59 protein-coding genes, 1 tRNA gene and 1 rRNA gene (1 of these 61 running past the window's edge) are annotated in these 57,671 nt (G+C 47.1%); 4 read left to right on the plus strand and 57 right to left on the minus strand.

Features of this window, described 5'->3' with window-relative positions; genetic code table 11:
- The 16 genes from OC538_RS10455 to OC538_RS10530 all read right to left on the minus strand — a co-directional run.
- Nucleotides 1-93, minus strand: a 16S ribosomal RNA gene (locus OC538_RS10455); the annotation flags it as partial.
- Nucleotides 94-495: 402 nt separating this feature from the next.
- On the minus strand, nt 496-1,986 hold the full coding sequence (gene lysS, locus OC538_RS10460) for a lysine--tRNA ligase (protein ID WP_251697121.1): 1,491 nt from the start codon (nt 1,984-1,986) through the stop codon (nt 496-498).
- A gap of 114 nt (nt 1,987-2,100) precedes the next feature.
- Entirely contained in the window at nt 2,101-3,078 is a 978-nt protein-coding gene (dusB, locus tag OC538_RS10465) for a tRNA dihydrouridine synthase DusB (protein WP_251697127.1), read from the minus strand.
- A gap of 117 nt (nt 3,079-3,195) precedes the next feature.
- Nucleotides 3,196-3,699 carry a 2-amino-4-hydroxy-6-hydroxymethyldihydropteridine diphosphokinase gene (gene folK / locus OC538_RS10470; protein WP_251697120.1) on the minus strand — a complete coding sequence of 168 codons (504 nt, stop codon included), beginning with the start codon at nt 3,697-3,699 and terminating at the stop codon, nt 3,196-3,198.
- On the minus strand, nt 3,696-4,064 hold the full coding sequence (folB, locus tag OC538_RS10475) for a dihydroneopterin aldolase (RefSeq protein ID WP_251697119.1): 369 nt from the start codon (nt 4,062-4,064) through the stop codon (nt 3,696-3,698). Before folB ends, folK begins: the two co-directional genes overlap by 4 nt.
- 22 nt (nt 4,065-4,086) lie before the next feature.
- Nucleotides 4,087-4,941 carry a dihydropteroate synthase gene (gene folP, locus OC538_RS10480; RefSeq protein WP_251697118.1) on the minus strand — a complete coding sequence of 285 codons (855 nt, stop codon included), beginning with the start codon at nt 4,939-4,941 and terminating at the stop codon, nt 4,087-4,089.
- Between the two features lie 4 nt (nt 4,942-4,945).
- A complete protein-coding gene (gene pabC / locus OC538_RS10485) occupies nt 4,946-5,794 on the minus strand; it encodes an aminodeoxychorismate lyase (protein WP_251697117.1) in 849 nt (282 codons plus the stop codon).
- A gap of 16 nt (nt 5,795-5,810) precedes the next feature.
- A complete protein-coding gene (locus OC538_RS10490; protein WP_251697116.1) occupies nt 5,811-7,226 on the minus strand; it encodes an anthranilate synthase component I family protein in 1,416 nt (471 codons plus the stop codon).
- A gap of 117 nt (nt 7,227-7,343) precedes the next feature.
- A complete protein-coding gene (gene cysK / locus OC538_RS10495; protein ID WP_251697115.1) occupies nt 7,344-8,270 on the minus strand; it encodes a cysteine synthase A in 927 nt (308 codons plus the stop codon).
- A gap of 189 nt (nt 8,271-8,459) precedes the next feature.
- On the minus strand, nt 8,460-9,383 hold the full coding sequence (locus tag OC538_RS10500; protein WP_251697113.1) for a peptidyl-prolyl cis-trans isomerase: 924 nt from the start codon (nt 9,381-9,383) through the stop codon (nt 8,460-8,462).
- Nucleotides 9,361-10,248, minus strand: a complete 888-nt coding sequence (hslO, locus tag OC538_RS10505) for an Hsp33 family molecular chaperone HslO (RefSeq protein ID WP_251697111.1) — start codon at nt 10,246-10,248, stop codon at nt 9,361-9,363. The genes OC538_RS10500 and hslO overlap by 23 nt, the downstream gene beginning before the upstream one ends.
- A gap of 15 nt (nt 10,249-10,263) precedes the next feature.
- Complete coding sequence (locus tag OC538_RS10510; protein ID WP_251697109.1) at nt 10,264-11,028, minus strand: type III pantothenate kinase; 765 nt, start codon at nt 11,026-11,028, stop codon at nt 10,264-10,266.
- Nucleotides 11,029-11,272: 244 nt separating this feature from the next.
- Nucleotides 11,273-13,300, minus strand: coding sequence for an ATP-dependent zinc metalloprotease FtsH (gene ftsH / locus OC538_RS10515; RefSeq protein ID WP_251697107.1), 2,028 nt, complete (start codon nt 13,298-13,300; stop codon nt 11,273-11,275).
- A gap of 208 nt (nt 13,301-13,508) precedes the next feature.
- A complete protein-coding gene (gene hpt, locus OC538_RS10520; protein WP_251697105.1) occupies nt 13,509-14,051 on the minus strand; it encodes a hypoxanthine phosphoribosyltransferase in 543 nt (180 codons plus the stop codon).
- Complete coding sequence (tilS, locus tag OC538_RS10525; RefSeq protein ID WP_251697104.1) at nt 14,032-15,465, minus strand: tRNA lysidine(34) synthetase TilS; 1,434 nt, start codon at nt 15,463-15,465, stop codon at nt 14,032-14,034. Before tilS ends, hpt begins: the two co-directional genes overlap by 20 nt.
- Nucleotides 15,466-15,507: 42 nt before the next feature.
- The gene (locus tag OC538_RS10530; protein ID WP_251697102.1) at nt 15,508-17,919 is read right to left on the minus strand and encodes a SpoIIE family protein phosphatase; all 2,412 of its coding nucleotides are present in this window, start codon (nt 17,917-17,919) and stop codon (nt 15,508-15,510) included.
- 195 nt (nt 17,920-18,114) lie between these two features.
- On the opposite strand from OC538_RS10530, the gene OC538_RS10535 reads away from it, so the two are divergent.
- Nucleotides 18,115-18,188 (plus strand) — tRNA-Met (locus OC538_RS10535).
- A gap of 453 nt (nt 18,189-18,641) precedes the next feature.
- Here OC538_RS10535 and OC538_RS10540 read toward each other — a convergent pair.
- From OC538_RS10540 to OC538_RS10585, 10 genes are all read right to left on the minus strand, one after another.
- On the minus strand, nt 18,642-19,085 hold the full coding sequence (locus OC538_RS10540; RefSeq protein ID WP_251697100.1) for a DinB family protein: 444 nt from the start codon (nt 19,083-19,085) through the stop codon (nt 18,642-18,644).
- Nucleotides 19,086-19,401: 316 nt separating this feature from the next.
- Entirely contained in the window at nt 19,402-19,821 is a 420-nt protein-coding gene (locus OC538_RS10545) for a S1 domain-containing RNA-binding protein (RefSeq protein ID WP_251697098.1), read from the minus strand.
- A gap of 125 nt (nt 19,822-19,946) precedes the next feature.
- Nucleotides 19,947-20,363, minus strand: a complete 417-nt coding sequence (locus OC538_RS10550; RefSeq protein WP_251697096.1) for an FtsB family cell division protein — start codon at nt 20,361-20,363, stop codon at nt 19,947-19,949.
- A 55-nt stretch (nt 20,364-20,418) separates the two neighbouring features.
- Complete coding sequence (gene yabQ, locus OC538_RS10555; RefSeq protein ID WP_353056627.1) at nt 20,419-20,886, minus strand: spore cortex biosynthesis protein YabQ; 468 nt, start codon at nt 20,884-20,886, stop codon at nt 20,419-20,421.
- Entirely contained in the window at nt 20,883-21,179 is a 297-nt protein-coding gene (gene yabP, locus OC538_RS10560) for a sporulation protein YabP (RefSeq protein ID WP_251629840.1), read from the minus strand. Before yabP ends, yabQ begins: the two co-directional genes overlap by 4 nt.
- An 84-nt stretch (nt 21,180-21,263) precedes the next feature.
- Nucleotides 21,264-21,554: an RNA-binding S4 domain-containing protein gene (locus OC538_RS10565; protein ID WP_251697093.1), complete on the minus strand. Its 291-nt coding sequence runs from the start codon at nt 21,552-21,554 to the stop codon at nt 21,264-21,266.
- Nucleotides 21,551-23,008 (minus strand): nucleoside triphosphate pyrophosphohydrolase, encoded by a 1,458-nt coding sequence (mazG, locus tag OC538_RS10570; RefSeq protein ID WP_251697091.1) that lies wholly within the window; start codon nt 23,006-23,008, stop codon nt 21,551-21,553. The genes OC538_RS10565 and mazG overlap by 4 nt, the downstream gene beginning before the upstream one ends.
- A gap of 5 nt (nt 23,009-23,013) precedes the next feature.
- Complete coding sequence (locus tag OC538_RS10575) at nt 23,014-24,606, minus strand: polysaccharide biosynthesis protein (protein ID WP_251697089.1); 1,593 nt, start codon at nt 24,604-24,606, stop codon at nt 23,014-23,016.
- 378 nt (nt 24,607-24,984) lie between these two features.
- Nucleotides 24,985-26,910, minus strand: a complete 1,926-nt coding sequence (locus tag OC538_RS10580; protein WP_251697125.1) for an iron ABC transporter permease — start codon at nt 26,908-26,910, stop codon at nt 24,985-24,987.
- Nucleotides 26,911-26,948: 38 nt separating this feature from the next.
- A complete protein-coding gene (locus OC538_RS10585; protein WP_251697087.1) occupies nt 26,949-27,935 on the minus strand; it encodes an ABC transporter substrate-binding protein in 987 nt (328 codons plus the stop codon).
- 175 nt (nt 27,936-28,110) lie between these two features.
- Between OC538_RS10585 and OC538_RS10590 the strand changes: the two genes are divergently transcribed.
- Nucleotides 28,111-28,935 carry an ABC transporter ATP-binding protein gene (locus OC538_RS10590; protein ID WP_251697085.1) on the plus strand — a complete coding sequence of 275 codons (825 nt, stop codon included), beginning with the start codon at nt 28,111-28,113 and terminating at the stop codon, nt 28,933-28,935.
- Entirely contained in the window at nt 28,928-29,620 is a 693-nt protein-coding gene (locus OC538_RS10595) for a hypothetical protein (protein WP_251697083.1), read from the plus strand. The genes OC538_RS10590 and OC538_RS10595 overlap by 8 nt, the downstream gene beginning before the upstream one ends.
- A 67-nt stretch (nt 29,621-29,687) precedes the next feature.
- Here the strand turns inward: OC538_RS10595 and hepT are convergent, their stop codons facing one another.
- From hepT to metG, 20 genes are all read right to left on the minus strand, one after another.
- Complete coding sequence (gene hepT / locus OC538_RS10600) at nt 29,688-30,104, minus strand: type VII toxin-antitoxin system HepT family RNase toxin (protein ID WP_251697124.1); 417 nt, start codon at nt 30,102-30,104, stop codon at nt 29,688-29,690.
- Complete coding sequence (gene mntA, locus OC538_RS10605; RefSeq protein ID WP_262175333.1) at nt 30,097-30,507, minus strand: type VII toxin-antitoxin system MntA family adenylyltransferase antitoxin; 411 nt, start codon at nt 30,505-30,507, stop codon at nt 30,097-30,099. The genes hepT and mntA overlap by 8 nt, the downstream gene beginning before the upstream one ends.
- A 155-nt stretch (nt 30,508-30,662) precedes the next feature.
- Nucleotides 30,663-31,199, minus strand: a complete 537-nt coding sequence (gene spoVT, locus OC538_RS10610) for a stage V sporulation protein T (RefSeq protein ID WP_060205952.1) — start codon at nt 31,197-31,199, stop codon at nt 30,663-30,665.
- 88 nt (nt 31,200-31,287) lie between these two features.
- On the minus strand, nt 31,288-34,821 hold the full coding sequence (gene mfd, locus OC538_RS10615) for a transcription-repair coupling factor (protein ID WP_251697079.1): 3,534 nt from the start codon (nt 34,819-34,821) through the stop codon (nt 31,288-31,290).
- A 79-nt stretch (nt 34,822-34,900) separates the two neighbouring features.
- The gene (locus tag OC538_RS10620; RefSeq protein WP_251697077.1) at nt 34,901-35,140 is read right to left on the minus strand and encodes an anti-sigma-F factor Fin; all 240 of its coding nucleotides are present in this window, start codon (nt 35,138-35,140) and stop codon (nt 34,901-34,903) included.
- Nucleotides 35,141-35,196: 56 nt separating this feature from the next.
- The gene (gene pth / locus OC538_RS10625; protein WP_251697075.1) at nt 35,197-35,760 is read right to left on the minus strand and encodes an aminoacyl-tRNA hydrolase; all 564 of its coding nucleotides are present in this window, start codon (nt 35,758-35,760) and stop codon (nt 35,197-35,199) included.
- 72 nt (nt 35,761-35,832) lie between these two features.
- Nucleotides 35,833-36,465, minus strand: coding sequence for a 50S ribosomal protein L25/general stress protein Ctc (locus tag OC538_RS10630; RefSeq protein WP_251697074.1), 633 nt, complete (start codon nt 36,463-36,465; stop codon nt 35,833-35,835).
- A gap of 83 nt (nt 36,466-36,548) precedes the next feature.
- On the minus strand, nt 36,549-37,508 hold the full coding sequence (locus tag OC538_RS10635; RefSeq protein WP_251697072.1) for a ribose-phosphate diphosphokinase: 960 nt from the start codon (nt 37,506-37,508) through the stop codon (nt 36,549-36,551).
- A 14-nt stretch (nt 37,509-37,522) separates the two neighbouring features.
- Entirely contained in the window at nt 37,523-38,896 is a 1,374-nt protein-coding gene (glmU, locus tag OC538_RS10640) for a bifunctional UDP-N-acetylglucosamine diphosphorylase/glucosamine-1-phosphate N-acetyltransferase GlmU (RefSeq protein WP_251697070.1), read from the minus strand.
- Nucleotides 38,897-39,080: 184 nt separating this feature from the next.
- Nucleotides 39,081-39,365 carry a septation regulator SpoVG gene (spoVG, locus tag OC538_RS10645; protein ID WP_251697068.1) on the minus strand — a complete coding sequence of 95 codons (285 nt, stop codon included), beginning with the start codon at nt 39,363-39,365 and terminating at the stop codon, nt 39,081-39,083.
- Between the two features lie 166 nt (nt 39,366-39,531).
- Complete coding sequence (locus OC538_RS10650; protein WP_251697067.1) at nt 39,532-39,909, minus strand: RidA family protein; 378 nt, start codon at nt 39,907-39,909, stop codon at nt 39,532-39,534.
- Nucleotides 39,906-40,739, minus strand: a complete 834-nt coding sequence (gene purR / locus OC538_RS10655; RefSeq protein ID WP_251697065.1) for a pur operon repressor — start codon at nt 40,737-40,739, stop codon at nt 39,906-39,908. Before purR ends, OC538_RS10650 begins: the two co-directional genes overlap by 4 nt.
- Before the next feature lie 56 nt (nt 40,740-40,795).
- Complete coding sequence (gene ispE / locus OC538_RS10660) at nt 40,796-41,662, minus strand: 4-(cytidine 5'-diphospho)-2-C-methyl-D-erythritol kinase (protein ID WP_251697063.1); 867 nt, start codon at nt 41,660-41,662, stop codon at nt 40,796-40,798.
- A 171-nt stretch (nt 41,663-41,833) separates the two neighbouring features.
- Nucleotides 41,834-42,019: a small, acid-soluble spore protein, alpha/beta type gene (locus OC538_RS10665; RefSeq protein ID WP_251697061.1), complete on the minus strand. Its 186-nt coding sequence runs from the start codon at nt 42,017-42,019 to the stop codon at nt 41,834-41,836.
- A 127-nt stretch (nt 42,020-42,146) separates the two neighbouring features.
- Complete coding sequence (gene veg / locus OC538_RS10670) at nt 42,147-42,413, minus strand: biofilm formation stimulator Veg (protein ID WP_251629891.1); 267 nt, start codon at nt 42,411-42,413, stop codon at nt 42,147-42,149.
- Between the two features lie 142 nt (nt 42,414-42,555).
- Nucleotides 42,556-43,440, minus strand: a complete 885-nt coding sequence (rsmA, locus tag OC538_RS10675) for a 16S rRNA (adenine(1518)-N(6)/adenine(1519)-N(6))-dimethyltransferase RsmA (protein ID WP_251697059.1) — start codon at nt 43,438-43,440, stop codon at nt 42,556-42,558.
- Complete coding sequence (gene rnmV, locus OC538_RS10680) at nt 43,433-43,993, minus strand: ribonuclease M5 (protein ID WP_251697057.1); 561 nt, start codon at nt 43,991-43,993, stop codon at nt 43,433-43,435. Before rnmV ends, rsmA begins: the two co-directional genes overlap by 8 nt.
- 174 nt (nt 43,994-44,167) lie before the next feature.
- Complete coding sequence (locus OC538_RS10685; RefSeq protein WP_251697055.1) at nt 44,168-45,400, minus strand: G5 and 3D domain-containing protein; 1,233 nt, start codon at nt 45,398-45,400, stop codon at nt 44,168-44,170.
- Nucleotides 45,401-45,530: 130 nt separating this feature from the next.
- Nucleotides 45,531-46,301, minus strand: a complete 771-nt coding sequence (locus OC538_RS10690; RefSeq protein WP_251697053.1) for a TatD family hydrolase — start codon at nt 46,299-46,301, stop codon at nt 45,531-45,533.
- 123 nt (nt 46,302-46,424) lie between these two features.
- Nucleotides 46,425-48,386 carry a methionine--tRNA ligase gene (gene metG / locus OC538_RS10695; RefSeq protein WP_251697052.1) on the minus strand — a complete coding sequence of 654 codons (1,962 nt, stop codon included), beginning with the start codon at nt 48,384-48,386 and terminating at the stop codon, nt 46,425-46,427.
- A gap of 513 nt (nt 48,387-48,899) precedes the next feature.
- On the opposite strand from metG, the gene OC538_RS10700 reads away from it, so the two are divergent.
- The gene (locus tag OC538_RS10700; RefSeq protein WP_251629903.1) at nt 48,900-49,175 is read left to right on the plus strand and encodes an AbrB/MazE/SpoVT family DNA-binding domain-containing protein; all 276 of its coding nucleotides are present in this window, start codon (nt 48,900-48,902) and stop codon (nt 49,173-49,175) included.
- 56 nt (nt 49,176-49,231) lie between these two features.
- On the opposite strand, the gene rsmI is transcribed toward OC538_RS10700, so the two are convergent.
- From rsmI to OC538_RS10755, 11 genes are all read right to left on the minus strand, one after another.
- Nucleotides 49,232-50,110, minus strand: coding sequence for a 16S rRNA (cytidine(1402)-2'-O)-methyltransferase (gene rsmI / locus OC538_RS10705; RefSeq protein WP_251697050.1), 879 nt, complete (start codon nt 50,108-50,110; stop codon nt 49,232-49,234).
- Nucleotides 50,088-50,366, minus strand: coding sequence for a GIY-YIG nuclease family protein (locus OC538_RS10710; RefSeq protein WP_410055883.1), 279 nt, complete (start codon nt 50,364-50,366; stop codon nt 50,088-50,090). The genes rsmI and OC538_RS10710 overlap by 23 nt, the downstream gene beginning before the upstream one ends.
- Nucleotides 50,359-51,108 (minus strand): tRNA1(Val) (adenine(37)-N6)-methyltransferase, encoded by a 750-nt coding sequence (locus tag OC538_RS10715; protein WP_251697047.1) that lies wholly within the window; start codon nt 51,106-51,108, stop codon nt 50,359-50,361. The genes OC538_RS10710 and OC538_RS10715 overlap by 8 nt, the downstream gene beginning before the upstream one ends.
- Before the next feature lie 62 nt (nt 51,109-51,170).
- Nucleotides 51,171-51,530, minus strand: a complete 360-nt coding sequence (gene yabA, locus OC538_RS10720; protein WP_262175356.1) for a DNA replication initiation control protein YabA — start codon at nt 51,528-51,530, stop codon at nt 51,171-51,173.
- A 13-nt stretch (nt 51,531-51,543) separates the two neighbouring features.
- Complete coding sequence (locus OC538_RS10725; RefSeq protein ID WP_251629919.1) at nt 51,544-52,371, minus strand: stage 0 sporulation family protein; 828 nt, start codon at nt 52,369-52,371, stop codon at nt 51,544-51,546.
- Nucleotides 52,364-53,359: a DNA polymerase III subunit delta' gene (gene holB / locus OC538_RS10730; protein ID WP_251697045.1), complete on the minus strand. Its 996-nt coding sequence runs from the start codon at nt 53,357-53,359 to the stop codon at nt 52,364-52,366. The genes OC538_RS10725 and holB overlap by 8 nt, the downstream gene beginning before the upstream one ends.
- 41 nt (nt 53,360-53,400) lie before the next feature.
- Complete coding sequence (locus tag OC538_RS10735) at nt 53,401-53,841, minus strand: YaaR family protein (protein WP_251697043.1); 441 nt, start codon at nt 53,839-53,841, stop codon at nt 53,401-53,403.
- 20 nt (nt 53,842-53,861) lie between these two features.
- Nucleotides 53,862-54,191 (minus strand): cyclic-di-AMP receptor, encoded by a 330-nt coding sequence (locus OC538_RS10740; RefSeq protein WP_060206001.1) that lies wholly within the window; start codon nt 54,189-54,191, stop codon nt 53,862-53,864.
- 156 nt (nt 54,192-54,347) lie between these two features.
- Nucleotides 54,348-54,995, minus strand: coding sequence for a dTMP kinase (gene tmk / locus OC538_RS10745; protein ID WP_251697041.1), 648 nt, complete (start codon nt 54,993-54,995; stop codon nt 54,348-54,350).
- A 12-nt stretch (nt 54,996-55,007) separates the two neighbouring features.
- Complete coding sequence (locus OC538_RS10750) at nt 55,008-56,432, minus strand: aminotransferase class I/II-fold pyridoxal phosphate-dependent enzyme (protein WP_251697039.1); 1,425 nt, start codon at nt 56,430-56,432, stop codon at nt 55,008-55,010.
- Nucleotides 56,433-56,530: 98 nt separating this feature from the next.
- Nucleotides 56,531-57,671, minus strand: partial view of an ABC transporter permease gene (locus OC538_RS10755; RefSeq protein ID WP_251697038.1) — the 3' portion only. Its footprint extends 8 nt past the window's final position; 1,141 of the gene's 1,149 nt are visible here — the last part of the coding sequence; its start codon lies beyond the right edge, outside the window; it ends in the stop codon at nt 56,531-56,533.

Here is a 57,671-nt window from a genome sequence, read left to right on the forward strand (position 1 = left end):
ATCAGGGAGCAAGCTCCCATCAATCCGCTCGACTTGCATGTATTAGGCACGCCGCCAGCGTTCGTCCTGAGCCAGGATCAAACTCTCCATAATAGAGAAATTCGAGTAGCTCGAGTTTCTTGCTGGCATCAATTAAGATGTCAATTTGAATCCGAAGATTCGTTTGTTCTTTTCACCGACAGAGTCGGCTCCAGAACTTTATTTGTTGACGTTTTGCTGTTCAGTTTTCAAGGTTCATTGTGTGTCGCCCCATCTGAAGCAACTCTTATATAATACCACATTCGCAATTCCGATGTCAACAACTATTTTGAAAAAGTTTTAAGCTGTTTTCAAAGCAGTTATTCACTTACCGGAAACGCAACGTTTATTACTATACCACCCTGCGTTTTTGATTGCAAGACTTATTTCGAAAAAGTTTCCTATTCGATTCAAAGTGAAAGAAAAACCGCGCAATCATTGTTCCGACCATGATTGCGCGGTGCTTGCTCTATATAATTACTCTTTATGTCTCATCTGTGGGAAGAGGAGAATATCACGAATCGATTGTGCGTTGGTCAATAGCATCACGAGACGGTCAATCCCTATTCCAAGGCCGCCTGTTGGAGGAAGTCCATATTCCAGTGCTTCAATGAAGTCTTCATCCATTTCGTGCGCCTCATCATTGCCTTGCTCCTTCTCAACCATTTGCGCTTCGAAACGGGCGCGCTGATCGATTGGATCGTTCAACTCAGTAAATGCATTTGCGTGCTCGCGCCGCACGATGAATAATTCGAAGCGGTCAGTGAAACGTTCATCTTCGGGATTTTTCTTCGCAAGCGGAGAAATTTCCACCGGATGACCGTAGATGAATGTCGGTTGAACAAGTTGCTCTTCAACTTTCTGCTCGAAGAATTCATTCAACACATGACCTACATCCATCATGCCCGCCACTTCAACGCCATGTTCCTTTGCAAGTGCATGCGCTTCTTCCTTCGTCATCTGCTTCCAAAAGTCGACGCCTGTATATTCCTTGATTGCATCCACCATATGCAGACGTTTCCAGCCCGGCGCTAGGTCGATGATATCTTCGCCGTATTTCACTTGCGTTGTACCGAGGACATCTTGTGCGATGTTAGCGACCATATTTTCCGTCAGTTCCATAATGTCTTTATAATCCGCGTAAGCTTCATATAGTTCAATCATCGTAAATTCAGGGTTATGCCTTGTTGAGATCCCTTCATTACGGAAAACACGGCCGATTTCGTACACTTTTTCGAGACCACCGACAATTAGTCGTTTCAAATGAAGCTCGATCGCTATACGCATGTATAGTGTCATGTCCAGAGCGTTATGGTGAGTAATGAACGGACGGGCAGTTGCTCCTCCCGCAATCGAATGCAGCATCGGCGTCTCAACTTCAAGGAAGCCTTGTTCATCCAAATAGCGGCGCATCGATTGGATGATGCGGCTTCTCATGATGAACGTCTCTCTGCTTTCCTCTGACATGATCAAGTCAAGATATCGTTGACGATACCGTTGTTCGATGTCCTTCAATCCGTGGAATTTATCCGGCAACGGACGAAGAGCTTTCGTTAGAAACGTGAATTCCGTCGCTTTAATGGAAAGTTCACCGACTTTCGTTTTGAAGACGTTACCTTTGATTCCGACGATATCCCCTAGATCCGCGTGGCTGAATATGTCATAAGCCTCTTCGCCGATTGCATCTTGACGGACGTAGATTTGAATCTGGCCGCCTAGGTCCTGGATATGGGCAAACCCAGCCTTCCCTTTACCGCGCTTCGTCATGATCCGCCCAGCAATTTTCACTTCATGTACTGTTTCATCCAATTCCTCTTTTGAAAGGCCCTCATAGGCTTCGCGGATTTCGTTGGATAGGTGGGTCCGCTCGTATCTTGCGCCGAACGGGTCTAAACCGCTCTCCCGCAATTCATCCATCTTCTGGCGTCTCACCAGAAGCTGATCGTTCAATTCATCCAAATGGGACATTTCCTTCACTCCTTCATAAGTTATCCCTCACGCCGGATGGCATGCTCCTATTGTACACAAACTCTTTATGTAAAAAAAGCCGCCACTAGATTGGCGGCCCGCATCGCTGTTGCATTATCCGACACTGACTGCAGACTGCTCTCTTTCCGTCATCTCTTCTGCGAACTGATTTAGCAGGCTGATCAAGCCATCAGCATTTTCCATTGCGTTGATATCATTTCGAATCTTAGCATTGCCACGAATGCCCTTCATATACCAAGCAGCATGTTTACGCATTTCCCTGACTGCAACATGTTCACCCTTCAGTGCCATCAGCCGCTCGAAATGCAGTAGACAGACATCGATCTTCTCGCGGGCATTCGGCTCATCAATCAGTTCGCCAGTTTCAAGATAACGCACCGTCCGGTAGATCATCCAAGGGTTTCCGAGGGCCGCCCGTCCGATCATGACGCCGTCAACGCCCGTTTCTTCGAGCATCCTTTTAGCATCTTGCGGAGTTTCAATGTCTCCGTTGCCGATGACGGGTATGGAGACCGCTTCTTTCATCTGACGGATGATGTCCCAATTCGCCTTTCCTTCATACATCTGCAACCGGGTACGTCCATGGACGGCGACCGCAGCGCCGCCTGCACGTTCGACAGCTTGTGCGTTTTCGACGCCAAGAATATGCGCATCGTCCCAACCGATCCTCATTTTGACGCTGACAGGCTTGTCAACTTCCTCGACGACCGCAGACACCATTTCATAGATCTTGTCCGGGTCAAGAAGCCATTTCGCTCCGGCTTCGCACTTGATGATCTTATTTACAGGGCAGCCCATATTGATATCAATGATATCCGCATTCGTATGCTTGTCGACATATCGCGCCGCCTCAACGAGAGTTTCCTTCTCACCACCGAAGATTTGCAGGGATAGCGGATTTTCACGTTCATCTATATAAAGCATGTTCATCGTTTTACTATTCTTAGAGACAATCCCCTTATCGCTGATCATTTCAGCATAGACAAGGCCCGCGCCGAATTCTTTCACAGTCAAACGGAACGCCGAGTTGCAAATGCCTGCCATAGGGGCGAGCACGACCCGGTTATCCATCGTAATACCGCCGATTTTGAACGGTCGCTCTAGTAAATCACTCACTCCTTTTCTCCTTTCTCCAATACTCGGATCGGTTTTCATTCTATCTATGGGTAGGACCGGACATCCGCCGTTTCATAGCAACTGCCCGACTCCCTTAACTTTCTTCCAAAGCAAAACGCCCTCTTCATCAGGAACTTCCACTGTAAACGGGATTCCCGTTACAGGATGTCCGATTGCAGGCGCGATTTCCAATAAAGGCACGAGAACAAATGCCCGTTCACCCATTCTCGGGTGCGGCACAATTAGATTCTCCGCTTCAATATTGTCGTTATTATACAGCAAAATGTCAAGGTCTACAGTCCGTGGGCCCCATCTGATTTCACGTACGCGACCGAGGCCGTTCTCAACCTGTTGGCATGCTGCCAATAATTCAAACGGATCCAATGAAGTCGCAATAGAGACAGCCAAGTTAAGAAAGTCCGCCTGCTCCGTATAACCGACGGGAGCAGTCTCATAGATGGAAGATACTTTCGTCACGTCAATTCCTTCGTGGGAATGAAGTGCACGGACAGCCTCCTTCAGATGATGCAGCCTGTCACCGATATTGGATCCAATAGAGAGGTATGCAATGTTCATGAGAATTGCCCTCTCGTAATTTCCACCGACACGGAAGCATAATGTCCGCGGATCGGCGGATCAGGCTTTATCAAGATGACCCGGACGCCACGGACTTGCTCGTCGAACCTCACTAAAATGAGCCGGGAAATCTCCTCTGCGACCGATTCGATTAGTTTCCTCGGCTCCCCTTCGACGACAGAACGGCACACTTCAAATACCTCTGCGTAATTGACCGTCTTCTCCAAATCATCCGTTGCACCTGCTTCCGCCAAATCAACCGCCAGCGATACATTCACCCGGAAACGCTGACCTAGCACCGTCTCTTCCTTCAATGCACCGTGATAACCGTAAAACTCCAGTTCATTCAAATGAATATAATCCATTTTTACACCCTCCAATTCCCGATCAGTCGACTCGCACTTCCGCCTTACCCGTTAACACATCCATCATCCTCACCATACGTGACATTTCTTTCACGTCATGCACCCTAACCAAGTGACATCCATGCTCAATCCCATAGCAAACCGTAGCGCCAGTCCCTTCCATCCGCTCATCAACCGGCAGATCCAGTATGTTGCCGATCATTCGTTTTCGGGATGTCGCGAGCAAGAGCGGGTACCCCATATCCGAAATATGGCGAAGCCCTTGCATCGCCAATACATTCTGACTAGTATTTTTCGCAAAGCCGATGCCCGGATCGAGCCAAATATTGCTTTCCGGCACTCCCGCCTTGCGTGCGATTGCAATACTTTCCTCCAAGTCCGCAATAACTTCATCCATAAACAGCCCTTTATAATCCGCAGTTTCCCGATTATGCATTAGGATGATCGGCGCTCCGTGAGCCGCTGCCACTTCCGCAATTCTCGGCTCGCGTTTCGCACCCCATACGTCATTGACGATCTTAGCACCCGCTTTCAATGCGGCATCAGCTACGTCCGCCTTATATGTATCGATGGATATGACACAATCCAATTCCCGTACTAACGCCTCGATTACAGGAACCGTCCTCTCCAATTCCAAATCGAGCGAGACCGGGGCGTGGCCAGGCCGGGTCGACTCGCCGCCGATATCGATGATTTTCGCTCCATCCCGAAGCATTTCTTCAGCTCGTTTCAAAGCCGCATCAATTTGCCCGTATTTGCCTCCATCCGAGAAGGAGTCCGGCGTGACATTCAAGATGCCCATGACAGCCGTCTCTTTTTTAAAGTCAAATTCGGTATTCCCTAAACGGTATATCTCTATCGCTTTTGATAATTCCATGTCTTTACCCTTCCTTCATTCGATCGATTGCCCGCACGTATAATCGATGCAGTTTTTGATAATAAACCCCTGAAGTCCCAGGCATCAACCGCTCGCCTACAGAAGAAATAGGAACAAGCTCTTGAATCGAGTTCGAAACGAACACTTCATCCGCCTGCTCGACGTCACTTTTCGTAAACAACCCGATATGTATAGCCATGCCGGCTTCCGCTCCGAGCTTCAATAAAAAACCGCGCGTAAGACCGGGCAGAATCCCTGTCTCTGTTGACGGCGTATATAATGCTCCATCTTTCACCCAAAACACATTGGATGTAACGCCTTCAGCGACATAGCCATCCGCCGTGAGGAAAATCCCTTCCAGCTCCTTCAATGAAGGAAGTTCCAATCGACCGCGCACATTGTTCAGGAAGTTATGCGACTTGTGGCGGACCTTGCTTTCAGGGAGATTCCTTTCCGTCTCAAGCCAAACAGCCTTCTTTTCCGTTCCCCGCGCCACAACCGCAAGCTCTTTGCGGAACAGGATGACGTTCGGCGACTTGTATTCGGAAGGGGTCAATCCGATATCGTGCACACCCGCCGACACATTCAGACGGAAATACCCGTCTTGTTCGCCCGAACAGACGTGCAGCCCTCGGATCGCCTCCAAAATCTCCTCGTCGGAATAAGGCATTGTAATTCGGTATTCTCGCAATGCTGCACGAAGACGTTCCATATGCTCTTTGAATAAAAATACATGCCCTTCATATGTCCTAAACGTCTCAAAAAAACCTGCTCCATATAAAAACCCATGATCTAACGGGGAAATCCGCAATTGTTCCGCCTGTTCAAATTCACCGTTCATCCAACAAAGCATGGAGGTGCTCCTCCTTTCATTCAGCCGCTTCGGCCATTTCCTTCGCCTGCCAGAGCGCCCTTGCCTTATTGAGCGACTCCTCATATTCCGCTCTAGGATCGGAGTCCGCGACAAGCCCGGCACCCGCCTGGATATGAGCGACTCCATCTTTTATATACGCAGTCCGGATGACGATGTTAAAATCCATGTCACCGTTAAAGCCGATCCAACCGACCGACCCCGTATACAAACCTCTCCGCGTCGGCTCCAACTCCTCAATGATTTCCATCGTGCGCAGCTTTGGCGAGCCGGTGATCGAACCTCCAGGGAAGACTCCTCTGATGATAGCGGCGTTCGATAGTTCAGGAGCCGCCGTACCCTTTACATTTGATACGAGATGCATAACATGCGAATACCGCTCAATGACCATGAACTCATCCGTTTCCACCGTTTCCGGAATGCAGACTTGTCCAAAGTCCTCAATCTCCTGTTCGACAAGCATAACATGCTCGCCTTTTTCCTTTTCATCCGAGAGCAAGTCCTTCTCAAACGCTTCGTCCTCGATTTCCGTCGTTCCTCTCGGCCTTGTTCCCCCGATCGGACGTGTACTCAAGTCCGTTCCGCGTTTTTTCAGCAATAATTCAGGAGAGCCGGAAACGACAGCGAACTCCTTTGCTCCGATCGACGCCATATATGGCGATGGATTGAAAGATCGCAGCGCTTCGTACATCGAAAGAGGATCAGCGGAAAGCTTCTTCGATTGACGGACTGTCAAATTGACTTGATTAACGTCCCCGTCCGCTATATAACGCTGGACATCTCTGACCATCTGCTCGAATTGAGGTCCGGTAACCGACACTTCCACATTTTCAGGTCTTGTATAATCAATTGTACGACTAGCCGGCGTGAGGACACGCTTCCCGATGCCAACTTCCGCCGCCTCCATCCATTCCCTCTCCACTTCCGATGCATCCAACCCTCGTCCGGGCAGTGTCATGAAATAGGCGGTTTCGGTTTCGAGATCGAGGACCGCCCAGCGATCAAACAAATAGAAGAAAATGTCCGGCGTTTCGAGGTCATCCACAGCAATATGAGGAATCGGTTCGTATGTACGAGCGTAATCATAGCTGACGAAACCGATGGCACCCCCTTGGAAGGCCGGCAGTTCAGGTATATTGTCCATTTGCATCGATTCGACGAACTCGGATAACAGATCAAGCGGTTCACCTTCCCGCACTTGCTTCTCCCCGTCACGCCATTCAAGCTCCAATGATTGAGACTGCTTGCTAGTCAGCGTCACGAGAGGATCGATGCCCGCGATGCATAGCTTACCTGCTCGCCCACTTTCCAGTAAAATATGATGTTCCGCTGTTTTCGCAAGTTCTTTATAGGCATAAAAAAATTGCTCCTTCGTCATTCCGGCCTTCTTATAATCAGGATGCAATCTATCCATTTCGTTTTCCCCCAGCTCCATTTAATATAGTTATCTTAACGTTTAAAGTCCCTTTTAGGCTAGTATTAGAAACAAAAAAAGAGAGCTGCAATAGCTCTCTCTTCAATAATCCTGTTCTTATTCTTCTTCAAAATGATAAAGCGGGGTGCTCAAGTAACGTTCACCGTTTGACGGAAGGATAGCAACGACGTTCTTGCCTTTCCCGAGCTTTTCTGCAACTTGGATTGCTGCGAAGATCGCCGCCCCCGAGGAGACACCGCCCAGGATTCCCTCTTCCCGTGCCGCTCTTCTAGCTGTATCGTAAGCTTCGTCATTCGTCACTTGGATAATTTCATCGTAAATGTCCGTGTCGAGCACTTTCGGAATGAAACCTGCGCCGATTCCTTGGATTTTATGCGGTCCCGGTTTACCACCTGAAAGGACTGCTGAATCAGTCGGTTCCACAGCGATGATCTTTACGTCCGGGAAACGTTCTTTCAATACGCCACCTGCCCCGGTGATGGTGCCCCCCGTGCCGATGCCCGAAATGAATGCATCGACACGATCGAGCGCATCTGCAATTTCCGGCCCTGTCGTCAGACGGTGCACTTCCGGATTCGCTTCGTTATTGAATTGCTGCGGCATGAACCAACCATTTTTCTCGGCAAGCTCTTCCGCTTTTCCGATAGCCCCTTTCATCCCTTCCGACCCCGGTGTCAGGACAAGGTCCGCTCCATAAGCGCGCAACAGGTTCCGACGCTCCAAACTCATCGTGTCCGGCATGACCAGGACCGCCTTATACCCTTTCGCTGCTGCAATCATCGCTAGACCGATACCCGTATTTCCGCTCGTCGGCTCAATGATCGTACTGCCTTCCTTCAAATCCCCGGATTGTTCCGCGGCTTCAATCATCGCAAGCGCTATCCTATCTTTGACACTCGATCCCGGATTGAAGTATTCCAGTTTCAAATAAATATCAGCGCTGTCCGGATTCGCCATGCGGTTCAACTTGACGAGCGGCGTTTTCCCAACTAGATCCGCAATCGTGTTCCCGACTTTATTCATTCCAACCCACTCCTAATCCCTACTTATTTGATATGTTTTATTGTATTAATAGTACACCCGAATTGTGACCAGTGTCAATCAATAATGCCTCCTATACTCTTTCCCTTTTTCCAATTGGATAATCTAAAAAAGGGCTAAAAAAGCTGTTCAGAACCACCCACTTAGTGCGAGGTCCGAACAGCTTTTATTTTATTTTCCGTAAAACCATTTTGCATCAAACTCTTTCCAGAACGCCTCAGGATTGACCGATTGCGGAAGTTGTTCAATGGCGAGCTCGCGTTTAATATGCTCTTTCACTTCTTCAAAGGAGAACGCCCTGCCTTCCACCACTTCATTCACTAGGATAATAGCGTATGTACCGTCCTGCAACTGGATAGCGTCACCGATCTTGCCTTCCTTCTGTTTTGACGCAGCTTTATAGATTGCTGGGTCGATCGTTTCCGTCTCAGCATTTATATAGCCGATGTCACCGCCGAGGCTTGCCGACGCAAGATCGGTCGATAACTCTTTTGCCATGGCATTGAAGCTTGATCCCTTTGCCAACTCATCCAATGCCTGCTCCGCCTCATCCTTCGTCGGAACAATGATAACAGAAGTCCGATATGCGGTTAAAATATTATAGAGGGACTCATTCTTATCATAAAAAGATTTCACGGTTTCATCGTCAATGACGACATCATTCGATAAAACCTTCTCCAGAATAAGGTGGGAACGGATTTTTTGCCTGGTTTGCTCAATATCCAGTCCCGAGTGGGATTGGCCGTCCACCGAAGTGATCAACGCTAGTTCAAGTTCGATTTCTTTGTCAGTCACTTCGATGCCGTATTTCTTCGCCGCCGTCTCCATCACTTTATTGTTAACGAGATCAAGTAGCACTTCCCGCCCGACTTCCTTTTCCATGGCAGTCATCCATTGCCCCCTCGTAATCGCCTCGCCCGCGACCGAAGCAACCTCTTCATCGGGCTGCTTCGATTTATCAGGTATGAGCCATCCGATGAACCATAGGACGTTACAGGCAAGAAGGATGCCAATCAGGAAAAGAAGCGGTTTCGTTTTCAATTTCCTTCTTGGAGGGACCGTCTCCTGGACGTTACGACCTTGACCGTATTTCATCGATAAATCCTTCAAGCTCTTCTTTTGTGAATAGATACTTCTCTAAACAGAAATGGCATTGAGCTTCCGCCTGGCCATCCTCATCAATCATTTCACGGATTTCCTGCTCTCCAAGACCAATAATCGCGTTGCCGAAACGTTCTTTGGAGCAATTGCATCGGAATGCAACGTCCATGCGATCGAGGATTTCAACATTGTCTTTCCCTAACACTTCCCCGAGTACTTCTTCAGGCGTCAATCCACGGTCAATCATCCTTGAAATGGGTTCAACGTTTGCAAGCTTTTTCTCAAGCGCGCTGATCGTCTCTTCCGTCGCACCCGGCATCACTTGGATAATGAATCCTCCTGCAGCCTTTACAGTATTATCCGGATTAACAAGGACACCTAATGCAACCGCTGAAGGCACCTGCTCTGATACGACGAAATATTGAGTGAAGTCTTCCGCAATTTCACCGGAAACAATAGGAACTTGTCCCGTGAAAAAGTCGCGTAAACCTAGGTCTTTAACAACCGTCAACATCCCTTCCGCGCCCACAGCGCGTCGAACGTCAAGTTTCCCTTGTTCGTTCAATTCAAAATGGGTGTGCGGATGTGTGATGTAACCTTTTACATCTCCGTTGGCATCAGCATCGACGACAATCGGTCCGGCGGGGCCATTCCCTTCGATTTTCACCGTCAGTTTGTCATCGCCTTTCAGCATAGCCCCCATCATGAGCGCCGCTGTCATCGTCCGGCCTAAAGCAGCTGTAGCTGTCGGCCATACATGATGCTTTTTCTGTCCCTCCGCCACTGCATTTGTCGAATTCACCGCATAGGCACGAATGGTCCCTTCATAAGCCAATGCTTTTATCAAATAATCTGTCATTCATAACTGCTCCCTTCAAACATTTCTCTCGTAAATCAAGTGAAGCCCCTTCAATGTAAGGAAATTGTCTACGATGTCAATCACTTTCGTTTCACTGGCAATCAGTTCGGCAAGCCCACCCGTAGCAATGACGGTCGGTTCCACCTTACTGTGCGCTTTCATCCTTCCGACGATACCTTCAACAAGTCCTACATAACCATAAACAATTCCTGCTTGCATCGCGGCTACGGTGTTCTTGCCGATAATATGGTCTGGCCGCGTTAATTCCACACGGGGCAATTTAGATGCCCGATCGAATAATGCTTCCATGGAAATGCCGATACCAGGCGCAATCGAGCCGCCCATATACTCGCCCTTTTCGTTCACATAACAAAATGTCGTCGCAGTCCCGAAATCGACAATAATGAGCGGAGAGCCATAATCATGGATGGCCGCAACCGCATTGACGATACGGTCTGCACCCACTTCACGGGGATTTTCGTATTTTATATTCAACCCTGTTTTAACGCCAGGACCGACGATGAGCGGACGTAAGTTAAAATACTTCCTGCACATCTGTTCAAGCGGGAACATGACCGGCGGAACGACTGAGGAAATGATGATGCCATTGATATCCTCAAAACTAAGGCCTGCATGGGTAAATAGCGCTTTCACGGACATGGCATATTCGTCTTCCGTTCTTTGCCTGTACGTTTCCATGCGCCAATGGTGCTTCAATTCCCCTTTATCATAAACGCCAAGAACGATATTCGTATTTCCTGTATCCAATACTAGAATCATTTTCTTTTCCTCGCTAACATTCGTCATTTTCCAGAGTATCATACCACAAACCAAAAGCGGAGGGCGACGGTTAGCTTCGATAGGCGGTGGAGGGTTTGAAAAAAAGGCGCTCCTTGCCTTTTCTTTCAAAATCGAAGCGACCCGAGGAGCTGTCGCCCGGAGTCTAGACGTCAAGAAATAAAAACAGCCGACTGCCTTAAAAAGCAGTCGACTGGAATGTTACCTTTTAAGTTGGAGCGTTTCGTTAATCTCTTCTATGTTCATCGATCGGAGGAAGTGGCTGATCTCCACCATTCTCCTTCGGCAGATCTCCGATGGAAGGGTCTGCGGGCGCGCCTATCGAATCAGGGTGGACCGAGTCCTTTTCAGCTTCTGCATCTTCCTTTTTCGGTTGTGAGCCATTTCCATTTTGTTCATATGGACGCTCAGGCAAAGTGCCATGATCTTTCAAGTGATTGATCTGCTCTGCATCCAACGTTTCCACTTCGAGTAGCGTTGTTGCTATCAAGTCGAGCAAATTGCGGTGCTCGGTCAAAATAGTAGTTGTGCGCTCATACTGTTCCTTAATGATGCGCTGCATTTCCTGGTCGATTTCATATGCGATCGATTCGGAATAGTTCTGTTCGGAATTAAAGTCTCTTCCAAGGAAGACATTGCCGCCTTGCGCCTGGCCGAATTGCATCGGTCCGAGCTTTTTGCTCATACCGTATTCCGTCACCATTGAGCGCGCAATACCCGTAGCGCGTTGGAAGTCGTTATGGGCACCCGTGGATACTTCGCCAAGAACGATTTCTTCCGCTACACGTCCCCCGAGGAGGCCCGCAATTTTGTCGAGAAGTTCAGGCTTCGTCATGAAGTAACGGTCCTCTTTCGGCAGCATGACAGCATATCCGCCGGCCTGGCCGCGAGGGACAATCGTCACCTTATGGACGATTTCAGCGTCATCCAACATAAGTCCGACAACGACGTGACCCGCTTCGTGGAATGCGACGATGTTTCTTTCCTTTTCAGAAATGACCCGGCTCGTTTTAGCTGGTCCTGCAATGACACGGTCCGTTGCTTCATCGATATCCGACATATCAATTTTCGCCTTGCCCCGTCTAGCCGCGACTAACGCAGCTTCATTCAATAAGTTTTCCAAGTCGGCACCTGAGAATCCAGGCGTCCGTTGCGCAATAGCTGTCAAATTGACTGACTCGTCAAGCGGCTTGTTACGCGCATGCACTTTCAAGACCGCTTCACGGCCTCTTACATCCGGACGGCCAACAGTGATCTGACGGTCAAAACGTCCTGGACGCAGAAGTGCAGGGTCGAGGATATCGGGACGGTTCGTCGCGGCAACGATGATGATTCCTTCGTTTCCGTCGAATCCATCCATTTCAACTAATAGCTGGTTCAACGTCTGTTCACGCTCGTCATGCCCGCCACCGAGACCTGCGCCCCGTTGACGTCCGACTGCATCGATTTCATCGATAAAGATAATACACGGTGCATTCTTTTTCGCATTTTCGAATAAGTCACGGACACGGGATGCCCCGACCCCGACAAACATCTCAACGAAATCCGAACCGGAGATCGAGAAGAAAGGTACGCCGGCTTCACCCGCAACAGCGCGCGCTAATAGCGTTTTACCTGTACCAGGAGGTCCGACCAAAAGAATCCCTTTTGGAATACGCGCTCCAAGTTCAACAAACTTACGTGAGTCTTTCAAGAAATCCACAACTTCTTCAAGCTCGGCTTTCTCTTCATCCGCACCCGCAACGTCTGTGAATCTGACTTTTTTGCGATCATCGGAATGGAGCTTCGCCTTGCTTTTCCCGAAATTCATGACTCGGCCGCCACCGCCGCCTTGTGCTTGATTCAATAGGAAGAAGAATAGGATGATGATGATAATGAATGGAACTAATCCTGTGAAGAAGGCTACCCATGCACTTGTTTCAGGTGCTTGTAGAATTTGGATCTCAGGGTTATTCGTTGTCCCGACTGTACGTATCTCACGTATTTCATCCATGACGGCGGAATCATCCACCAGGACATTTGTCGTAAACTTCTCTCCCTCTTCATAGCCCTTCATAGTACCTTCAACGGTCAGAACACCACGGACGGGTTGAAACGACATCGTTTCAATTTCGCCTTTTTCTAGTTCTGTGAGAAATTGATCATACCGAATCTCTTTCGTTTTCGGATTCGGATTATTTAGTGAACTGAAAATCCCCATAATTGCAAGGAAGATCAATCCGTATAATAGAAAGTATCGAAGTATACGATTCATCCCAAGCCTCCTCATTTCTTTCAACAGAAAACTATTGTAAATCTTATCATATAACGGATTCAACCTACAAAGGAAATGCCTTTTTTAGGCACAGATAATGAAATTGTCTTGCTTACGGCTCCACACTCTTAGATTCTAGCATGCCAACTTCGTGCCCACTATGGAAAAAGCTTTCCACCGCCCCTTGTAAAGGTTTGTTGAAAAGCTTTCAGAAAGAGTAGATTTCCTTTTTCAATACACCGATATAAGGCAAGTTCCTATATTTTTCTGCGTAATCAAGTCCATAACCGACAACAAATGCGTCCGGTACAAGGAATCCGACATAGTCTGCTTTCAAGTCCACTTTTCGGCCTGTCGGTTTGTCAAGCAACGTTACGATTTTTATGGATTTCGCTTTCCGGTATTTGAAGAGTTCGACCAAATAATTCAATGTTTTACCGCTGTCGATAATGTCTTCGATGATCAACACGTCGCGACCCTCTACACTTGCATTCAAGTCTTTGACGATTTTCACTTCTCCTGATGATACTGTTGCATTTCCGTAACTCGATACATCCATGAAATCCAATTCAATATACGCATCGATCCGTTTGATCAAGTCGCTCATGAACGGCAATGCTCCTTTAAGGACGCCGATTGCAAGCGGGAATTTATCATGGTAATCCGCTGTCAGCACGGCACCAAGTTCCGCAACTTTCTCCTGGATCTGTTCTTCTGTGATGAGTATTTCTTCAATATCTTTTTGCAACATCAAGTTCCCTCTCTTTTCCGTTAAGATTTTCACGTTTTTTCATTTTAAATATGTACTTTTCCTGTTCTGTTTTCCGTTCCCTGAACTGGATGCCATATCGTACGCCAGGAATGGCGCATATTTCCTCGTTCGCAGTTGTGATAACCGGTATCTTGCGTCTTTGTTCGGCACCGATCTTTTCGTCAATGAACAATCTGGACAAGCGCTTCGGTCGGGCCATGCCCGGAAGCAATAGACGGTCACCGTCTTTTCTGCCCCTCACGTAAAGCGGCAAATCGGCATCGGGTAAATCGAAATACATCAATTCCAATGCGTCCTCTTCATGTTCATCCGCATCGTCCCAATATAACAGTATATCCCCCCAGCACGTCCATTGGCCTTTTTCCAGCTCGCGAAGGGAAGTATCCGGTATTGGCATATTCTCCACAATCGAAACAATGCCATATTCCCTCACGAAGCGGTATCCTTTCGGAAGGTCGATCGTGACATTTCCTGCACTTGCGGACAGATGGTGATGCAACTGATTCAAAAGTGCTGTGTTGTATTCAACAGGTTTGATTTCCCCGAAGTATAGATAATTCAATAGTAGTGGAATGAAGCGCTTTTGTAAAGCAGTGTGCATGCTTCTGAAAAGATCTACTGAGAAGGTAGGAAGTCCGTCTTCTTTGAACGTTACGACGGACGCGAAATGCTCCTTTGCAAGGCTGTCTAAGAGCATCTCATCCTCCTGCAGCCCCATCGTCATTTTAACGACATTCAATGCCGCGGAGGGGTTTTCTGACATGATTACCGGTGCGACATGGCGGCGGAGCCGATTCCGCAAATAAGCGTCACTTTCATTGCTCGGGTCCGCCCTGAATTGTGCACCGCGCTCTATCACATAGGCATGCAGCTCTTCCTTCATTGCAGGAAGAAACGGCCTGCTGACAACCCCGCCATCGATTTTCCGGCTCATCGGGATGCCGATTGGGGAGCTCCCCTTTGACAATTGCATGAGCACCGTCTCCAATTGGTCTTCTGCGTGATGCGCCGTCGCCAGTACATCATATTGTTCCGCCTGCATCACTTCACTGAAAAAGGCGTATCGTCCAGTACGGCAAACGTCCTGCATATTTCCACCTTCTTCGTTCAGGATGGAGGGTACAGGGACATTTCCGCCGAAGAAAGGAATTCCAAGCTTTTCACATAACCCCTTCACAAGTTTGCCGTCATCCGCTGACTCCCGCCCACGAAGCATATGATCGACATGGGCAGCAGCTACTTCAATCCGCATTTCTTCGCGGATTCCTGCCATAAAGAGCAAAAGTGCGACTGAATCCACCCCGCCCGAGCATGCGACTAGAACCCGGTGACCCGATGACAGTAATCTCTGTTTATGAATGAATTCAAGGATTTTTCTTTCGAATGCCTGCATTTTTCGCCCTCCACATTATTGTCTTTTCACCTACCCCTTATTCTACCCCATAACTTTTTCCCGGGAAATAAATCGATTTGTGGGCTTTATTGTCGTCCACTTTGGTAAAACGTGTTCAACCTTCATTACCAACACAGTCCGGTCGTCCGCCACAATTCCGAACTTCCTTTCCATTTCGTACATGATACGGTCAGCCATAGGCTCACAAGACAGATGCTCATACTTTTCCAATATTCCATAGATCGCATCTTCCTGTTTTTCAATTGTAACGGATCCGTTGAATACGCCATCCGTTAGCATGACGATAATATCCCCTGACTTCAATTCTTCATTTGTCGCTTCCACCGAAAATGATGGCAGGAACCCGACAGGAACCGATTTGCTATCAAGCCGGAGGAAATCTTGGCCCCGTTTAATATACGTGCTCATTGAACCCGCCTTCCAAGACCAAAGCCGTCCATCCTGCAGGTCAACCAAAGCTAAATCCAGCGTCGCGTACATATCATCAAGCCCATTCAACGACATCATATAATGTAATGTATGCATCGCCGTTTCCGGATCCATCTTCCGGTCCAAACACTCCCGCATGAGACGAATCACTTTCCGGCTTTCCCGATAAGCATTTATATCATGCCCCATGCCATCCGAAAGTAGAACAGCGGTGAGTCCATCATGAATTGGAAACACTTCATAGGCGTCTCCTGCATGGAATGTCCCTCCCCCAGCCGTCGCTACAATTCCATATTCTAATGAAAAACGGACAGACGAGGAAAACATCAGTTGGATATGAGGAAACGGGTCTTGCAGAGCGACAGTTTTCTCCACTTTAAACGGCTCGCGGTAGACTTCCTCCAACAGCGGTAATATGAGACGTTCTGCCACCGTCATATCCGTCTCGAAATCCGAACGTCTTTCAGGGGTTGAAATTACGATCCGGTAAGCTCCCTTCTCTTCTGATAAAATATCGATCTGATAATATTCGATTCCTTGCGACTGTAAATGCTTCCCCAATTCCTCCTCCGCAAGATGGTTAACCGACATCTCCCCTTTTATATCATTCATGATTTTCTCCAAATGAGTGCTCATATCTCTCAATTGTAAGGCAAGCATTTTCCGCCCATGCTGAAGCTGCCCCATCAAAAGATGATTGGAAGCCGACTCCTCCAACTCGGAAATCAATCCTGAAGAACGGATACACTTATATTTGATCCTCTCTTCCACACGATGGCGCGCCGCTTTCTTGGTCGCCGAATACGTCCCTTCCCACTCATAAAGGAGACGCGCCATTCCTTCTTCATTTCCCTCCCAGCATTTTGAATATCTGAAACAGGACTGGCATATCGATGGGATGTTCTGCGCAGCATTCACGTCATCTGAAGCGAACCGATCATTGACGAGAGTAGACATAAATTCAGCAAACTGTTGAAAATCCGATAATTGCTCATCCAGACGGTCGGTCAACCATTGCTGCCGCTTCACCGAAATATCCTGTTGACCTGTCGGCGTAATCATCCGCCCAATCGGTTCAACTTTCTTTGTCGGGACAAAGAAGAACAGAAGCGTCGCCAAGCCGATCGTCATGAAGTGGGATGTATCTAGCGGCAATGTAAAGTCATATAGAAGGAAGAAGACGGATACAGCAAAGCCGCCTGTCGCAATACCTAATTTCCCGAGACGTTTGAAAGCGCCTGCAAAAAACCCCGTCATGCCATATACGGCCATCATCCCGGTAAACGACAATTCCGCAACTCCTGCAATCGCCGCGATCATCATCGCAATCGTCGTGGAGAACGGCAGACCTCCAGCAAGTGCTGCCAGCAAAATGGTCAAATGAAGCAGCAATCCTGAAATTGAAATCGGACCGACCATGAGATTGCCCATCCCGGTTGTCGCCATGATGCCGACAATGCAAACAGCCCCGAGACGTTCCGGCGACCACTGGCCATAAAAGATACGCTCACGATGAGGAAATGCAACAAACAGGAAAAATGTCATGAACAGCGCCAATACCGCTTCGAAACCGATCGACAATTGCACATCAACAGGCGTATGCCCGCTATGCATGACAAACTGCCATAAAACTTGAACAACTATGATCGTACCTGCAACTGTCAATGGAATGGACTTCCTCATAAGAGGATGCTTGCTCACCACATTAAATAACAGCAATTGCAGTAAATGGATCACTGCTTGTCCCAGCCCCAGAATTGCCCCTCCCGCAATTCCGCCGATGAATACATAAACGAGATGATTCCTGAATCGCATTTGCGCCAAAGCCCAAATCGGCAAGAAAAAAGGGACAGCCGCGTTGAACAGAACAGCTTGCGACAAGAAAAATGTGCTTAGTAAAAAGAACGCCGCCATTAATACATACATCTTCCGCTTGCCCATCGTGCTCACCACGTGACGAATCTGTTGGCCTACCGGTCTTTCAAGATTGCCTATCATCTTCATCTCAACATTCCCCCTATGTCTACTTGTCCCTGAGTATACATAGGTCAAGCCAAAGAATTTGTCTGTTCCTGACAAGGGGCTCCATAAATCTTTCGACGAGTTCCGTAGCAATTTTCTGTTTTCCAACGAAAGGTTGACAGACTCCGTCGACCGTTGTATTATGGTTATTGTCGTTCAGAATTAATTGGACAACATGGCGGCGTAGCTCAGCTGGCTAGAGCGTTCGGTTCATACCCGAAAGGTCGTGGGTTCGACCCCCTCCGCCGCTATAATCGAAAAGCGTAGGCGGCCTGATCAGATGCGACAGGCATAAGAATAACCCGGCGTAGTGGCGCTTTTTGCCACCTAGCCGGGTTTTCTTATGACCCCGAGCATCTGCCCGCCGAAGCTGGACAACAAGAAATGCGTAGAGCGTCGTTTAGCCTCGGCAGGTGCTGGAAGCCTTGAGGTTAAAGGCGCTCTTTGCCTTTAACAGCAAGGCTGAAGCATCCCGAGAGGCTGACGCTCGGAGCTAGACAATAACGAAAGAAAGGCGTCCAGTCTTAAGACTGGACGCCTATTTCATGTCAAAACACGCATAAATCTCTGGAATCACGCATAAAACAAATAACTCACGCATAACTTTCTCCAGAAACGCATAAACTCCTGCAAACACTCATAAACTCCCGCAAACGCGCATAAACTCTCACAATCACGCATAACTCATTAACGAGCTTATCTTCTTATCGAATCGACTCGATTTGTTTCTTATGATGCGAATCATGACTGGCAAAATCCGTGAAATATTCCTCCAATGTCAGAACATGCTCCCCGATGTTGAATGGCTTCGTCCATTCCGTCTCATCCGCACCTTCAAGCCAATCAATAATTTGTTGCCGATACTGTGTTGCGAGCTCAATCACTTCGTCAAATGAATATTCTTTTGCAAGTTTCGCAGCCTGCTCATTGAATGGCCCCCACTCTACATCCTCCAGTATCTCTGATTCTCCCAAACGCCGAAGCCGATGCTCCAAAGTGAACCGATCCCATTCTGCCATATGCATAAGAATCTCCTTTGGCGACCATTTTCCCTCTTGATAAGGTGCATCCGCCTGTTGCTCAGTCAGTGAGCTCAATGAATCCATCCATTCCAAGTACTTCTTGAGATTGTTCATGATTTCATCCATTCCAATTCAGCCCCCCTTTTCATTATTCAATATTCGGCAGCTGCAGAATGAAATCCTTGTGAAAAAAATATTTATGAGCGTTTGGAAGCTTTTATGCGTGAATAAATTCATTTATGCGCGCTTTAGTAGATTTATGCACATTTGGATGAACTTATGCGTCTTTCACCGCGGTTATGCGTCTCTGGGCAGATTTATGCGTAATTCCAGCAGCTTATACTTGTTTGTCAGTAACTGCACAAAAAAAACGACCTACATCTTAACTAGATGTAGATCGCTCATAAGAGATTCATTTCCACTAATTGAAACAGCCAGCAAGTTACCCTCTTCTTGCGCCACGGCCACCGCGTTTAGATTCTGTTGCTCTTTTCAAAGTTGAAAGGCGTTCTTCACTGTCTTTCATGAATTTCGCCATCTTTTGCTCAAAATTCTCTGGACGCTCAGTATGGCTAGGACGGCCACCGCTGTGACGAGGACGTTGAGGGCGTTGAGGACGTTCAGCTTCCGGTTTCGCTTTCCTGATCGATAACCCGATTTTTCCGTCAGTGCCGACATTCATCACTTTCACTTCAACCATATCGCCTACTTTTAGGTGGTCATTGATATCCTTCACATAATTGTCCGCTACTTCACTAATATGGACCAGACCAGTTGAACCGTTCGGCAGTTCGACGAACGCACCGAAGTTTGTGATCCCTGTAACTTTCCCCTGTAACTTGCTGCCTACTTCAATTGACATAAAAAAAATGCTCCTCCTTAAGATTTAAACGGCCCTTTTCAGATGCCTTTTTACCATATGGCGAGTCCTGCAAGTGCAAGATCCTTACTTTCATTATAGCCAACAAAAAAAGAGTGTCAATAAGACTACTCTTTTCCGTCATCTTTTTCTTCTTTTTTCTTCTTGTTTTCAGGAACAGAGAAGATGATTTCATTTTCGTCAGATAAGAAATATTCTTTCCGTGCAAGCTTGGCAATATAATCATCATCATCCAATTTCACAAGCTGTTTTTTAAGAAGTTCTTGTTCTTCCTTCACTTCTTCCAACTTTGCAAGCGTCTCCACTTTTTGCTGTTCTTTTTCCTGCAGCGTCTGCTGTTGCTGAATATACATATTCGTCAATCCGCCGAACACTACGAATGCAATCACTGCATAGATGAACAGTTTCTTCTGTAGCCGCTTTTTCTGCTTGTTTCTCCATACTTCCTTTTTACGCAACGAGCGGACATATTCAGTTTCAATCGATGCAACGGTCGTGGATGGTTTCCTTTTCCTTTGCTCCATGTCCTGCACTCCCTCTCATTACAGTACGAAATTCGATAAGTCTAGTAATTATACATCATTCCGTAGTTGATTTAAAGAGAGAGTTATAGACTTTGTTATATAGATAGATGAAAGGAGAAAGTAGAAACCTCACAATTTTGACGAGCAACCTGAATATCTGCGTAATGATCTTCACCAGGAGCCTAATGATGAACACAACCGGCTTAATGATTACCATATTCAAGACTCTCCCGAAAAACCTGAAAGGCCGGTGGAATAGTGATGCATATAACAACATGCCGCAAATTTGGGCAACCGGGTCATACATCCTCCATGCCCCGTCCCGGACGATGAAAAGAACGTAGAACGATGCACACCCGATCAAAATCCAGCCGATCACTTCCAAAGGGACCGCATATTTCCGGATGATCGACGTCTTGCCGGTCGCATCCACGCCCGTTCCGATCAAATCCATGAAAACCCCGGCCCCGATGCCTGTCCCAATCATTGCAAGAAGACTAAGAAACTGGACAGAGAGACTCATCCAAACAATTTATGGAGGAAACCGCGTGAACTTGCATCTTCTTCGTCATATTGCATCGTGCTGATTGTGCCTTCCAATGTAAGAAGCCCTTTGTCTACATCCAAATGGACGATACGCAGCTCCTCCCCGCGAATTACTAATACTCCCTGAGATGTCCGTACGATGAACTCCTCCTGGTCGAACCGATCGATTGTTTTAACAGATGTAAGATCCATTCTTTTTCGATTTCTCATCGTGATGACATGATCCCCTGATGGAATTGCGTATGTTGGATTGTCGGTCTGGATTTGCATACTATTCCTCCTTTGCTTGTACGTTCACTGCCATCCTATGCGGCCAAACAAAAAAACATGACAGGAAAAGTTCCTGTCATGCCCTCAATCTTCATCGTCAATAAATTCAGGTTCCACCTTGTCCAGCTTCTCTTCTTTCAAGATTGTAAACATCGACGCGGCATCTTCCTTCTTCGTTGATTCCTTCAACATATCGACACTTACTGTAACAATCTTTTGTCCAAAGCGGATAGCCAGCTCGTCGCCAGGTTTCACGACGGACGATGCTTTCGACACCTTGCCATTGATTGTAATACGGCCTTGGTCGGCCACTTGCTTCGCCAATGTCCGTCTTTTGATTAAGCGTGACACCTTTAAAAACTTATCTAATCTCATTTCTTTTCCCTTCCTTTCGCCTGCTGCCAAAACTCTTCTAATTCGTCGAGAGTATAGGCAGAGAATTCCCCTCTACCACTCTTTACGCTTTGCTCGACGAACGAAAAGCGTCGTTTGAATTTCTCATTCGCATGCGCCATCGCTTCCTCGGGTGACAATTTCAAGAACCTCGACAAGTTGACGAGTGTGAATAGGACATCCCCGAGCTCATCTGTCTGGCTCTGCTTCGTTCCATTCGCCACTTCGTCCTTGAATTCCTGCCACTCTTCCTCGAATTTATCGAAAGCGCCTGTTATATCCGGCCAATCGAATCCAACCTTCGCCGCTTCTTTTTGGTAGTTAAATGAAGTGAGCAGCGACGAACTGTGGCGTGCCTGTCCATCCAAGAGCGATTCAGCTTGCGGCTTCTCGGTTTTCTTGATTTCCTGCCAATTTTTCAAAACCTCATCCGAGTTCTCCACGTCCCGGTCGCCGAACACATGCGGATGGCGGCGGATCATTTTATCGCCAACTGACTGCAGGACGTCTTCCATCGCAAAATAGCCATCATCCTCGCCAATTTGCGCATGCAGGAACACTTGCAGCAACACGTCGCCCAGTTCCTCGATGATGCCTTCATCGTCTTCTTGATCGATTGCTTCGAGCAGTTCATGCGCTTCCTCAATCAAATACCGCTTCAACGATTCATGCGTCTGCTCGCGGTCCCACGGGCAGCCGTCCGGAGCACGCAATGCGGCTATAATTTCTCGGAACGTCGACCATTCCTTTAAACGATCCTCCCGCTCCCGAACAGGAGGTACATAGACTGTCGTCAAATTATCGATTTCCGTCTCTCTATCCAACTCGAACAACGGCACAGTCCGAAGATTTTCCATTGAAGAACCCGCCGCCGTCACAATCGTCACCGGATGGTCATAGGCATACTTCTCCATTAGCGAAAGCTTCACTTCAGAAGCGATGAATGCATCATACACTTGGCCGATCAATACATGCTGCGTCATCGTGACGTCATCGCGCTTCATGTCCGTTCCATCAAGCAGTTGGAACCCCTCAATTGGGTCAATCCGGAGCGCTGCAAAGATCGGATCGAGGAAGCTATTCCCCCCTGCGATTTCAAGCTGCACTATGCCAGCACGTTCTTTTTCAATCAATAATTGCACTGTGCGCTCAGCAACGAGTGGATGTCCTGGCACGACATAAGTTACTGACTTTTCGTTTGCCATCAACACTATTTTCTCAACAATCTCTTCATACACTTGCCCAAACTCATCGTTTTTTATATAAATCGCGTCGAAGCTCTCTATTTCCATGCCTTCCGCCCGCAATTCCTCAATGGCCGGATGCTGGTCCGTCCTCGCAATAACGAACTCAGCCTCCTTCAACTTTCGATATGTACCTAAAGACAACTGGTCGAGATCTCCCGCACCAAGTCCAATAATCGTAATTGTATTCATCTTATTCACCTTCTATTTTTAGTGAGAATCAATTGTATACGGGCCAATCTTTTTCCGAACGGCAGCAAATACCATTCCTTTTCCGCCATTATACGTGATTTCATGATAACGACTAGGAAAACGCCCGCCCCTAGCGCGACTGCTGTCAATGCTGTCAACGTAGCACTGATTCGCGATGACAGATTGTCGAATAAAACCTGATCCGCTGCAAGCATCCAAGGGAAAATGACCGCTGCCATCGCAAGTGTAGCAAGGAGCAGCCAACCGTAAAAACGGCTAGGTGCCAGTTTCATCGGCCACACGGTTTTGAAATAAAGAAGAAGCCCAAACGCAATCGCCGCAAAACCGATATTCCCTGCAAGCGCTGCACCTGTTACATCATAGAGCGGCACTAACAATTGATTCGCGATTATTTTCACGGCAAGCCCGCCAAGAAGGAACAGCGTCGGTATTTTGACTTTGCCGGCACCTTGTAAAATTGCGGTCAACGGCAAGATGAGCGACAGCCAAAAGATCTGAAACGCAAATATGATCAGCGCAGCGGAGCCGTCCCTTGTCTCAAACAGCATTTCATTCACATATGGCAAGACGAATGCAAGCCCGACCGCCGCCGCCCATCCGAATAAAACAGCTGTCCGGAATGTGAGCTGTATAAACGGTTCCGCACCCCGTCCTTCCTTTTTAGCTGCATGATGCGCAATAAGCGGGACGATTGCGAGCGCCAATGTGGAAGCGATCAAAATCCCCATCTGGACGAGAGGCTGCCCACGGTCATAAATACCTTTCATTTCCATCGCTGCATCCGCGACAAAGCCTTTCGCAAGCAAACTATTGTAGATCATAAACGAATCCGCCATTTGAAACAGCAGCAAGATAAGCGAGCTTGCGCTGACGCTCAAACTGACAAACGTCAATTCTTTAACGACACGCCACGTATCCACTTGTGTATGCGGCCCTTTATATGCATCTCTGTAAAACAGGACAAGAATGACAACACCTAACGCCTGGCCCATAACAGCGCCCCACATGGCCACTTCGCCAGCCGTGTAAAGGGATGCTCCCGCGCGGACAGCCACCCATGTCCCAATAAGGATGATTGCGACCCGCAACACTTGCTCACCGACATTCGAAACGGCAACAGGCGTCATCTGCCCTTCCGATTGGAATGAACCTTTCAACACTGCAAGCATCGGCATGACGAGCACGATATAAGCACCTGCACGAAGAAGTGAGACCAGTTCAGGATCTCCCATCGCCTGTGCGAAAAACGGAGCGAACGTCGTGAGAATGATGAAAAATGATATAGACAGTCCGGCTAAATAGAGAAAGGCAACCCGCTTGATCGCCTTCGCTTCTCCGTCGCTTGCGCTGCCCGCGAGCAACTTCGAGACTGCCACCGCAAAGCCGTACGATGTCCACACGATGAAAATTCCGATGAACGGATACACTTGCTGGTAAATGAAAAATCCTTTATCCCCGACAAGGTTTTGGAACGGAATCCGGTATACCGCCGCCAGCAGCTTGACGATGATGGCCGAAATCGTCAAAATCGATGCACCTTTCATGAATGTTTTCATATTCCAATCCGCTTTGGACATAACTGCGCCTCTTTCGATGTTTTCTTTGTTTCCAGTATAGCATTTCCGGCAAAATCTGTTCCGGTGAATTGATAGAGTAAGCTCGCGATGGCAAAAGATCCTCTTTATTCTTAAAAGGCCCATTCTTTTGCGGCCAAGGTCCATTTATTCCAAGATGGGGTCCACTCCCTCAACACGAGTTCTCGTTCTGGCGCAAAAAGTTCTCATTTATGCTGAATGAGTTCTCGTTAAGGACGAGAAGTTCTCGTTTAACCTTGAATTGTTCTCATTCTTCAGCGAAGAGTTCTCGTTTACTCCGAATAAGTTCTCGTTCCCTTGCAAATAGCTCTCATTCCAAAAACAGCCACACCCTCCGTTGCAGATGAGCGTGTGGCTGTGTCATTTCATTTTCCTCAATAAATACAACAAATACGGCGTTCCAATGAGTGCAACGATAAGTCCACTCGGGATGTCTTTTGGCGCGATGGCAATCCGTCCGACAAAATCCGCAGTCACTAAGAGCAGTCCGCCCAACAAGCCTGAGACGACAAGTAGCGGCAAATGGCGGAAACCTACTAATCTACGGGCGATGTGAGGCGAAACCAACCCGACGAAGCCGATTGTTCCGACAATCGCGACTCCTGCTGTACTGATTGCGACTCCGACAATCAGCGCCCAGACGCGCGTCGATTTGACGGATAAGCCGAGACCAGATGCCACGTCATCCCCGAACGTCAACACATCTAAGCTCCGCGTCAAATAGACGGCAGGACCGATGAGCAGAACGAGCAACCATAACGACAGCTGCACATCTTCCCAGCCTTTTCCGTACGTGCTGCCAGATAGCCAGACGAGCGCTGAAGCGACCGCCAATTTCGCCTTTACGACGAACACTTGTGTTGCGGCAGAGCCGAATGCCGATATCGCGATCCCCATCAACGCAACGAGCATCGGCTGGAAATTGTTTTTCCAAGCCGTCACCATAATGATGCCAAGAGCAACGGCGGCTCCTACTACCGCTCCAAGCGGCATATATTGAACAGGGATTGCAGGGATTGCGACCAATAGCAGCATCGCCCCGGCACCACCCATCGAGGTAACGCCCAACACACTTGCATCCGCCAACGGATTCCGTAAGACGCCTTGCAATAAAACACCGGCAAGCGCAAGCATCACGCCGATGATGAATGCCGTAAGCACACGCGGCACCCGGAAATTCCAGACGACCGGTTTCATCCAATCGAGCGACCATGCCATTCCGTTATAGGATAATGCCAATGCAAAGACAGCGACAATTAAAATCGTAACGATCGAAATGACGACCGGCAGTTTGACCGGCTTCAACGTGCCGCCCATTTGGCGATCGCCTTTCGTATGTGACTTCGCCGTCTTCCAAGCCAAATAAAGCAGCCAAGGTCCGCCAGCCAATGCCGTCATTGCACCGACAGGCACTTCCTGTCCCGGCTGGATCAACCGGCCGAGCACGTCCGCCCCGATCATCATTACACTTCCCCATAAGAACGATTGCAGGAAGACATGCAAATGGCCGCGGACACCAAGCATCCGGACGATATGCGGAGCCATCAAACCGATGAACCCGATCGGACCGACAACACTGACCGTCGTCGCCGCAAGCAAAATCGCTGCAGCCCACGCAATTAATTTAACGATACGAACGTTTTGACCAAGCGAAGACGCAACATCTTCACCTAACGATAGAATATCCATCGGTTTCGCAATGCCTAACGCGGCGATGAACAGAATAATGATCATCGGACCCGCAAACGCAACGCCGCTCCAATTCAGCTGCACAAGCGTACCCGATCCCCATAAAAAGAGGCCGTTTGTCTGATTCTCAAACAACAGCTGCAACGAGCCTGTCATGGATGCAAACAGCAAAGAGATGATCATCCCCGTCAAGGCGACGCGTACAGGCTCCATCTGCTTCCCTGCCAGAGTGACGACGAGTACGGACGAAAGCACGGCACCTGCAAGCGCAACTAAAAAAGGGAAATCTCCAAGGACAGACGGAAAGAAGATCATCGAAACAACGACAAAGAAATACGCACCTGCATTGATGCCAAGTGTACTTGCGGACGCCAACGGGTTGTTCGTCAACGTCTGTAATATCGCACCCGCCACAGCGAGCGCCCCGCCTGCTAAAATACCGATTGCCAGACGCGGTAGCCGGAGGGAAAGCACGATATCTTGAATGCGCCCCTCCACCCAAACCTCCTTCAAAAGTTGGGAAACTGTGTAATCAGCTTGACCTTGCGTCAGATGGATGAAAGATAAAACGAACAACAGGAAAAGACCGATGATCATAACGAACAACGATTTTTTCCCTGAAGCCTTTCCCGCCATTATTTATTGACCATCGTATCGACGATTTGATTCAACAAAGTTTCGGCTGACAGCGGACCTCCATACAACCAAGTATCCTCGCCGAGGTTAAATAGTCGGTCTTCTTTTACGAAATTTAAGTTTTTCCAAACAGCATTATCTTTCAATTGCTTTTCGTATACATTGTCTTCTTCCTGCACCGTATACAAATAGTTTGCATCTTCGTACTTCGTCAACCCTTCGACATTGAATGTGCTCGATCCGAATACTTCAAACTGATCCGGCACGTGTACGTTTTTCAAGCCGATCTTCTCAAGGATTTGAGAAGCCATGGAGTTCGGTGTGAACACCCGAATTTCCGGCGCTTGAGGACCTGTGTAAGCGAGCGTCAAGATGACATCCTTCGTCTTCAGGTCAGCTTTCTCGATTTCAGCTTTCGCCTCCTCGTATTTCTCATCTAAGTGCGCCAACACTTTTTCAGCTTCATCCGTCTTGTCTACAGCCTTCGCGATTTCATTGAATGTCGTCGTCATTTCCTTATACAAGTCAATGGACTCGTCTTCGGGATATGGATTGAAGATGACTGTCGGAGCAATTTTCTCCAAATCTTTCAGCATCGCATCGTGACGGAAGCTGACACCGATGATCAAATCCGGCTCAAGCGCAGCGATCGCTTCTAAATTCGGTTCTTGTCTTCCACCTACATCAGCGACATCAGCGCTCAATTCAGCGTCGATATTCACCCAGTTATGGTATTCCTGGATATCCGCCATTCCCGCAGGCTGCATGCCGAGTGCCAGCAGATCTTCCGCATACGTCCACTCGAGGACGACGACTTTCTTAGCAGGCTTATCAAGCGTCACTTCGCCGTTCGAACCTACGATCGTAACACTGTTTTCAGACGTCTCGCCGCCTGCGCCTTTATCTTCCGTTTTCTTCGATGAACAACCGGCCACCAAAATCACACTGAGAGCCAGCAATAAGAATGCTTTCATATATCTATTCATGTTTTACCTCCACGTTGATAATCGTTATCAATTAGTAGTGTAATCTTTTGGTCCGTCATTTGTAAAGTGTTTTCAAGAAATTAATGATTATCATTCTCAATTGGTTGGGATTATGATATGCTTCTTAGTAATAAGTTCATTCCTTTTAGGATAAATGAAACGGAGGCATTCTAGTATGCACCCTACTATAAATACAAAAGACCTTTCTATCGGTTATGAAGATCGTCTTCTTTTCGAGAATTTGAATTTGGCAATTCCTCGTGGCGAGATTACCGTCTTCGTCGGCAGCAATGGTTGCGGTAAGTCCACATTGCTCCGTTCAATCGCCCGTTTATTGAAGCCTTCGGACGGCTCCGTCTTGCTGGAAGGGAAAGATATTCATTCCATGTCTTCTCGCAGTGTCGCGAAGAAGATGGGCATCCTTCCCCAAGGTCCCGTCTCACCTGAAGGATTGACGGTTCACGACCTCGTTAAACAAGGACGGTATCCTCACCAATCATGGCTTTCCCGCTGGACAGCGGAAGATACGAAAAAGGTCGAGGCAGCGATGGAGGCGACGAAAATTAGCGACCTTCGTGACCAGGCGATCGATACTTTATCCGGTGGCCAGCGCCAGCGTACGTGGATTGCGATGACACTTGCCCAAGATACTGACGTCATTCTGTTGGATGAGCCTACGACATATCTAGACATGACGCACCAAATCGAAATTTTGGACCTCTTGTTTGAGTTGAATGAACAAAAAGGCCGCACAATCGTCATGGTGCTCCATGATCTGAATTTGGCTTCCCGTTATGCCCATAATATTGTCGCTATTAAAGACGGCGGTGTTTATTCGCAAGGCAGACCTGAGAATATCATCACTTGCGATCTCGTCCGCGCGGTTTTCGGCATGGAATGTCAAGTGTCGACGGATCCCCTTTTCGGAACGCCGCATTGCGTTCCATACGGTCGTGGACGCTGCGTCGTGCAGGAAGTAAGGAGCAATACAGGTGCCTAAGCTGAACGACGAGCACATTGCATCATTTGAACGATTTGGCGTGTTTCTGAACAGGCAGCCTGATGCATTCACGAACGTCCATGCAATCTTGTCGGAAACGGCCGGTACTGAATTATTTTCGGAGATTCAAACGTTAACCAACGCGCCGACAGATGCCGTGGCGGCTTCCATTTATATGAGGAGGCACGGATTCTTCATTACGGGCCTCTTCCATATGCTCAGCAATTCCAACTTGCTCTTTACCGGCAAGTTGGAGGACGTCTCTTTATTCATCGAAAACGGGACAATCCAGTTTACCATCCCGCCTGATTCTTTCGAGGGTGTCCAAGACCGGCACGAAGCGGTTTGTTTCATTCTCGAGCAATACGGACATCCAGTCGTCGAATATATGAGCAAGCGCGCGCATGTTTCCAAGCTGATCCTATGGGAGAATGTATGGGGCTATGTGCTATGGATGTACTCCATGCTTCTTAACGAAGAGTGCCCCTCGGCACAAAGCGACCTCGATTTCTTATTGGATAATGAAACATGGAAGCCGCATATGAGGCGCTCGCCCTTTAAACAGTATTTGCAGAATGAAGAGCCACTTGCCGCCATGGCAAACTACAAACGGACGACTTGCTGCCTATTAAAGGAACTGCCAGATACGGAGAAATGTCCGTATTGTCCGTTAAACAGAACATAAAACAGCCTACCCGCATCGATTTTCCGGTACGTTTAGGCTGTTTTTTATTGTTTCTCATGATGATTACCTAGGCTTGGTCATCTTCCAACTGTAATAACGCCTTTGTGAACTGTTTGAAATCGTCTATATGTTTATTTAGAATTGATTCTAAAATATCAAGTTCTAAAGCTTGATAATCATGAACAACGATGTTGCGGAAGCCAACCATATTCATTAGGGTTTTTGCAAGGCTTGCTTCAATTAAACCTGCTTCATGTAATAGCTTAAATGCTTCGCGACTCGTTTTTGGAACTCCTAATTTACGTTCACTTACTACATGCATAGCCAAGTCAATGCTTGCCTCACAAGCACGTTGAATGTTCAAAACGATACTATCTTGCTTTGTGAAATCTCTTAAATTTTCCGGGTTACCTTCATACACTTCATGAATTCGTTTCAAACAGCGTTCAATCATTGTCGTTTTATTTATAATGACATCATTCATCCCCAAACACACTTCCCCTTTCTTTAATGTCATTAATTATTACCGCACGTTGCTCATTTAAAGTTGCATACATACTAAATGCTCTCATTCTTTGACGGATAAATTCATTTTCATCCTGTATATAGATTGGAATACCTTGTGCAAAGATTTGCATCGTAAAAACCGTATCAATTTCTTTAATATCAACTAAATCTACTTCTCGCTCACCAATTAAGGCAAGTTCATTTGTTAGAAGAAAACGATCATAAGATGATAGTTGCTTATTACTGAAATAAGCAAGATCGATATCACTCTCTTCACGTACAGAACCTTTTGCAAAAGAGCCAAAGAGGATAATGAAAGCAGGATTGACTTCGTGCTTTACCTTTTTAATAAGTTGTTCTTTTATTTCATTTGTTAGCAAGCGTATCACCCCTTATCAATAGTATAAGTGTTTATGTAAAAAACTGCACTACGCTCAAATTATTGAGATGTGACAAGTAATGCCCACCTAACAAATATTCACACGAAAAAAACAGCCCACTCGCACCGACTCTTCCGGTGCGTGCAGGCTGCTTTTTATTGTTCCATCTGTTTCGCCAAAAAATGTGCTGCAGTTTCTGCTGCTTTTTGTTCGGCTTCTCCGATGAAATGTACTTTCGATAATAAATAGACGGCGCCAATTGTGTCTCCGCCCGCTACAATTGGAGCGATGCAGTAGGATTTCACTTGCTCGACTTGTCCAGGGACCCATTCTACTGCTTTTTCAAGTTTTTCCGTAACGATGGTGCGGCCCTTTAAAATATCTTCCACGTCCGGAGCCAATTGGCGATTCAAATAATCTTTTTTCGATAATCCGGATACGGCGATCATTTCATCCCTGTCACTGATCAGGGCGGGTGTTCCGAGGGTTTCGTATAGTGTTTCTGCGTACTCTTTCGCAAATTGACCGAGCTCGGAAATAGGGGAATATTTCTTTAGGATTACCTCGCCATCCCTGTCGGTGAAGATTTCAAGCGGGTCCCCTTCGCGTATGCGAAGCGTCCGTCTGATCTCTTTCGGGATGACCACCCTCCCCAGATCATCAATTCTGCGCACGATTCCTGTTGCTTTCATGCATGATGCCTCACTTTCCAAAAATTAAAACCGTTTTCCGTTCGGATATAGTATGCATCATGCTTGGACATTTTATGCAATAGTTCCTTTAGACGGAATCTGTGGAAACGGACTCTTTGATAGACGAATGCAGAATCCTCATCATCTCCTCAAGAACGTCAAATTCCGTCTTTTTGCCTGTATGGCGCTCATCAACCGTTATGATAAGCCTGCCGTCTTCCATCGTAAAGCCGACAGCACGGCCGAATTCCATGGAGTCGGAAACAATTTTTGCTCCATCCGTCTTCGCCGTACCTTCTTCAGTTAGGCGGATTTCAATGACAGAACGTTGTTTTTTAATCGATTCGACACCCGCCATGCGACCCCATGCCTTTATCCTTCCGACACGAAGCAACAGGTCGGCCTCAAGCGGCAAGTCACCGAACCGGTCGGTCATCTCATCGACGAGCTCGGAGTAATCCTCCTCGCTTTCGATTGCTTTCACCCGTTTATACATTTGGATCTTCTGGAATCCGTCTTTAATATACGAATCCGGTAAATAGGCATTAATTGGCAAGGAAATTTCAACATCCTGAATTTCGGATTTTACGATGCCCGTCTGTTTCTCCTCAATTGCCTCTTGTAACATTTGTGAGTACAGATCAAAACCGACAGAGTCGATGAAGCCGTGCTGCTGGGAGCCAAGCAAGTTCCCCGCTCCACGGATCGACAAGTCCCGCATCGCGATTTTGAACCCAGATCCAAGCTCCGTAAATTCTTTGATTGCCTGCAGTCGGTTTTCCGCCACTTCTGTCAGCACTTTGTCACGCTGATAGAGGAAGTAGCCGTATGCAACACGGTTAGACCGGCCGACTCGTCCGCGCAGCTGATACAGCTGGGATAAGCCCATGCGGTCAGCATCATGGACGATGAGCGTGTTGACATTCGGAATATCGATTCCCGTCTCGATGATTGTCGTCGTCACAAGGACGTCGTATTCGCCTTCCAGGAAACTTAGAATTACGGATTCAAGAGTCGACTCATTCATTTGCCCGTGCGCAAAGGCGACACGCGCTTCCGGGACTAGCTGCTTGATTTCATCGACTTTGCGCGTCATGTCTTCGACGCGGTTATATAGATAGAACACTTGGCCACCACGTCCCAGCTCGCGCTCAATCGCTTCCCTGACAAGACCGAAGTTATGCTCCATGACATATGTCTGGACCGGGAAACGGTTCGCTGGAGGCGTTTCGATGACGGACAAATCCCGGACGCCGAGCATCGACATATGCAACGTCCTTGGTATCGGCGTCGCCGTCAATGTAAGGACGTCCACATTCGTTTTCAGCTGCTTGAGCTTTTCCTTATGCGTCACGCCAAACCGCTGCTCTTCATCGACGATGAGCAAGCCGAGATCTTTATACGCGACGTCCTTAGAAAGGAGGCGGTGGGTACCGACGACAATGTCAATCGTACCTGCCTTCAACCCTTTCAACGTTTCCGTCTGCTCTTTCCGCGTACGGAAGCGGTTCAATAAAGACACTTCCACCGGAAATCCGGAGAACCGTTCCTTCATCGTTTCGTAATGCTGTTGGGCAAGAATCGTTGTTGGAACGAGGAACGCGACTTGCTTGCCATCCGCGACTGCCTTGAACGCTGCACGAATCGCCACTTCCGTCTTCCCATATCCGACATCGCCGCAAAGAAGCCGATCCATCGGACGCTCTCTCTCCATATCCCGTTTTACTTCCTCGATGGAACGCAACTGATCTTCCGTCTCGTCGTATGGGAATGCATTTTCAAAGGAACGCATTAGATCATCATCTTGCGAGAATGCAAACCCTTTTTCAGCCTCGCGCTGCGCATAGAGCTTGATCAGATCGTCCGCAATATCCTTGACTGCGGATGACACCTTGCTTTTTGTCTTTTTCCATTCCGCACCCCCGAGTTTATGGAGTTTCGGCTCCCTCTCCCCGGACGCGACGTATTTCTGAATCAAGTCGATTTGGTCCGCAGGGACGAAAAGTTTATCCTCCCCACGATAGCGGATATCCAGATAGTCTTTATGGACGCCGCCCACTTCGAGTGTCACAACGCCATAATACTTACCGATTCCGTGATGGACGTGGACGATATGGTCGCCAGGTTTGATTTCCGAATAGCTTTTGATGCGCTCTGCGTTTGTCATTTTTTGAGGACGGGCTTTCCGCTTCGGTTTCCCTTTGAACAGCTCCGCGTCCGTAATGACCGCTAGACGTTGAAAAGGCAATTCGAATCCTGCGGACAGATCCCCTTCGATGATTGAAATCGTTCCCGCGCCTGTCGGCTTGCCGCTCACTGCCGCATCCATCTCATAGTCTCTAAGAATCGATTGGACCTTCGCCATCCGTTCTTTCCCATCAGCAACGATAAAGATATTGTATTTTCCTTGCTGCCAACGATCCATTTCATTTTTCAACAAGTTCATCTGCCCATGAAATTCCTGCATCGGTTTGCAAGAGAACGAGACCGTTTTCTTTAGGACGATACCCGGCACAGCTCTTACAAACAATGATAAGTATGATTTGGGCTGATCGAGCATTTTATGCATCTCTTCGAATGAAAACGAGATTTTCGCGTCATGGACGATTTTTCCTTCCTCAAGAAGCGTCAGAAACCATTCCTTCTCTTCACTTTCAAGAGAGGAAGACACTTCAAGGATCCGTCCGATTTCGTCGAATAGAACAATGCCATCTTCGGGAAAATAATCACCAAGATAGGATGGGACACGGTCTGAAAACGATACATGCTTCATCATCCCTTCCGGCGTGATGCCGTCTCGCAAAAGCCCGATATCCCGGGTTATATTCACCGTAAGGGATTCTTTTGCCTCTTCATTTTTCATCCGCTTCAGGCTTGTACGAAGGGCGTCCTCTAAGTTCGAGGCGATATGAGATAATTCCGTGGCGTCCCAAACATGTTCCGTTGCAGGAAGGATTGTCACTTCTGTCAGTTTATCGGTTGAGCGCTGATCTTCCGCAGAGAACATGCGGATGGAGTCGACATCCGTGTCAAACAGCTCAATTCGGATCGGGTTTTCCATATTCAATGGATACACGTCCAAAATGCCGCCCCTCAGAGCGAAATCGCCCGGTGCGGTTACCATCTCCTGTCTCCCATAGCCCATTTCCACAAGCTTCCGGATGCATTCGTCCACATCAATGCTGTCATCCAAATGGACGGACAAGGAATTTTCGAGCCATCTCTCTTTCGGAGGAAGTAGTTTCTTCATTCCCGCGACAGGCGTAATATAGATTCCTTTGCCGATGCGCGCCATATGATCGAGCGTATCTATTCGGTTTGCGCGCAGTTCATAACTGGACACAGAAAAATCGGCAGCGATCAATTCCTCTGCCGGATACAAATGAACGAGTGAGTCGCCGAGCATCTTCACAAGGTCTTCGTATGTACGTTGTGCTTGCAGCATGTTGGGAGTGATGATCAGGATCGGCTTCTCAGCTGACTGCTGGACAGTCTTGAAAAAGACGGCCTTTGCGCCACCCGATAGCCCCGCCAGCAATTGGCGGTCCTGTCCTGTTTTTAACTCCTCAACAACTTTAGTAATCTCTTTGTCTTGTAGAAATAAATCTATGAGCGCATCCAATGATTATTTTCCTCGCTTTGCAGTAAATAAAATGAAGTGAAAAAAGCTTTGCGCGCTCGATACGCCAAAGCAGAAAATTCTATTGCAGCCATTTCCGTAATGCATAGTAATCAGGATTCATTCGCAGCGACTGTTCACATTGCTCACAAATGCAACGCACCGTCATTGAACCATTCTCATCATATTCTAGAAAGTGGTCGCCTTGCCCATCTTCCGCCTTTTTAAGTTCCCGGAGGATCTCTTCGGCAGAAGCTAGTGGGATGCTGCCGACCTCTGTGTTGCAATGCCTGCATGAATAACGAACGTCATTCGGTTTCATCGGTTTCATCGACCCCTTTTTAACAAAGTATAGGCTAGGGAGCCGGTGATTATTCCTTATGAACCATTATAGTTATTCATTACATCTAAAAACGGCCTGTTAAGCCAGTCCATACAGGCAGAAGCACTTTTATCAACCATCTCGTCAATAAGTGGCTGTTCTTCCTTGCTGAATGGGGAAAGTACATAGTCGGCCACTTTCATGCCGCCTGTCGGACGACCGATTCCGATGCGAATCCTGTTGAAGGAATCCGAGCCAAGATGGGCAATTAACGATTTCATGCCGTTATGGCCGCCGGCACTTCCTTTTTGGCGCAGCCGTAATTTGCCTGGAATGAGGTCAAGGTCATCGTATAGTACAACGATGTCATCGAGTTCCACATTGTAGTAATCCATGAGAGGACCGACACATTCCCCGGATAGATTCATATATGTCAAAGGTTTGACGAGCATCACTTTTCCTTCCGGACGGTGGATGATCGTATAAGCGCCATTGAATTTCAATTGCATGGCAGGCGCGTCAAGTCGACGGGCCAATTCATCGATAGCATGGAATCCGACGTTATGCCGAGTCTTCTCATATTGCTTCCCCGGGTTTCCGAGGCCGATTATCATTTTCATAAGGCGTATCTTCCTTTTGAATTAATTAGAAAAAGGGCGCACGCTTTGCACGTGCGCTCCAACTGCTGCTTATTATTCTTCCTCTTTACCACCGATGACTTCCGGTTCTGCATCCGCAGCACCAGTATCAGCTTCAAGCTCTTCCATTTCCGCTTCTGAACGTGGAGCGGAGATAAGAACGAGTGCGTACTCATCATCAGAAAGTATTTCAAACTTAGATTTCGCACGTACGTCTGCAACTGTCATCGTGTCGCCGATTTGCATCTCGGAAATATCAACTTCAAACGACTCCGGAATATCCGAAGGTTTGACTTTGATCGTCACTTCGCGGTTCGGCTGCTGTACGACGCCGCCTTCCTTCTCGCCGATGGAGTTGCCGACAAGATGTACCGTAACGTCGACTTCAAGCTCTTCTGCCATATCAATTGCGAGGAAGTCCGCGTGGCGGATATCGCCTATTAAAGCATCCTCTTGGAAATCATTTAAAACGACGTTCAATTGCTTGCCATCTACTTCGAGCTTGAGAACACCATTGCGTCCGACTTCCCGCAATGTTTTCAGTAAATCGCTCTCTTTTACGGCAATCGGTGTAGATTCTGTATTATATCCATAAACGACTGATGGGATGAACCCTTCATTTCTAAGTGCTGTTAATGCTGATCTCGTTTTCACTTCTCTTGATTTCGACTGAATTGCTGTACTCATTTGTGTAGTCACCTTTCTTAAAAAAAAGTTATTCTATCTCTTGAAATACCCAAAATCAGACGACATGAAACTAACTGGCTTGCTTATTCAAACAATGTACTGACAGATTTCTTTTCAAATACCCGGATAACTGCTTCACCCAAAAGCTTTGCAATCGATAATTGCTTGATTTTTGGGGATCTTTTGCTTTCCGGCAGTTCGATCGAATTCGTAATGATCAATTCCTTGATTTGGGAATTGTCGATTCTTTCGATGGCAGGGCCGGATAATACCGGATGCGTACAGCAAGCGTACACTTCCTTCGCGCCACTCTCGATGATCGCGTTCGCTGCGATTGTAATCGTTCCGGCAGTATCGATGATATCGTCGATCAAAATAGCTGTTTTCCCTTCGACGTTCCCTACGATGCTCATCACTTCGGCAACATTTGGACGTGGACGGCGTTTGTCAATGATGGCGATTGGTGCTTTCATACGATCCGCCATCTTCCGTGCCCGTGTTACTCCGCCATGATCTGGAGAGACGATGACAAGCTCGTTGCCCTCCAAGCCTTTTCCTTTGAAGTATTCCGTCAAAATCGGTTCTGCTACGAGATGGTCGATCGGAATATCAAAGAAGCCTTGGATTTGCGGTGCATGCAAATCAATAGCAATTACGCGGTCAGCACCTGCTTTTTCAAGCAAGTTGGCCACAAGCTTCGCCGTGATCGGTTCACGGGAACGCGCTTTACGGTCTTGACGTGCATAACCATAGTAAGGCATAACTACATTGATTGTACGGGCTGATGCGCGCATCAATGCATCAATCATGATAAGGAGCTCCATTAGGTTATCATTGACTGGATAGGAGGTTGATTGGATGACAAAAACATCGCAACCCCGGATACTTTCTTCGATATTGATTTGAATTTCTCCATCGCTAAAGCGCTTGACAGAGCACTTGCCAAGTGGGCGTCCAATCTCGTCCGCTACTTCTCGTGCAAGTGATTCGTTGGAATTTAAAGAGAATATCTTCAGTTTATCATTAGGATAATGATTAGCCATCATGGTCCCCCTGGTTAGTTAAGATTTAATTTTGTTGCGTATCCTTCTTTATTCTCCTGGCGCGCGCGTCCAATTGCAAGTGAACTTTCTGGCACATCTTTTGTAATCGTCGATCCGGCCGCTACATAAGCGCCTTTTCCAATTTTTACAGGTGCGACCAAATTGGAGTTGCAACCGACAAATGCATCATTTTCAATTGTTGTCGTATGTTTGTTTTTACCATCGTAATTCACTGTGATCGTTCCGCAGCCGATGTTGACATGAGTGCCGACTTCCGCATCACCGATATAGCTGAGGTGGGAAACCTTGCTGCCTTCTCCCAGCCTTGATTTCTTAATTTCGACAAAATTGCCGATTTTCACATTGTCGCTGAGTCTGGAATCCGGACGGATATGTGCGAACGGGCCAACTGTTGTACCGGACCCGATGATGCTGTCCCGTACAACTGACGAATGGATAGTTGTGGACTCGCCAATCTCACTGTTGGCGATATGGCTATTCGGTCCAATGATACACTTTTCCCCGATGACAGTCTGTCCCTCGATCATCGTACCTGGTTGAAGAACTGCATCCCGACCAATTTTGGCATCTGCGCTAATATACGTGCTGCCTGGATCGATAATTGTAACGCCATTCCGCATATGGGATTCCGCAATCCTTCGGCGCATCACTTTTTCCGCTTCCGAGAGGATGACCCTGTCGTTGATACCGATCGTTTCGCTGAATTCATCGGTTACATAAGCGGATATCAATGCCTGTTGTTCAGCCTTCAGGATGCCGATGACGTCAGGAAGATAGTATTCGCCTTGCGCGTTATCATTCTTCACCTTTTTCAAAGCCTCGAACAGTGCACGGTTGTCAAAGCAGTACGTTCCCGTATTGATTTCGGTCACTTCCCGCTCCTGTGGTGATGCATCCTTATGTTCGACGTTTCGAAGGACATTTCCGTCTTCGTCCCGAATGATGCGGCCGTAGCCTGTTGGGTCGTCGGCATGCGCGGTCAGGATTGTCGCTTTCGCCTTCGTGTCGGAGTGGTGCGCAATCAGTGCTTGCATCGTTTCCGATTTGATGAGCGGTGTGTCTCCGCAGACGACGAGCGTAATCCCTTCGAGTTCGCCTAGCCGATCTTCCGCCTGCTGAACTGCATGTGCTGTGCCGAGCTGTTCTGCCTGAAGGGCATATTCGCTCTTGGCACCAAGTGTTTCTTCTACCATTTCTGCCCCGTGGCCGACAATCGTTACGATTTTATCCGCGCCGATTCCAAGGATATGGTCGACAACGTGTTCGACCATCGGTTTTCCACAGACAGGATGCAATACTTTATATAAATCGGACTTCATCCGCGTCCCTTGCCCTGCAGCTAGGACGATGGCATATGTATTCGTCATTTGCTGGCCTCCATCCATTATTTCATTATTGACTATAGCCGAAAATAGTATAAATTTCAACTATACCCTCTTGACAACGCGATGTAATTCTTTTAATATTATTCTTTTCTTTTTTATTCCAATCAAAAAAGCACAAAACCGGAGAACATCTCTTGGTTCCGTGCTTCTTTTAAATTCCATAAACTTATGCTCCGGCTTCTTCTAGGATTCCTTTTTCCTCGACCATATGATAAGCGGTAAGGACTGCATCTTGGACTTTCATCCTTGCCGATGTATTGATGGGGTGTGCAACGTCGCGGAATTCTCCATCCGGCGTACGTTTGCTTGGCATCGCAACAAACAATCCGTCATTCCCCTCAATGACACGGATGTCGTGTACAACAAATTCACCGTCCAATGTAATCGAAGCGATTGCCCTCATTCGACCTTCCGTCTCAACCTTCCTCAGCCTTACATCCGTCACTTCCATTATTTCCCCACTCCCTTTGTTGTTTTTGTCTATAAATTGGCTCAACGATTATATTCAACAAAAGTAAGCTTTTCCCTTTTATTTTTTCGAAGTTTTTCTAAAAAACTTTTTTAGGTACATAAAAAATGACGGCCTGCTCTTATTTCGAGCGGGCCGTCACTATTATTTATTCACCGGCGAGGGCGATGACTTCGATTTCTACTGATGCGTCTTTCGGTAATCTTGCCACTTCCACTGTTGAACGTGCAGGAGTATGTGCTCCGAAATGTTGTGCATATACGTCGTTCAAAGCTGCAAATTGGTTCATGTCCTTGATGAACACTGTCGCCTTGATGACTTGATCAAGGGAAGAGCCTGCCTCTTCCAATACAGCTTTCAAGTTTGCGAAAACTTGGTTCGTCTGCTCTTCAATCGTTCCTTCGACGAGCAGTCCGTCCGGTGTCATCGGAAGTTGTCCGGATGTATAGACCAATCCATTTACTTGCACTGCTTGTGCGTAGGGTCCGATTGCTTTCGGAGCATTATCTGTTGCTACGTAATTCATGTCGTTTTTCCACCCTTCTTGAAATAGTTTCCTTCTTCAAGTTCGATTGTGCGGTCCTTCTCATTCACTGCGCGAAGCTTGACCAAGGATAGATAGTCCTCAACAAGCACTTCCTCGGTATGCTCCGCCTCTACAAGGACAGCGGCTCCTGCAAGTTCACAGTCAAATTCCTCGAGTAGATTCTTCATGCCCGCCATCGTTCCGCCCGCTTTCATGAAGTCGTCGGTGATCAAGACTCTTCTCCCGCTCTTCATGCTTCTTTTTGATAATACCATCGTCTGGATGCGGCGCGTGGAACCGGACACATAATTGATGCTGACCGTCGAACCTTCCGTCACTTTACTGTCCCTTCGGACGATGACGACAGGAACATTCAAATGGCGGGCTATCGCATGGGCGATAGAAATGCCTTTTGTAGCGACCGTCATAATTACGTCGATCTCCGTTTCCGCGAATGCAGATGCAAAGACTTTTCCGATCCGGTCCATTATTTTGGGATCCCCTAAAAAATCCGTCATGTATAAATAGCCGCCAGGCAACAGCCGATCCGATCGACCAAGGCTTTCCTTTATGATGGCCATCACTTCACGGACTTCCGTTTCGGAGACTTGCGGAATGTATTTCACGCCACCTGCCGCACCCGATACTGTCATCAATTTTCCTGTCCCATTCTCTTCGAACGTTTCTTTGATAATTGCCAAGTCTTCACTGATCGATGACTTTGCAGCATGATAACGTTCGGAGAAGAAAGTAAGCGGTATGAGTGTATGCGGATTATCCAATAGGTGACGCGTCATATCAACGAGTCTTCCGCTTCTTTTCCACTTCATGAGTAACAACCCCTAAACCCGAATGTTTTATTCGACATTATCATAATTGTACGCCTTTAATCAAGCAGAAAACGTTCACCTGTCATTCTGACAGCATGGACTTCCTTACAGAAGCCTTTTAATCCATTGTAAATTCGCGATACTCTCGCCTCTTGCCTGACAAACCCAAAAACGGTCGGTCCGCTTCCGCTCATCAATACCGCGTCTGCCCCGAACTGTTCCATTTTTTCTTTCAGGACGACGACCTGTGGATGCAACTTCATTGTCACTGGCTCCAAAACATTGCCCAAGGAAGCGCACATTTTAGTGTAGTCCCCTGAATGTAAGGCTTCGAGCATACCGGTCGTGTCGGGATGCTGAATGGAGTTGACGTCGAGATTGCGGTAGATGTCTGCTGTTGAAACGGAAATTGAAGGCTTCGCCAGAATGACCCAACAGTTGGGGGGTGCCGGCAAATGCTCTATCTGTTCCCCGCGACCTTTCGCAAGCGCTGTTCCTCCGTGCACGCAGAAAGAGACGTCCGAGCCGATCTTTGAACCAATTTCCGCTAACTCATCTGCACTTAGCTGTAATTTCCATAGCCGGTTCAGTCCGCGCAATGTTGCCGCTGCATCAGAACTGCCTCCAGCAAGACCTGCAGCAACAGGTATTTTTTTGTCGAGCGTTATTTCAACCCCGTCGCGGATGCCGTATTTCCGTCTAAGCAGGTCCGCCGCCTGATAGGCCAGATTTTTCCGGTCATTCGGCACAAACCGCTCGGAGACTTTCATGTTGATATGCCCATCATTCGAAGGGCGAAGCCAGACACGGTCAGCTAAGTCGACTGTCGTCATAATCATTTCCACTTCATGAAAACCGTCGGGGCGTTTATGTAGGACATCGAGTGTCAGGTTGATTTTTGCAGGTGCTTTCTCATATAACATCCAGCCCCCTCCATTCCAAGCTTGTCATTGTTCCCTATTTTACCATAGGGAGATTGGATTGCACCCCGAAACTTTTCATTGATTTGTGAAATGAAGAAAAGAGCTGCACGGCGTCTATAACGACAACCATGCAGCTCCTCCTTTGTCAGTCGTACGTGAGATGGGTGGAACTTAGCTGTCGTTCCTTTTTTCCGCTACTCCACGCTCAGCCATTTGAATGGCATGCTTCACCATATTACCAGCGTCACGTGATTTAATGCCTCCCCAACCTTCCCGCTGAACAACATCGTAAAAGCCAAGCTCTTTCGCAATTTCTTCCTTCAAGTGCTCAGACATTATACTCCGTCTTCTTGCCATTAGGTTTTCCTCCTTTTCGACTGACAATTCTAGTATGGGCATTGGCAATAAAAAAACACCTATGCGTCTCCGTTAAAGGATGCATAGGTGTTTTTAAATAAAAACAATACATGATTGCTATAAAAAACTATTTGACGATGAACTCAGTGGCGTCTCCGTCATCCAGAACTGTTATTTCGACTGCTTCAGTCAAAATATCCGCGTAGCTGTAAGACACCCTTTCAAAAGCATTCTCATCCTGGTCCAGTTCAACAACAAAAACTGCCCGATACGTCTCACGAAGGACTCCGGCACGTTCGATCGTTTTCTTACGGCCGCCGTTTGCTCTTAAGTGCAAACGTTTCCCCAAATGAGCATCCAATGACTTCTTAATGTCCGCTAATGTTTTTGGCACGTCGCTTACACCTCACTGGATACTAGTATAACACTTTTAAAAAGTTCTGTCAATTAAAAGAAGAATTTTATCAGTAAAACGTTGTCGTTGTCAATTCTTTTTTTGCTTTTTTCAATTGTTTAGACAGCGAAACACCCTGTTGTCACTGTTTTTTGAAATCCGCATACAAGGCATTCGACAACTCTCCGAACTCCTTAATGGATAGCGTCTCGCCTCTTCTGCCCGGATCCATACCAATCCGCTCAAATGCCTCAAGAATCTGCTCCTTCTTCGCCTTCCCATCAGGCAAGGAGGATTGCAAGTTGTTCAGCAGTGTTTTTCTCCGCTGTACGAATGAACCTCTTGCCACCTTGAACAGGAAGTCCTCGTCTTTCACTTCCACTGGAGGCCCCGCTTTTTTTGTCAGATTCAAAACCGCTGATTCGACATTCGGCTGCGGGATGAATACCGTTTTCGGCACAATCATCGCAACTTCGGCATCCATGTAATATTGGACCGCGATCGATAAGGATCCGTATGCTTTCGTACTTGGGGATGCCGTAATGCGGTCCGCCACTTCTTTTTGCATCATGATCACCATGCCGCGTATCGGAACTTTTCCTAGTAAAAACTTCATGATGATTGGCGTCGTCACGTAATAAGGGAGATTTGCTACGACGACAATATCGTCAAATCCGCTGAATTGCTCCTCGATGATCTTTTTCAAATCCGCTTCCAGGACATCCTGGTTGATGATGGTGACATTATCATACGGCGATAACGTATCTTCCAGCACAGGAAGCAGACGGCCGTCAATTTCAAATGCAACGACCTTTCTCGCAGTTCTCGCAAGGTGCTCCGTCAAAGCCCCGATGCCCGGACCAATCTCGATGACACCCGTCTTATCGGTCAAGCCGGCATGCGATACGATATTACGTAAAATATTCGGGTCTATCAAAAAATTTTGACCTAAGCTCTTTTTGAATGAAAACCCGTGCTTCTCCAATATTTCCTTTGTTCTTATAGGTGTTGCTATATCCCTATTCATGGCCATCCTCCTCGTGCAGGACTTTTAATGCCTCCATTAATTGATGTTGCCCAATCCGGAACATTTCAAGTCTCTTTTTCAAACCTTTACCGTTCACTTGTCCAATTTGCAGTATTTCGCTTAGCTGATCGCGCCGTTTTTTTGCGTCGGGATGTCCAACAAGCCTTGCCTCCAACAGGACCCGGAGAGGGATCTCCTCAACGGGTTGTACATCGACGGAGTAGACGGCCCCAAGAGCTTTTTGGATGTCCTCATCCTTCGCATGCTCAATGCCAAGTCCTTGCCCATTCTTGGCAATTGTTTTCGCTTTCTGCAAAAAGGCATGTTTGACGCCTGGAATCCGTTCTTCGATGATGGAACGGATTCTTTTGCCCGGGAAGTCGGGATCGGTAAATACGATGACTCCTCGCGTTTCCTGGGCGTGCTTGATTTTATTCAATGTCTTTTCATCGATTGCCGATCCATTCGTTTCGATTGTGTCGGCGCCTGTTGCCCTCTTGATGGCAATCGTGTCGGATTTGCCTTCGACGACGATGATCTCCTTAATGTTCACTATGACCCTCATTTCGTTACGTTACGTTTGTTTAATTTTACGCGTCAAAGCAGTCGTTGTACAGTCAATCGAACAACGATGGGTTTGATCTGCCGCCACTACGTAAAGATGAAAAAACCGCGGGACTGGTTAAGTCCCACGGATCGATGTGGAAAAACATGACTACTATTGGAATTAGTCGATCACTTTGACTTTCACGGTACGACGGCCGAAATTGTACGCTGCCGTCTTTGTAGGGACATGAAGGTCAATCCTTTTCCCTTTGATCGCACCGCCAGTATCTCCTGCGATGGCATATCCGTATCCTTCAACCCAGACTTTCGAGCCGAGCGGAATGACACTAGGATCCACCGCAATAACTTTCAGATTCGGATTGGCCTTCAGGTTGATGCCTGTTGCCGTGGTCCCGGTGCAACCGTTACAGTGCGCAGTATAGGCAGTGGCAGTAACATAAAACTCTTTCCCGCCGGAAGGTGCTGCCGAACTGCCGCGAGACACAGCGACATTGGATTTTTTATTGTAGGCGCTTGCCACTACTACTTTGGAACCGACCGCAACAATTTTCTTTTGCGGTTCCTCAATGACTCTTTCACTCAATAACGTACGAGATACTTCCTTGCCATTCTCTTTGACAATTTCAAACTTGCGTTCAACGGATCCCTTCTTGCCTTCTTGGACGACTTTTTCGCGTCCTTTCAACAATTTAGCATCACTTTTCGTTACAACCGCAAAGTTTGTTGGCTCTTCCACTACATCGGTGACCTTTTCTACGCGTACGACTTCAACTATAGAACCTGGCTTCACGAAACCGTCCGCCTCGTGGTTCAGCTTGTCGTTTTCATTCAATTGAATGTTTTCTCTCTTTAAAAAGTCAGCGACCGTAGTCGAAGTTGACCACATTTGTTTCTCTTTTCCGCCATCGATAAGCGTCAATTGGAACGCTTTTTGAACATTGATGTGTAGATTTTCCCCAAGGTTTTCATTCAGATCTGGGGTAACCTTGTCATGATCGGTAAGGTTAATGTCGGCCGCGGCTAAAATATCACCGACGTTCCGATCCGTCGTCCAAATCTTTTTTGTTTCCTTGCCTGTTTGAATCTCTACTTGCTTTGCCTGTTCCCACCTGATCGATAATCCTTCCTCGATCGTGGTATTCACTGAGGGTGTTACTAAATCGTGTTCGGCAACTTCGATATCCCTACTTGCTAGAAGTTGCCCAACTGTATGTTCAGATGTTTTTATTTCAATTTGCTCATCGTTCACTTGTAGTGTGACCGATTTCTTGGATATTTCGTGAAGAACAAGTGAAATGATTGAAACGAATAGCGCAAACACAAAAGTAACAATCGCTATTTGTTTACTCCTCAATGACATCGAGAACAGATTTTTCATGGTGCTTTTTGTCATGAAAAAACTCCTCCTTTATCACTCGGCAAATTATAAAGCTTCCTTTTCGACGTGTCAACCCAATAGGTTATCAACTATCCCCCATGGAATGGATAAAGCCGGTCGGGAAGCTATACAATCACCCTTCGCATTAATTTGGAATACGGAAGATCTTCAACGCATTTTCGGTCGTTCGTTTTGCCACCTCTTCAATCGGAATGTCCTGTAGACGGGCAATTTCCTCCGCCACGAGCGTGACGAGCGCCGGCTCATTCCGTTTTCCACGGTGAGGGTGGGGAGCAAGGTAAGGAGCATCCGTTTCAATTAATAAATGATCCAATGAAATATCGGTTGCAACTTGCTTCGGCATTTTTGCATTTTTAAAGGTGACTGGGCCGCCAAGTGAAATAAGGAAATTCATCTCAATGCATTCTTTCGCAGTCTCAACACTGCCGCCATAGCAATGCATGATGCCGCCCGTAATTCGAGCTTCTTCTTCCTTCAGGATCCTGACGACATCTCCGGTCGCGTCGCGATTGTGGATGATGACGGGAAGATCGACTTTTTGCGCGAGTCGGATCTGCTTCCGGAATAATTCCTGCTGAATATTCTTTGGCGATTTGTCCCAGTAATAGTCCAGACCGGTTTCCCCGATGCCAACGACTTTCGGATGCCCCGCCAGAGATTCAATCCACTCCAGATCCTTGTCAGTACAATCAACAGCGTCTACAGGGTGCCAGCCGATGACAGCGTAAATGAACGGGTATTGCTCAGCTAGCTCCATTGCCTTCTCGATCGTCACCCTGTCGAAGCCGACGACGACCATTTTACTGACACCCGCGTCAAGTGCGCGTTGAATTACTTCTTTTACGTCTTCATTATATTGGTCTGCATTTAAATGAACATGAGTATCGATATACATTGATGTGTCTCTCCTCACAGATTTCATTGTATTTCAATGGATTATGACTTTCGTTACAATATGTTAACAAATTGGTTAAAAGATAAAGACGGCGCCTCTTTAGGAAACGCCGTCTGTTTTTATTCATTTCACTTGTGCACCGTTTTCCAATGTCGGATCGACTGTTGCCAGTTTTAGAATCCCATTGGAACTACCGGCCAATATCATCCCTTGTGACAATTCTCCGCGTAATTTCACCGGTTTTAAATTAGCGACGACGATGACTTTCTCGCCAATCAAAGCTTCCGGTTCATAATGCTCGGCGATGCCTGAGACGACTTGACGCTGTTCGTAGCCCAAGTCGAGTTGAAGCTTCAGCAGCTTGTCTGCTTTCGGGATTTTTTCACATGCAGTCACGGTCGCGACACGTAAATCAACTTTCATGAAGTCGTCAATCGTAATTTCTTCTGCCTCTTCCTCGATTTTTACAGGCTCTTCAACCTGCTTTTCCTGAGGAGCAGTAATTGCCATCTGGTCACGGATATAGACGATTTCCACTTCCGGATCTAGACGTGGGAAAATCGGAACCCCTTTTTCGACAACTTTGGTTCCTTCAGGAATTGCTTTGAAATCTCCTAGTGTTTCCCACGCTAGCAATGTTTCATCCAATCCAAGCTGTTCAATGATTTGAATCGGCGCCTTCGTCATGAACGGTTGCAGGAGCACTGCGATTTGTCGGAGCGATTCAGCAAGATGGGTCATGACAGATGCCAATTTCCCTTTATCCGCTTCGTCTTTTGCAAGAACCCATGGAGACGTTTCATCGACGTATTTATTCGTACGTGAAATAATTGTCCAAAGCTCAGAAAGGACGACACTGAACTGCATTTTCTCCATCGCTGCTTCGTATTTTCCAATCGCAGTTGTTGTGAAGTCACGTAAAACATTATCGAATTCGGTCGCTTCAAGGCTTTCAGTCGGAATGACGCCGTCGAAATATTTATTGATCATGGAAACTGTCCGATTCAATAAGTTTCCAAGGTCATTGGCTAAATCATAATTCGTGCGCTCCACGAATGATTCAGGGGAGAATGTTCCGTCTTGTCCGAACGGCAATTCCCGAAGAAGGAAATAGCGCGTCGCATCCAAGCCATAACGATTCACAAGCATTTCAGGATAGACGACATTCCCTTTTGATTTGGACATTTTGCCGTCCTTCATCATGATGAAACCATGGGCGAACACTTTTTTCGGCAATGGCAAATCAAGAGCCATGAGGAAAATCGGCCAATAGATCGTATGGAAGCGGACGATATCCTTTCCGACAACATGCACGTCAGCCGGCCAATATTTCTTGAATAGCGAATCATCATCTGAGTCGTATCCGAGTGCGGTAATATAGTTCGTCAACGCATCGACCCACACGTAAATGACATGTTTCGGATCTCCAGGCACTTTGATGCCCCAGTCGAATGACATGCGCGATACGGATAAGTCTTCAAGTCCCGGCTTGATGAAGTTGTTGATCATCTCGTTTTTCCGAGATTCTGGCTCGATAAAGGTAGGATTGTCTTCATAGTATTGCAGAAGCCTGTCTGCATACTTCTTCATATTAAAGAAGTATGATTCCTCCGACACCTTCTCCACTGGGCGATGACAATCTGGACAGTTGCCGTCTTCAAGTTGCGCCTCTGTGAAGTAAGATTCACAAGGGACACATTTCCACCCTTCGTACTCACCTTTGTAAATGTCACCGTTATCAAGGAATTTTTTAAAGATCTTTTCGACGGCCGCTTTATGCCGCTCCTCCGTCGTTCTGATGAGGTCATCATATGAAATGTCCATCAGTTTCCAAAGATCGATAGCGATATCCGCGATTTGGTCTACATATTGCTGCGGCGGAAGGCCTTCCTCTTCCGCTTTCTCTTGGATTTTCTGTCCGTGCTCGTCCATTCCCGTTAGGAAATGTACATCAAATCCACGCAATCTTTTATAACGGGCCATCGCATCCGAAGCAACGGTCGTGTAAGCTGTTCCAATATGAAATTTCCCACTCGGGTAATAAATGGGAGTCGTAATATAAAATGTTTTTCGTTGTTCTTCCACCAAAATACCTCCTGTGTTTCAATCTATACTATCCATATTACTTAAATTTCAACAAAAGTGCTATGTAGATACGCAGTAAATCGTCAAATCGCGCATAAACCTCTTGAAATGATCATAAATCGTCAATAATGCACATAATTATGCCTAGCGCCGCATAAACACCCGCAAACGCTCATAAGCCGCTTCAAATGCGCATAAATGCAATGATTTCACGTATTAATCAATTACGCCTCGTTTGCTTGCTGAATTAAGTTAAATTTCCTTATTAATGCTCAATCCATCCACCATTCCCATTTCCCTAAATACAGCCCTGACTAATTACTAAATGCCTCGTCATTACTAAAAATATAAACATCCAAAGTCCTGTTTCCTTCAAATAATCTATTATTCTATACATAGTATTGAGCTAGTTTTATTGACGTTAATTGGAAGACTTGGTATGATACTTGATAGACAAGAGGAATATGTCGAATCTTGCCGAAAATTTAAATCTTTGTAGGAGGAAATCCTTTAATGAAATCTACTGGAATCGTTAGAAAAGTCGACGAGCTTGGACGAGTCGTCATTCCAATCGAACTTCGCCGCACACTTGGCATTGAGCAGAAAGATGCTTTAGAAATCTATGTTGATGACGACAAAATAATCTTAAAGAAATACATGCCGAATATGACTTGTTCAATCACAGGAGAGGTGTCCGACAATAATTTGCAGCTTATTGACGGAAAGCTGATTTTAAGTCCTGATGGTGCTAAACAACTCATTAAAGAGATCGAAGAGAAGATAAAATAATATTATTAAAATGATAATGATTTGAATCCAGAACAAGTACTCGTTCTGGATTTTTATTATACATTCCCGCTCACATGGTACTCCTGATAGACATCCCTTTTTGACATTCCTCTTTCCAATGCCACCAATTTAATTGCTTCCTTCGATGAAACGCCTTCTTTATCCATCACCATTTCCACATGCGAGTGAATACTTATATCCTTCCACCAATTCTCCACTGCTTCCTCAACGTCTTCATTCCCAGCAATAACGATACAAAATTCCCCTCGGATTTCATTAGACCCCGCCCAGTGAACGGCTTCCTCAAGGGTTCCACGGAGAATCTCTTCATACCGCTTCGTCAACTCCCTCGCCAACACAACTTGCCGTGAACCGCCGAATGCTTCGGCAAGTGCTTTGACCGTTTCCTTCAAGCGATGGGGAGCTTCATACAGAAGCAGAGTCTCTTCCTTTTGCTTCAGTTTTTGTAATTGCTCATTGCGCTCCTTTTTCTGCCGGGACAGGAATCCAATAAAAGAGAATGGCTGTGTCTGTAGCCCGGAAGCAACCAATGCACTGATGGCTGCGTTGGCTCCAGGGACCGGAACGACATCAAACCCTTCTTCAATCGCTTTTGCAGCAATGTCATTCCCCGGATCGGATATGCATGGCATCCCTGCATCACTCACTAAGGCGACCGTCTTCCCTTCCGCCAATAAAGAAAGGATTTTCTCTCCACCTTTTTCAAGATTATGCTCATGGTAGCTCATAAGCGGCGTTTTTATCTCGAAGTGGTTGCATAGCCTGATTGTGTTCCTCGTATCTTCCGCCGCTATCATATCCGCTTCCTGCAGGATCCGGATCGCCCGGAATGTCATATCCTCCAAATTGCCGATCGGCGTCCCGACGAGAAACAGCTTTGCTACACCTGCTTCAGCGCTCTTCTGTGATTTCATCGATATGCTGCCCCTTCCTCATATATCGTTCCTTAGCGGAGCGTGTCAATTGCTTGAATTGATACTCTGCCCGCATCGCATCACGCTTCGTTTCATAACTTTCCCGGTAAATGAGACGGACTGGAAGCTTAGCACGCGTGTATTTTGCGCCCTTTCCTTCATTATGAGTACGGATACGCTTTTCCAAATCATTTGTATAGCCTGCATAGTAAGAGCCATCATTGCATTCAAGGACATAGAACAGATGCTCATTCATCTTGTCCATATAATAAAAGCCTCACTTCTTCGGTATACTCCCCGTCTTCACCATATACATAAAGAGGCGGCAATATCTTCAAATCAGGCTTCCCATCTTTTATTCCTTCAATTAACAACGTATTCGCCTCTTTACCTTCTTTCGGATACACGAACCGGATTCTTTTCGGTTCAAGCCTGTTCGCCCGCATCGCTGTCACAATATCCAGCAGCCTGCCCGGCCGGTGAACGAATGCTGCTTTCCCGCCCTGCTTCAACAGCTCACTGGCGGACTGTACGGCTTGTTCTAGGGTCAGACGGATTTCATGCCTTGCAATGGCAACATGTTCTTTCAAGTTTTTCTCACTCGCTTCAATAGCAGGGAAATAAGGTGGATTGCAAGTGACCGTGTCATATTTTTCATAGCCGATTTTCCCTGCAATGCCAATCACATCGTCATTCACAATAGTGATCTGTTCATTCAACTTATTATAGCCAACACTTCTCCGTGCCATATCCGAGAGCTTGTCCTGCAATTCAACTGCAATAATATCAGCATTCGTCCGGGCACTAAGAAAGAGCGGAATGGCTCCGTTGCCTGCGCATAAATCGACAATCTTCCCCGAACGGATCGGTACATATGCAAACTTCGCAAGCAGGACAGCATCGAGCGAAAAAGAAAAGACAGAAGGACTTTGAATGATCCTCAGGTTTTCCGCCAATAGATAGTCCAGTCGTTCATCATCTTTCAATAAATTCTCCATTCGGTTCTCCTCCAATAAATAAAAAAAAGCCGATACCTACATGGTTATAGGATCGGCTCAGCTCAAGCATTCTGTTTGCTCAGGAAGGATAGGCAGAACAAACAATCTTCCCCTTTACGACTGCTTCCGTAATGGACATTGCAGACGTGATATCCTTCATTGTATATCCTGGCCAGGTTGTCCACCCCTTCGCCGATATCGACTCTATGGGGCTTCTCAGGCGGTCGTTTTTTATCCATCAATTGAGTTTGTTCAGTCAATTCTTCAAGCCGTGTCCGGAGATGATGGTTTTCCAGTTGAAGTGAGTGGTTCTCTTCCGTCATCTTCGCCACAAATCCAATAAGTTCCCGGAATTGCTCATGCATGGCTTCGAGCTGCTGCTCAAACTCCATCACTCTGTCGAGAAAGTTCCCTTCTTTCAACTATTTCACCCCATCATTTCGTCAATTGAGCTACTGAGTTTTTCCGACTCTCTATTTCTTCCCATGAATATTCCAAGACTTGCTCCTGATCCGACAAATTCACTTGCAAAATTCGCTCAAGCAAATTCAAGCCGACCACTTTCCCCGGCCCTTCAGGCGTCTGCACCCTTTCCCCGATATCAGGCATGAGAGCTTTTGCCTCTTCATATTCATCGTTTTCGTATTTCAGGCAACACATGAGACGTCCGCATAATCCGGAGATTTTGGATGGGTTGAGTGACAAGTTCTGATCCTTCGCCATCTTGATGGAGACAGGTTCAAAGTCGCCCAGGAAGGTCGAACAGCAGAGCATTCTGCCACACGGTCCGATTCCACCAAGCATTTTCGCCTCATCACGGACGCCGATTTGGCGCAATTCGATGCGCGTCCGGAAAATGGCAGCAAGATCTTTTACGAGATTCCGGAAATCGACCCGCCCTTCCGCTGTGAAATAAAAGACGATCTTATTACGGTCAAATGTATATTCCACATCTACAAGCTTCATTTCAAGCTCATGCTCACGTATCTTCTCAACACATTTACCGAAGGCCTGCTCAGCATCCGCACGGTTTTCATCCACTTGGATCTGGTCTTCTACAAGCGCCTTGCGAATAATTTTCTTAAGTGGCAAGACGACATCATTTTCATCGACTTCCCTCACAGAACTAGCGACTTTTCCGTACTCGATACCCCGTGCTGTTTCGACGATGACATAATCACCGACAGTAAGCGGATAATCGAGAGGATCGAAATAATATATTTTACCCGCTTTTTTAAAACGGACTCCTACGACTTTATACAAGCGTTAACCCCTCCTGCAAATTGAGCACCAGCTGCTCCATTAAAAGTGTACGGTTCATATTGCCATACAGCTTTTTCTTCGCTTGCAGAATTGCTTCCATATTGGCCGATAGACGGCTATATGTCATCTTCATCGAAAGGCTCCTGAAAATCTGCTGCTGATCGGGAAATGCTAATTCCGATTGCAGTCCGGCTTTCATCGAGACGATATCACGGTATGCATAGAGAAGCAAGTCAAGACCACGTTCTACGTCTTCCTTCTCTTTCATTGCCGGCAACCATTCTGATTGGATGAATAGAAGCGCTTCATTTACATTGCGATCTGATGCCTCAATCAATTTTACCACTGTTTTTCGTATGTGTGCAAATTGATCATTTTCCGCAAGCTGTTTCGCTTGCCCGATATCCGCTGTCATCATCGTAACCGTCGCTGCCATCGAGGCGGTAATCCCTGCTTCAGTCAATTTTGCAATCATCTCTTCACGCCGCGGCGGAAGAAAACTAACGCGCTGGCACCTCGATTGAATTGTCGGAAGGATTGACTGATAGGAATCGGTCAGAAGTATCGCCGTCACTTCCCCTTCAGGTTCTTCCAGGAACTTCAAAAGCGTATTGGCTGCCGAAGTGTTCATCCGGTCCGCGCGGGAAATGATATATAGTTTACGTCCCGGCTCATACCCTTTTCGCGTCATTTTCATAATCAACGACGACATCTGTTCTTTTTTAATGTCTTGTCCATCCGGTTCAATCTTCGTCACATTGGGGTGATTTCCCGAAGCAACCCGTCTGCAGTTGCGACATGTTTCACATGGAACAGCATCTTCAGGCCTCTCGCAAAGCAAAAGCTTCGCGAAATGGATGGCTGCCACTTCTTTTCCAGTGCCCGCCTCTCCATCAAATAGATAGGCGTGGCCAATCCGGTTATTCCGAAACGTCGCTTCCAGTCTGTCGATGACGGCCTTTTGCCTTTGCTTGATGCTAATTTCCATGCACGTACCTCCTTGCACCAAAAAACGTGTAAAAACACGGGTCATCTATATATATTAATGAGAAGTCCTTTGATTTCCCCGATTTTCCCTAGTAATTCGACAGATGTCTGCTCATCATTTAATAAGGCTTCCGCCAATTCAATGAGCTTCTCATCAATTGTCTCGACAATGTTCAATCGACGTCCTTCGCCGAATTGATTCCACGTATGTGATTGTTTCAAGCCCATCCCGGATTCAACCGACTCCTTCAGGAAGCGTCGGACGAGCATCTTGAATTTCGCCATATCCCGTAAGTTCCGTGAACGGGCAAGACGATCCCCTGCAGAAGATATATCTCCAAGAAGTTTTGTAATTTGTTCTCCGTGCAGGCGTTCTTCCTGTTGCAGAACCATTTGGCCGAACCGGGCATTCCCTTGCGTCGGACGCAGCGGATCATTTCTGAACTTATCGGGCCCGGTCCGGAACTCACCATTCACTTTCATTTCTACTTCACCTCATTTCATCAGAAATGATGAAATTGTTCAATCGGTAAGACGAATACTGTGGCACCGCCAACTTCCACTTCTACTGGGTAGGGAATATAGGAGTCAGCGTTGCCACCCATTGGAGATACGGGAGCGACCATTTGATCGCGCGAACGGCAATTTTCACGAATTAATTCCAAAGCTTTTGGAACGAGGCTGTCGTCCGTTCCGATGAGGAAGGTTGTGTTTCCTGACCGCAGAAACCCTCCAGTACTGGCTAGTTTCGTAGCGCGAAAATCATTTTTCGTTAAAGCCGCCGATAAGCGGTTGCTATCTTGGTCCTGTACAACTGCCACAATCAATTTCACGGTACCCTCTCCTTTTAGCTTTTTCTTCCTTCTAGACTCCGGATGGCAGATGCTCGGGTCATAAGACAAAGCTGTTGCGTGGCAAAGACCGCCACTTCACATCTTTGTCTTATGCCTGTCGCATCTAACCGCCATCCTCCGCTTTAGTTTATTATATCATGAATCCTGTTTATTAATGAGTTGAGAACTTATAATTTTCCAAACATTTTCAGTTACTTCAGATAATGGTTTGCTGGCGTCTGTGCTGATGATGCGATTTGGGAACTGTTTGAGCAATAGTTGGTAGCCTTCGTAAACCTTTTCGTGGAACTGTAAGGTTTCGTTGTCCAGTCGATTTTGTTCCCGTTCTCCGCTATCTGCAATTCGCTGGAGTCCCTCTTCTGGTGTGATGTCGAAGAAGATTGTCAGATCTGGCATTGTGTCTCCAATGGCGAATGAGTTGATTGTCATGACGCCCTCCATGCCAAGCCCTCTTGCATAGCCTTGATAGGCAAGCGAGCTGTCGATGAAACGGTCGCAAAGGACGATCTCTCCTTCTAACATTGCCGGGATGACTTTTTCGACGAGGTGTTGCCTGCGCGCTGCGGCATAAAGCAGTGCCTCGGTCATGCCATCCATTTCCTGATGTTCATTGTCATGTATGATTTCCCGGATTTTTTCCGAGATGCGGATGCCCCCCGGTTCGCGGGTAAGGATGGCTTTTTTCCCTTCCCGTTCCAGTCTCTTATATATTTCTGCAATGACAGTTGTTTTACCTGCACCTTCGGGACCTTCAAAGGTAATAAATATCCCTTTATTTAACATAGTATGCCTCCGTCAATCGATGATCACTTGTATTTGTCTATCATTCGCCCGAATGGCGCCTTGAAATTTCGCATTCATTTGCAAGTATTGTAAAAGCGTCGTGATATGCCGCTTTGTTACCATTTCTCCTCCAAGGAGCAACGGAATGCCGGGCGGGTAAGGAATGATGGAAGCTGCCGCGACATAACCGACAGCTTCTTCTATTGACTTCCATACGGTTTCTCTCCCATGAAGTTCTTGTGGGAGATAGGTCAGAGTGGATACCCCTTCATCCGCCGGTATCGATTCGTCCATTAACTCCAGCTCTTCCTTCATCGGCAAGCTTGCGACGGCAGCTGCAATTCTTTGAACGCTTTCACTGAATGGATACTCATTACTCTTTTTCAGCAACGGCAGAACGAATAGCACCTGAAACGGATCAGCAAGTTCGGCGAAAACTCCTTCCATTTCAAGCCTTGCAAGTAGTTCGAACCCTGTATAGCCTTGGACTCGCAGCAATAACTTCAAAGGGTCGTCCGATTCTACGATCCGCAATGCCGGAATGGTGAGTAGGTTGCCGATGAAGGCTCGACGCTTTTCCAGGAAATCGACTTGATCTTCCTTCGTATAGGACTCGGCGTATGCCCGTGCATCATCTAGCGACGCCATGAGTAAATAGGATGGGCTGCTCGATTGGAGCATGCCCAAATAATGCGCTATCCTTTCAGGAGAGATGATTATCGACCTGATATGTAAAAATGACGCCATCGTCATGGCGGGTAATGTTTTATGGGCTGAGTGCACAACGACGTCCGCGCCTAGCTCCAATGCGGATTGCGGAAATGCATCTCCTGCGACAAAATGGGCTCCATGCGCTTCATCGACCAAAACAGGGATGCTCTTCTCATGACTGTAATGAATAATGTCCGCAAGCTCGGTGCCTGCCACTCCATAGTAAGTCGGATACGTCAGGACGACCGCCTTGGCATCGGGATACGCTTCTATCGCCTCTTTCACTACTGCAAAGCGGACTGCACCCGGCGTATTCGAATGGGCATCCCAAGCAGGCGATACAAAGACCGGCTTGGCGCCTGTCAATTCAATCGCATGAAAGATCGATTTATGTGCATTCCGCTGCACAATGACCGTATCACCAGGTCTGCACGCTGCGTACATCATTGCTAAATTGCCGACCGTCGATCCATTGACGAGAAAGAAGCTCCGGTCGGATTGATACAAAGCCGAAAGTCGGTGCTCCGCTTCACGGATCACCCCGGACGGCTCATGCAAGTCATCCAACCCTTCCAATTCCGTCATATCGTATGGCAGTACGGACTGCATTTCTTCCGGCAAGCCGGACAGCAGTCCGTTTTTATGACCCGGCACATGAAAGGAGATCGGCCGCTTTTCCTTGAACTTGCTAAGTGCTTGAACAAGCGGTTTAGTTTGTTCACTCATTACGCTTCACACTTCCTTTGTATCTATTATAAAGGAAGTCGGGACAGTAAGGGTGAAAACTCCTTCTTGGAAATGAAAAAACCGGGTTGCCCCGGCACTCATACATATTTCATTCTCGATAATCCAACGGACAGGAAAATGACGGCGAAACCGAGCAATACAATGAGCGGCATGAAGATGTCCCCGACAGTGCCACTGTCGGCAATCAGCGTCGTCAAACCTTCCATTGCCCATGTCTGCGGGACAAAGTTGGCGATTTTCTGCATAACGTCAGGCACCATGCTGATTGGCCAATAGACCCCACCAAGCATGCATGTTGAGATGATCACCAAAGTGCCAATGGCGTTTTGCTGCTCAACCGTCTTCACAAGGCTTGCAATGGCAATTCCGAGGCCTACGACACAAAGAAGCAAGACCGTTACGAGAAGAAGCAATGCTACTGGTGACCCCCAGTTGACGTCAAACAACGTGGAAGACAGCAAGATAAGAAGGAAAAACTGAATCCATCCCACTACGAAGAAGGATAGGAAATAGCCAAGCAGCACTTGGAAACGGGTTACGGGTGTCGTAAACAATCTCGACCAGATTCCAGCCTGCCTCGCTTCAATCAGCGTGCCTGACATTGAAAGCATCATGATCATAACGAACATGATGGAGAATCCCGCAGAGCTATAGGAGATGCCCATCATCGGATGCCCAGTGGATGCATTTGTTTTTTGTTCGGTCCATGCTTGGATACGCCCTTCATTTTCCGTGATCCGCCCGTAGACGGATTCCCAACTTTCATTGAAATAGAAGCCTCCAACCTGCGACGCCGCAACGTAAATATCTACGGCTTGCATTGCCTGATTCACTTGTTGTTTGACGAGTGGCGCTGTCGACATGCCGAGTGAAGGTTGAAAGGTGGCGGCTGGCTTTTCGTTGCGAAGCTTAGTAGCAATTCCTTTTTCCAGCGTTACAATGCCTTGCACCTCATTACGCGCCAACAACTCCTCCGCTTCAAGAGCATTAACAAGCTCATAGGAAATCATTTCATCCATCATTAACTTCTGAATGACGTCCTTAGAAAACGCTGTCTGTTCCTCATCGACCAATGCGATGCGAATTGTTATATCGGCATTCTTCCCAAAAATACTGCCGAACAGAAACGTGAATAGCAGCGGCATCCCAAGCATTAAGACAATCGACGATTTCTTCTTGAACGTCCGTTTGATTTCAAACAGACAAATCGATAAGATT

Source organism: Saccharococcus sp. Marseille-Q5394 (assembly GCF_946901335.1).
Taxonomy (GTDB): domain Bacteria; phylum Bacillota; class Bacilli; order Bacillales_A; family Planococcaceae; genus Sporosarcina; species Sporosarcina luteola_C.

Excerpts from the sequence above, each read along its gene's own strand:
- spoVT (WP_060205952.1), bottom strand. The coding sequence starts at position 31,199 with ATGAAAGCAACAGGAATCGTGCGCAGAATTGATGATCTGGGGAGGGTG.
- OC538_RS10750 (WP_251697039.1), bottom strand. The coding sequence starts at position 56,432 with ATGAGTGAACAAACTAAACCGCTTGTTCAAGCACTTAGCAAGTTCAAG.
- OC538_RS10585 (WP_251697087.1), bottom strand. The coding sequence starts at position 27,935 with ATGAATAGATATATGAAAGCATTCTTATTGCTGGCTCTCAGTGTGATT.
- folB (WP_251697119.1), bottom strand. The coding sequence starts at position 4,064 with ATGGATTATATTCATTTGAATGAACTGGAGTTTTACGGTTATCACGGT.
- yabP (WP_251629840.1), bottom strand. The coding sequence starts at position 21,179 with ATGCAAATCCAGACCGACAATCCAACATACGCAATTCCATCAGGGGAT.
- holB (WP_251697045.1), bottom strand. The coding sequence starts at position 53,359 with ATGGAAATTAGCATCAAGCAAAGGCAAAAGGCCGTCATCGACAGACTG.
- mazG (WP_251697091.1), bottom strand. The coding sequence starts at position 23,008 with ATGAATACAATTACGATTATTGGACTTGGTGCGGGAGATCTCGACCAG.
- OC538_RS10540 (WP_251697100.1), bottom strand. The coding sequence starts at position 19,085 with ATGGATGAAATCATGAACAATCTCAAGAAGTACTTGGAATGGATGGAT.
- ftsH (WP_251697107.1), bottom strand. The coding sequence starts at position 13,300 with ATGAATCGTATACTTCGATACTTTCTATTATACGGATTGATCTTCCTT.
- lysS (WP_251697121.1), bottom strand. The coding sequence starts at position 1,986 with ATGTCCCATTTGGATGAATTGAACGATCAGCTTCTGGTGAGACGCCAG.
- hslO (WP_251697111.1), bottom strand. The coding sequence starts at position 10,248 with ATGACAGATTATTTGATAAAAGCATTGGCTTATGAAGGGACCATTCGT.
- OC538_RS10710 (WP_410055883.1), bottom strand. The coding sequence starts at position 50,366 with ATGAATGAGCATCTGTTCTATGTCCTTGAATGCAATGATGGCTCTTAC.
- OC538_RS10500 (WP_251697113.1), bottom strand. The coding sequence starts at position 9,383 with ATGAAATACGGTCAAGGTCGTAACGTCCAGGAGACGGTCCCTCCAAGA.
- glmU (WP_251697070.1), bottom strand. The coding sequence starts at position 38,896 with ATGACGAATACATATGCCATCGTCCTAGCTGCAGGGCAAGGGACGCGG.
- cysK (WP_251697115.1), bottom strand. The coding sequence starts at position 8,270 with ATGAATAAAGTCGGGAACACGATTGCGGATCTAGTTGGGAAAACGCCG.
- rsmI (WP_251697050.1), bottom strand. The coding sequence starts at position 50,110 with ATGAAATCACAGAAGAGCGCTGAAGCAGGTGTAGCAAAGCTGTTTCTC.
- OC538_RS10650 (WP_251697067.1), bottom strand. The coding sequence starts at position 39,909 with ATGAATTACGTAGCAACAGATAATGCTCCGAAAGCAATCGGACCCTAC.
- OC538_RS10635 (WP_251697072.1), bottom strand. The coding sequence starts at position 37,508 with ATGGCTAATCATTATCCTAATGATAAACTGAAGATATTCTCTTTAAAT.
- OC538_RS10715 (WP_251697047.1), bottom strand. The coding sequence starts at position 51,108 with ATGGAGAATTTATTGAAAGATGATGAACGACTGGACTATCTATTGGCG.
- OC538_RS10630 (WP_251697074.1), bottom strand. The coding sequence starts at position 36,465 with ATGAGTACAGCAATTCAGTCGAAATCAAGAGAAGTGAAAACGAGATCA.
- hepT (WP_251697124.1), bottom strand. The coding sequence starts at position 30,104 with ATGAATGATGTCATTATAAATAAAACGACAATGATTGAACGCTGTTTG.
- OC538_RS10700 (WP_251629903.1), top strand. The coding sequence starts at position 48,900 with ATGAAATCTACTGGAATCGTTAGAAAAGTCGACGAGCTTGGACGAGTC.
- OC538_RS10620 (WP_251697077.1), bottom strand. The coding sequence starts at position 35,140 with ATGAAACCGAATGACGTTCGTTATTCATGCAGGCATTGCAACACAGAG.
- OC538_RS10580 (WP_251697125.1), bottom strand. The coding sequence starts at position 26,910 with ATGATCATCGGTCTTTTCCTGTTGTTCGTTTTATCTTTCATCCATCTG.
- folP (WP_251697118.1), bottom strand. The coding sequence starts at position 4,941 with ATGGAATTATCAAAAGCGATAGAGATATACCGTTTAGGGAATACCGAA.
- pth (WP_251697075.1), bottom strand. The coding sequence starts at position 35,760 with ATGAAAATGATAATCGGCCTCGGAAACCCGGGGAAGCAATATGAGAAG.
- OC538_RS10490 (WP_251697116.1), bottom strand. The coding sequence starts at position 7,226 with ATGGATAGATTGCATCCTGATTATAAGAAGGCCGGAATGACGAAGGAG.
- OC538_RS10665 (WP_251697061.1), bottom strand. The coding sequence starts at position 42,019 with ATGGCAAGAAGACGGAGTATAATGTCTGAGCACTTGAAGGAAGAAATT.
- tmk (WP_251697041.1), bottom strand. The coding sequence starts at position 54,995 with ATGTTAAATAAAGGGATATTTATTACCTTTGAAGGTCCCGAAGGTGCA.
- OC538_RS10565 (WP_251697093.1), bottom strand. The coding sequence starts at position 21,554 with ATGAGATTAGATAAGTTTTTAAAGGTGTCACGCTTAATCAAAAGACGG.
- OC538_RS10575 (WP_251697089.1), bottom strand. The coding sequence starts at position 24,606 with ATGTCCAAAGCGGATTGGAATATGAAAACATTCATGAAAGGTGCATCG.
- OC538_RS10510 (WP_251697109.1), bottom strand. The coding sequence starts at position 11,028 with ATGATTCTAGTATTGGATACAGGAAATACGAATATCGTTCTTGGCGTT.
- purR (WP_251697065.1), bottom strand. The coding sequence starts at position 40,739 with ATGAAGTGGAAAAGAAGCGGAAGACTCGTTGATATGACGCGTCACCTA.
- hpt (WP_251697105.1), bottom strand. The coding sequence starts at position 14,051 with ATGTTGCAAAAAGATATTGAAGAAATACTCATCACAGAAGAACAGATC.
- pabC (WP_251697117.1), bottom strand. The coding sequence starts at position 5,794 with ATGCTTTGTTGGATGAACGGTGAATTTGAACAGGCGGAACAATTGCGG.
- OC538_RS10550 (WP_251697096.1), bottom strand. The coding sequence starts at position 20,363 with ATGGAGCAAAGGAAAAGGAAACCATCCACGACCGTTGCATCGATTGAA.
- OC538_RS10735 (WP_251697043.1), bottom strand. The coding sequence starts at position 53,841 with ATGAAAGTGAATGGTGAGTTCCGGACCGGGCCCGATAAGTTCAGAAAT.
- ispE (WP_251697063.1), bottom strand. The coding sequence starts at position 41,662 with ATGTTATATGAGAAAGCACCTGCAAAAATCAACCTGACACTCGATGTC.
- OC538_RS10530 (WP_251697102.1), bottom strand. The coding sequence starts at position 17,919 with ATGAAGATGATAGGCAATCTTGAAAGACCGGTAGGCCAACAGATTCGT.
- rsmA (WP_251697059.1), bottom strand. The coding sequence starts at position 43,440 with ATGAATAGGGATATAGCAACACCTATAAGAACAAAGGAAATATTGGAG.
- spoVG (WP_251697068.1), bottom strand. The coding sequence starts at position 39,365 with ATGGAAGTGACGGATGTAAGGCTGAGGAAGGTTGAGACGGAAGGTCGA.
- tilS (WP_251697104.1), bottom strand. The coding sequence starts at position 15,465 with ATGCAGGCATTCGAAAGAAAAATCCTTGAATTCATTCATAAACAGAGA.
- dusB (WP_251697127.1), bottom strand. The coding sequence starts at position 3,078 with ATGGATAACCGGGTCGTGCTCGCCCCTATGGCAGGCATTTGCAACTCG.
- OC538_RS10690 (WP_251697053.1), bottom strand. The coding sequence starts at position 46,301 with ATGTATATCGATACTCATGTTCATTTAAATGCAGACCAATATAATGAA.
- folK (WP_251697120.1), bottom strand. The coding sequence starts at position 3,699 with ATGAACATTGCATACCTCTCTATTGGATCCAATATCGGTGACAGGCTG.
- yabQ (WP_353056627.1), bottom strand. The coding sequence starts at position 20,886 with ATGAGTCTCTCTGTCCAGTTTCTTAGTCTTCTTGCAATGATTGGGACA.
- OC538_RS10590 (WP_251697085.1), top strand. The coding sequence starts at position 28,111 with ATGCACCCTACTATAAATACAAAAGACCTTTCTATCGGTTATGAAGAT.
- OC538_RS10545 (WP_251697098.1), bottom strand. The coding sequence starts at position 19,821 with ATGTCAATTGAAGTAGGCAGCAAGTTACAGGGGAAAGTTACAGGGATC.
- OC538_RS10685 (WP_251697055.1), bottom strand. The coding sequence starts at position 45,400 with ATGACAAAAAGCACCATGAAAAATCTGTTCTCGATGTCATTGAGGAGT.